A 57,671-nucleotide genomic window follows, 5' to 3' on the forward strand; every position below is an offset into this window, starting at 1 on the left:
TGACCTCCGCGGCCTCTTCCCGGGCCGCGGTGCATTCAGGCCCCGACGGCGTCACACCGGCGCGCACCCGCTCCGCACACGCCCGGGCCCGTCGAGACAGACGCTGGAGGTCCTTGGTGTGAAGCGACGAATCTCCCACCCGCGACCGGCCGTGACGGCCGCCGCCGCTCTCGTGTTCCTCACGGCGGCCTGTACCTCCCCGGGCGGGCCCGAACCCGAGGGCACCGCGGTCCCGGGGGAGGACTCCGCGGGGCCGGAGGTGGAGATCACCCCCGAGCCCGGAGCCACCGCGGTCCCGCCCAACAGCCCGGTCCGGGTGAGGGCCGCGGACGGAACCGTCACCGACGTCCGGATCGAACAGGCCACCCCGGACGAGATCGCCTCGGGCGGTTCCGAGGACCCGGAGGAGGGCGGGAGCGCCTTCGAGGTGACCGGCACCCTCAACGAGGGCGGCGACACCTGGGTGAGCGACTGGAACCTGCGGCCCGGGGCCGCGGTCACCGTCACCGCCACCGCCGCGGACGCCTCGGGTGAGGAGACCGAGGTCGTCTCGGAGTTCACCACCCTGGAGGCCACGCCCGGGCAGCGCCTCGAACTGGCCGCCAACTTTCCCAACAGCGGTGACGTCGTCGGGGTGGGCATGCCGGTCGTCGTCACCTTCGACCTGCCCGTCACGAACAGGGAGCAGGTGGAGAACTCCATCGAGGTCACGGCCGAACAGGAGACGGAGGGCGCCTGGAACTGGATCACCGACGAGACGGCGGTCTTCCGGCCCAAGGAGTACTGGGATCCCTACCAGGAGGTCGCCGTCGACCTGCGCCTGTCCGGAGTGGAGGCCGCGGACGGCGTCTACGGCGTCGAGGACCACCGGATCGAGTTCGAGGTCGGCCGCGAACTGGTCTCCACCATGCACGTGCCCGACCACGAGATGAACGTGGCGATCGACGGCGAGAACGTCCGCACCATCCCGGTCAGCAACGGTGCGGCCCAGGAGCGGTTCAACACCACCACCTCCGGGATCCACCTCACCATGGAGAAGTACCGGACGCTGGTCATGGACTCCGCGACCGTGGGCATCCCCGAGGGCTCGCCCGGCTACTACCGGTTGGACGTGGACTGGGCGGTCCGCACCTCCAACAGCGGCGAGTTCACCCACGCCGCCCCCTGGAACGGCAGGATCGGCAGCGCCAACACCTCCAACGGCTGCACCAACATGTCCGTGGAGGACGCACGCTGGTTCCACGACCAGTCGCTGATGGGGGACGTCCTGGAGACCACCGGAACCGACCGGCAGCTGGAGTGGGACAACGGCTGGGGCTACTACCAGCGCTCCTGGGAGGAGTGGCTCTCCCACAGCGCGACCGGCCGCCCCCAGAGCACCGACGGCTCCGGCACTCCGGGCTCCGTGCACGGGGAAGGCCTCTAGGGAGCCGTCCCCGCGCCCCCCAGAAGGCCGTCGAGGCGTTCGAGGGTGCGGTCCCAGGTCCATTCCCCGGACACCCACTCCCGGCCGTGTGCGCCCATCTGGGCGGCGCGGCCGGGGTCCTTCAGGAGCCGGATGAGCGCGCGGGCGGTCGGCCCGGGAACCGAACCGTCGACCACGTGCCCCGTCCGGTCCTCCAGCACGGCGTCCGGGGCGCCCCCCGAGGCCCCGGCGACCACCGGGAGCCCGGTGGCGGAGGCCTCCAGGTAGACCATGCCCAGGCCCTCGACGTCCAGGCCGCTCCGCCTGGTCCGGCAGGGCATCGCGAAGACGTCGCCCGCGTCGTAGTGCGCGGGCAGCTCGTCGGCGGGGACCGGGCCGGTGAACCGTACGGAGTCCGTGCCCCGTGCCGCCGAGCGGAGCCGGGGGGCGTAGGGACCGTCGCCGACGAACAGCAGGACGGCGTCCGGGACCTCGGCCAGTACCCGGGGCCAGGCCCGGATCAGGGTGTCCTGGCCCTTGCGGGGCACCATGCGGGACACGCACACGACCACGGGCCGCCTGCCCAGTCCGAGGCGCTGGCGGACCTCGTCCCCGCCGACCCCGGGACGGAAGCGTTCGGTGTCCACACCGGGGGCCAGGCGCCGCATCCGGGACGCGGCCGCGGGGGAGAGCGAGCGGGTCAGCCGTCGCCGGGTGTACTCGCCCAGGTAGGTGACGGTGTCGACGCTCTGCCCGATGCGCCTGAGTACCGAACTCCCCCCGGGAACCACGGTCCAGCCGGTCTCGTGCCCGTGGGTGAGCGCCACCTGGCGCCGTACCAGCGGACGCAGGCCGGCGGCGAGCAGGCCCAGGGGAGCGGCGGCCCCGTAGAGCACCGAGTCGCACCCCTCCAGTTCGGCGATGGCCCGGGCCCGGCGGGCCACGCTGGGCGTGGGCAGCAGCACCCTGGCCGCGTCCCGTACGACGGGGAACGGCTGGCGCAGGTCGAAGTGCGGGTCGGCGGTCCGGTCCGCGTCCTCGGGGGAGGAGCAGTAGACCAGCACCGACCCCTCGGGGCGGCGCCGGGCCAGCTCGTGCACGAAGGACTCGATGCCGCCCGCGCGCGGAGGGAAGTCGTTGGTGATGATGAGGGTTCGTGACACCCCAGGATTCTAGGGCCCTGGGGCGCGGACGTCCGGGAGCGGCGCGGGCCTAGGGGCGCACGGCGGCGACGAAGTTGGAGCGGTAGTAGTCGCTCAGCTGGACCGTGCCGATCGGTCGGGAGGACGTGGAGGCGTGGACCATCACGCCGTCGCCGGCGTACAGGCCCACGTGGCTCGGGCTGGAACCGTAGAAGAAGAGCAGGTCACCGGGCTGCTTGTTCTCCCAGGACACCCGCTGGCCCGCGTTGACCTGGTCGTAGGTGGTGCGCGGCAGGTTCACGCCGACCTGGGCCCAGGCGGCCTGGGTGAGGCCCGAGCAGTCGTAGCCGTTCGGGCCGGTGCCGCCCCAGACGTAGGGCTTGCCGACCTGGGCGTAGGCGAAGTTCAGCACGGTCTGGGCGTTGCCCGAGGCCGGTCCGGTGTAGGTGGCTCCCCCGCCCCCGCCGCCACCGCCGCTGTCGGTGCTGACGTTCTCGGTGGCCGCCGCCTGCTCCTCGGCGGTCAGGTCGGCGAGGATCTCCTCCTGCTCGGCGATGGCCTCCTCGGAGTCCTCGGTGGCGGTCTCCGCCTCCTCCAGCGCCTCCGCGGCCGACGACTCGGTCTCCTCCGCCTCGGCGCGCAGGCTCTCCAGGTGTTCCAGCTCCTCCACGTACTGGGAGAGGCTCTCCTGGTGCTGTTCCGAGAGGTAGGCCAGGTCGGCCTGGTGCTCCAGGGCCTCCTCGGGGCCGGTGGCGCCGATCAGCTGGGTGGGGGAGGTCAGGTCCACGCCGGTGTAGGCGGTGTTGGCCAGGGTGCGCACACCACCGCTGAGTTCCTCGACCCGTTCCTCGGCGGTCTCGATGTCCCCGAGGACGCTCTCCAGCTTCTCCTCGGCCGCCTCGTAGGTCTCCTTGGCCTCGTTGTAGGTCGCGTTGAGTTCGATGAACTCCTCTTCGAGGCCCTCGATCTCCTCGCGGACCTCGTCGGCCGTCGGCTCGGCGTGGGCCACGGCGGCGGGGAGGAGGAGGGCGCCGAGGGCGAAGGAGGCGATGACCGCGGTCTGGCGCCGGCGGTCGCCACGGGATGCAGACACAGGGAAACACCTTTCTCCCCCTGTTCCAGACCTGGGGGAACAAGGGACTGCACCGGGTGGGGCCCTGGGGCCGGAGTGGGTGGCCGAAACGGTGTGGGGGTGTGCCCGACCCGGTCGCGGCTGTCACCACCGGGGGGGTGGTGAAGAGGAGCAACCACGCTCGGCGATGAACACTAGTGCATCTCTTGGGGCGCTCTCAACTGTTTCGTGACGTTCCAGCGCAAGACGTGGACTGTCCGAAATACGCTTCCTCGGCCCGGCGCGCCCTCCGGACCCCTGCCCCGCACGTGAGGCCGCCACCCCGGATCGGGACGGCGGCCTCACGGACAGGTGGCCCTACGGCCTAAACGCGCACCGCGAACTCGAACTGGCCGGCCCAGTAGGCGGCCAGGTCGACGACCTCGATGTTGCGGCCGCTGCTCGGGGCGTGCACCATCTGGCCGTTGCCGGCGTAGAGGCCGTTGTGGCCCTGGCCGGAGAAGAACATGATGTCGCCCGGCTGGAGCGAGCCGTAGTCGTTGATCCGCGTGCCCATGCCGGCCTGCGAGTAGGTGGTGCGCGGCAGGTTGACGCCGGCGTGGCGCCAGGAGGCCTGGACCAGGCCGGAGCAGTCGTAGCCGTTCGGGCCGGTGCCGCCCCACACGTAGGGCAGCCCCACCTTGGAGATGGCGAAGTCCAGCGCGGCCCCGGCGTTGCCGCTGCCCGCGTGGGTCTGGCCGGCGCTGTCGTCGGCGCCCTCCGCCGAGGGGTCGGAGTCGGGGAACTGGGCCAGGAGGTCCTGCTGCTCCTCGATGGCCGCCTCGACCTCCTCCTTGGCCTCCTCGGCCTCGTCCTTGGACTCCTCCGCGTCCTCCAGGGCCTTCTCCGCCTCGTCCTTGAGCGCGAACAGGCGCTCGGAGGACTCGCCGAAGTCGTCGAGCTGGCTCTGCTGGCTCTCCGACAGGTAGTTCAGGTCGGCGTTCTGCTCGAGCAGCGTCTCGGGGCCGTCGGAGGTCAGCACGTTGGCGGTGGAGTTGAGGTCACCGCCCTGGTAGGTGGCGTTGGCGAACTGCTGGACCTGTTCCCGCAGCTCGTCGTAGCGCTCCTGCTCGCCGCCGACCTGCTCGTCGAGTTCGTCGTAGGCGGCCTTGGCGGCGTCGTAGTCCTCCTCGGCCTGGTTGTACTCCTCGACCGCGGTGGAGGCCTCCTGGTTCAGCTCCTCGATGCGGTCCTCGACCTCGTCCTGGGTCGGCTCCGCGTGTGCGACACCAGGGGCGATGAAGGTACCGGCGGCGACCACGCCGAGACCGGTCGTAGCGATTCGGCGAGCCGTACGCCGACCACCGGGGTTCTTCATGGCGGTCCACGCTCCTTGGAATTGGGAAGTCCGCATGGGGTATTCGGGAGACGGAGAGTCGGGGGTCCCGTACGCGGGCACGGGCCTCGTGTGAGTGTGCGGGCCTGTCGCCGGTGAGGAGAGGGCACAGGGGCGGCCTTCTATCCGACGAAGCACTCACGCTCCGGGAAGAACCTAGCGGACCGGCCCGTGCCTCTCAACCACGGCGCGGAACGGACTTCGCCCGTAACGGCGGCTCCGGTCGCCCCGGTCCGGGCGTTCGGGCAGTGGAACGGGGGTGCGCCGGGCCAGGCCGGCACCCGCGCGCGGGTTCGCTCCCAGCCGGGGCGTCCGCACCCGGGGCCGGTCCGGGTACGGGCGCCCCGGCTGCGGGAACCCGGTTCAACCGTGCGAGTCCAGGCGGCGCAGGAAGATCGGGGAGGGCACCGCGCGCGCACCCGCCCGCCGTACCGCCGTCACGATCTCCTTGTCGGAGGTCACCACGGCGATCGGCCGACCGGGAGGCTCGGCCCGCACGAGGCGGACGATCAGCTCGTCCGCGGTCTCACCGGGGGCGCTGAACAGCAGACGGACCCGGCGGCTGGGCACCACCGGAGGGGCCTCCACGTCCGCCCCGTCGAACACGCAGGTGATCTCCGCCTTGGTGCGGCTGGCGAGCCCCTCCAACGAGGTGAGCAACCGGTTGCGCTGGTCGGCCAGGGGCAGGGTCCCGTACCCGGTCTTGGTGACGTTGTAGCCGTCGACCAGCAGGTGTACCCGGGGGACCGTCAGCAGGTGCTCCAGCAGCCCCGGGTCGTCGTCTGGCAGACCGCCCAGCGACACCCGGCGCTGCTCCTCCTGCGCCTCGGCGAGCAGGTCGGCCGGGCTGTCCAGCGCGGTGGGCAGCGCCAGTTCACGCCGCAGACCGTGCGAGGCGTCCACCAGGACGTCCAACAGCACGCGCAGGCGCGCCTCGTCGGCGTTGCGGCCGGTGCGCACCGCCCGGCGGGCGTTCTCCACCTGGGCCTCGGCGTCCGCGAGCCGGGACCGCAGCCGGCGGTTCTCCACCTCCAGCGCGCTGACCTGGCTCTCGCTCTCGTGGCGCCGGTCGGCGGTCTCGGCCAGGGCCCGGTCCGCCTCGGCGGTGGCCCTCCTCGCGCGCTGCCGCTCGGTGTGCACCTTGCGGCGCAACTCGGCGATCTCCGCGCGCTGGTCGCCGATCTGCCCGCGGAGCCGCTCCAGCTCCGCCTGGTGCCCGCGCTGGGCCTCCTCCAGGCGTCTGCGAACGTCCTCGAGGGCCTCCGCGGCCTCGTCCACCTCCTTGGCGCTGGTCTGCCGGTCCAGCTCGGCGTGGACGTCCTCGATGATCCCGGGCCAGCCCCGGGGCCGCAGCAGGTAGGCGCTGGCGGCCACCGCCACCGGGTCGGCCGCGGGCGGGACCACCCCGGCGCGCATGCCCTCGGCGAGTTCGGGCCACACCTGCTCCACCCGGGCGGCGACCATCCCCCGGAAACCGGCGTCGTTCTCCAACTGGGCGGCGATCTGCGGACCGGCCAGCCTGGCCCGGCGGCGCGGTTCGAACCTGGCGACCCTGCGCAGCAGCGGGGGGAGGTCGGACGGACGCATTCCGCCGAGCACGTCGGAGCCGTACTCGACCACCCGGGCACGCACCGCCTCTGGCAGGGGGCGCCGGAGCAGCTCCCCGCCGTCCTCACCGTCCGTGGTCCCGGCCGCGCCGTTCCCGTCGTCCGGGTCGGCGCCGTCGGCCTCGCCGCCCGCCTCCGGGCGGGCGCTCATGACCGACCCGTCGGGCTCTCCGACGAGGAGCCGGAGACCGGGCTGTCGGCGTCGGGACGGGGGACGATCTCCACGCTGTCGGTGGCGCCGCACCACCGGCACCTGACCCGCTCGACCGTTTCGGAGAGCACGGTGCGCTCCTCGACCTCGCCGGCACCGGACAACTCCTGGTGTACGAAGTCCTGGGAGCGCACGGTCCGGGTCACGTCGAACCGCGTGAGATTGCCGCACCCGGTGCATCGCCAACGCTCACTGTCACCCGGCATCGCGATCCCCACGGTTCCTCCTTGCGTCGTGCTCCTCGCGGGGCGGCGGTCGGTGCCGCCCCGTCATCCACATCTTTCCATGTCGGGCGGGGCGGACCGTAGCCCGGCGGTGTTTGGTCGTGGGCCCCGACTACCCTGACCGGGTGCTTCGACAGTCAGCGGCGCCCGCGGGCGTCCAAACCAGCCTCGAAGACCTGGGCACGCCGCTGCCTGAGGTCTCCTTCGTCGTCGTCGACCTGGAGACCACCGGCACCAGCGCCTCGAAGTCCCGGATCACCGAGATCGGCGCGGTCCGCGTGCGCGGCGGGCGGGTCGTGGACGAGTTCGCCACCCTGGTCGATCCGGGCACCCCCATCCCCGCCGACGTCACCCTGCTGACCGGGATCACCCAGTCGATGGTGGCCACCGCCCCGCCGGTCGGGGAGGTCCTGCCGGACCTGCTCGCCTTCCTGGCCGCGGACCCGAACACGGTGCTGGTCGCGCACAACGCCCCCTTCGACACCGGTTTCCTCCGGGCGGCCTGTGAACGCGAGGCCGTCGAGTGGCCCGCGCCCCCGGTCGTGGACACCCTGCGCCTGGCCCGGGCCGTGCTGCCCCGGCCCGAGGTCCGCAACCACCGCCTGGGCACCCTGGCCGCCTACTTCGGCGCGCCCACCACCCCCAACCACCGGGCCCTGGACGACGCCCGCGCCACCGTCGACGTGCTCAACGGGCTGCTCGCCCGGCTCGCGCCCCTGGGGGTGACCAGCCTGGAGGAGCTGCGGGCCGTCAGCAAGCCCCCCACCCGCGCCCAGCGCGAGAAGCGGCACCTGGCCGAGGGCCTGCCCGAACGCCCCGGCGTGTACGTGTTCACCGACGCCCGGGGCCGGAGCCTGTACGTCGGCAAGAGCAACAACCTGCGCCGCCGGGTCGCCTCGTACTTCACCGCGGCCGAGTCCCGCAGACGGATCAGGGAGATGGCCGGGCTGGTCGAGGGGGTCACCCCCATCGTGTGCACCACCGACCTGGAGGCCTCGGTCCGCGAGCTCCGCATCATCGCCGAACGCAAACCGCCGTTCAACCGCCGCTCGCGCAACCCCGAACGCGCCGCCTGGGTCAAGCTCACCACGGACGCCTACCCGCGCCTGTCCGTGGTGCGCGTGATCAAGGACGACGGAGCGCCCTACCTGGGCCCCTACAACTCACCGAGGGAGGCGGAGGCCGCCAGGGAGGCGATCCTGCACGCCCTTCCGCTGCGCCAGTGCACGCACACCTTCGGCCCGGACCGGCCGGTGGCCCGGTGCGTACTCGCCCAACTGGGACGTTGCGGCGCCCCCTGCGACGGCTCGGAGACACCGGCCGCCTACACCGTGCACGCCGACGCCGCGCGCACCGCCATGACCGGGGACCCCGCCGTCGTCGTGGACTCCCTCACCGGCCGCATCCGCGAACTCGCGGCCGAACTGCGCTACGAGGAGGCGGCGAGTCTGCGCGACCGGCTCACCGCCTTCCTGCGCGGCGCCCGGCGGGCCCAGCGGCTCACCGCGATCGCCGCGGTGCCGCACCTGGTCGCCTCCCGGCCCGGGGCCACCGGGTGGGAGACCGTCGTGGTCCGCCACGGCCGCCTGGCGGCCAGCGCCGTCCTCGCGCCCGGCACCGACCCCGCCGCGTTCCTGGGCTCCCTCACCGCCACCGCCGAGCGGGTACCCGCCGGGTACGGTCCGGTCCCCAACGCCACGGCGGGGGAGACCGAACTGGTCCTGGACTGGCTCACCGGCCCGGGCACCCGCCTGGTCGAGATCGAGGGAGAGTGGACATGCCCGCTGCGGAGCGCCCAAGCGCACGCCGAGATGACACACTGGGCCCATGGCCGCGCTTCCGCTCAATGACGACTACCCCGTCCGTCGCGCACCCGTCGTCGCCTTCGGGCTGATCGCGGTCAACGTCCTCGTCTACCTGCTGTCACCGCAGGCGACCACCGCCGTCTGGTACCCGGTGGACATGGTGGGGCGCTTCTGCGCGATCGACGACTACTTCATGCGCTGGGGCGCGATCCCCGACGAGATGCTGGGCCGGACCGACCTGGCCGCCCCGCTGACCCCCGAGTGCGGCGGCATCGGGGGCAAGTCCGTCTGGTTCTCGGTGCTCAGCTCGATGTTCCTGCACGCGGGGCCCGCGCACCTGCTGGGGAACATGGTCTACCTGTTCGTGTTCGGGCCGGTCGTCGAGGACCGGATCGGCAAGTTCCGCTTCCTGGTCCTGTACCTGGTCACCGGGATCGTCGCCGCCTACGGCTTCGCGCTGGCCGACGCGGACGGAACCGTGCCCATGATCGGCGCCTCGGGGGCGATCTCCGGGGTGCTCGGCGCGTACCTGGTGGTGCAGTTCCGCAGCCGGGTCACCACGCTGGTGTTCGGACTCATCCCGATGCGTCTGCCCGGGTGGGCCGTGGTGGGCAGCTACTTCGCGCTTCAGTATCTTCTCTACGTCACATCCTCGACCGCTCCGGGCGCCGGATCCAACGTGGCCTACGCGGCGCACGTCTACGGGTTCGTCGCAGGGGTGATCGCGGGACTCGTGGTGTACCGGCTGCGATGGCGCTCCGGGACGCGGCTCTCCGACGTCTACTAGTGCCCCGCCGGGCCGGCGCCCGTCCCGCACCGAACCGCCCAGGAGGCACAGTGATCACCGCGATCGTCATGATCAAGGCCGACGTTCACCGCATCCCCGAGGTCGCCGAGGCGATCGCCGAGATCGACGGGGTCAGCGAGGTCTACTCCGTTACCGGCGGGGTCGACCTCATCGCCATGGTGCGGGTGCGCCGCCACGAGGACCTCGCCGAGGTGATTCCGGGCCGGGTCAACAAGGTGCCCGGTGTGACCTCCTCGGACACCCACATCTCCTTCCAGACCTACTCCAAGCACGACCTGGAGTCGGCCTTCGCCCTGGGCTGGTAGCCGTACCCGGACGCCGAGGCCCGCGAACCGCAGAGCCCGCGGACCCGGTCGGGGGCGCGGTGAACGGCCTGCGTCCACCACGCCCCCGGCGTGCGTCCCGGCGGTCCCGGCCGCGTCCGTGCGGCTAGAGGCCCTTGGCCAGGCCCTGGCTGGTCTCCACCCAGGAGGCGAGGAGGCGCTGCGCGGCGCCGCTGTCCACCGCCGCGGCGGCCCGCTCGTAACCCGAGCGCACCGCCTCGGTCAGCGAGCCCTCGACCCCGTCCACGGCGGCCAGGGCGGCGCCGGCGTTGAGCAGCACGGCGTCGCGCACCGGGCCCCGGCGCCCCCCGACCAGGTCGCGCACGGCCTGGGCGTTGAACTCCACGTCGCCGCCGCGCAGGGCGTCCGGGGCGGACCGTTCGATGCCCAGGTCGGCCGGGTCCAGCCGTTCGCGCCGGGCCCGGCCGTCGGAGACCACCCAGACCGTGGACGAGGTGGCCGTGGTCAGTTCGTCCAGGCCGTCGTCGCCCCGGAAGACCAGGGCGCGGGAACCGCGCCGGGCGAACACCCCGGCGATCACCTCGCACATGCGCTCGTCGAACACGCCGATCGCCGAGGCGGTGGGCTGGGCGGGGTTGGTCAGCGGACCGAGGAAGTTGAACACGGTCGGCACCGCCAGCTCGCGGCGCGGCTTGGCGGCGAACCGCAGCGAGGGGTGGAACAGCGGGGCGAAGCAGAAGGTGATGCCCGCCTCCCGGGCCACCCGTACGGTCAGCTCCGGCGGCAGGTCCAGGACCACGCCGAGGCGCTCCAGTACGTCGGCGGTACCGCAGGAGGAGGACGCCGCGCGGTTGCCGTGCTTGACCACACGGGCACCCGCGGCCGAGGCGACGACGGCGGCCATCGTGGACACGTTCACGGTGTGGGCCCGGTCGCCGCCGGTTCCGACGATGTCCAGGGTCGGGCCGTCCACGCTGATCCGGACCGCGTTGTCGAGCATGCCCTGGGCCAGACCGCTCACCTCGGACACGCTCTCGCCCTTGGCGCGCAGGGCGATCGCGAAACCGGCGATCTGGGCGTCGGTCGCCGACTCCGACATGATCTCGTTCATCGCCCACTCGGTGTCGGCGGTGCTGAGGGAGACCCCGCCCAGCAGGGCGGTGATCAGGTTGGCCCAGGTCCGCTCCTCGACGGCGGAGTCGGGCCGCTCCTGTTCGGGCCGGTGCTGTTCGGGGGCTGAGGCTTCGGGGACGTTCATGGCGTTGACTCCACGGGTGACGGAGGGGCGGACTGGCGAGACGGCCGTCGCGGGGCGGGCGGAAGCGGACCGCCCGCCCTCAACGGCTCCGGGGAAGGGAGAGAGACAGGGCGCGGCCGCGCCATCGCCCTCGGCCCCATGATTCGGGGCACCGTCTGCTGCGTGGCTGAGAATCCATGTCCCTGTCGCCGTTCTCTCGCTCGGTCATCGCCTGACCGGGTTCGTCACGCCCCACCGGTTCACCCGCTGAGCGCCGCGGTGCGCTGGCGCATGAGTTCGGCCAGCGACTCCGCGAGCGCGACGGGGTCGATCGGGTGGCTCACCACCTGGTCGGCCTGCGACCAGGTCGCCAGCCAGCCGTCGTCGCGCCGTCCCACCAGCAGGAGCACCGGCGGGCAGCGGAAGATCTCGTCCTTGATCTGGCGGCACAGGCCCATCCCGCCGGTGGGCGCGGCCTCGCCGTCGAAGACGGCCACGTCGATGCGCTCGGCCGGGTCCTTGGACTCCAGCTTGCGCAGGACACCGGGTGCGGTCGCGCACTCGACGAACTCGACCCTGGGAACATCGGCGGCGGGGCGGCGACCGATCGCCAACCGCACCTGCTCACGGGTGTCCGCCTTGTCGCTGTAGACCAGCACGCGCATCCTGGCACCCGTGTCCGTACCGCTGACCACCATCGCGCAACCGTCCCATCGCGTCTGTCCGCGGCCGCCGCCGTGGGGGGTGCGGCCGTGGCGTTCGTTGGCTGTATGCCTATGACTGTATTGCCTCGAGGTCACCCGGCCCAGAAGGGCCGGGGAACCGGCGAAGGGGTTGAGACCTTCGACACCACAGGATGCCAGGCCCCCGGGGAGCTTCGCTAACCAACCCCGGGAGCGGCGTTGCCCAACGGTGACCGTTTCGATACCTCAGCGTTGGACGGGCGGGGTTCAGGCGTCTCCCCGGCGGGTACGGATCGCCTCAGCCGCCCAGGATCGAGCTTTTCCGCCCATGTGAGCGCGTCAGGTGCCGACGGACGGCGCACGAGCGGTTACAGTAACGCCTGAGTCACAGCGACGGAGCTGCTCCGGGCCCTGACGGCGGTCGATACCGGGACCGATCCGCCTCCTTACGGGGGGTCGAGTACGGACCTTCGCGAGAAGCCGTAATAATGCTCCCGTGGCGACAGCAACCGCGAACCCAAAAACAGCAACCGCATCAGCGCATGGTGCGGCAAAGCGTCCTGACCTGGTGAGCGTTGGCACCATCGTGTGGCTTGCCAACGAGCTCATGTTCTTCGCTGCGCTGTTCGCGATGTACTTCACCATCCGATCGGTGACCAACGGGAACCCCGAGCTCGGCGAGTGGGCGGACGTCCACCTCAACGTGCCGTGGGCGTCCACGATCACCGTTGTCCTGGTGGCTTCCAGCTTCACCGCGCAGTTCGGCGTCTGGGCCGCGGAGCGCGGCGACGTCAAGAAGCTGCGCATGTGGTTCTTCATCACGTTCTTCATGGGCCTGTTCTTCATCCTTGGACAGGCGTATGAGTACTACGAGCTCATCCTCCACGAGGGCCTGACTCTGCAGTCGAGCGCCTACGGGTCGATGTTCTTCTTGACCACGGGCTTCCACGGACTCCACGTCATCGGTGGTTTGATCGCGTTCCTCATCATGCTGGGACGCACGTACGCCGCGAAGCGCTTCACCCACCAACAGGCGACTAGTGCGATCGTCGTGTCCTACTACTGGCACTTCGTCGACGTCGTCTGGGTCGCTTTGTTCGTAACCATCTACTTCATCCAGTAACCCGAAACGGGGAAACCGTGAAATGGATTACCGCGCGGCGACGGCATCCCCTGGCGGGGTACGTCGTCGTCATCCTCGCGCTAGCCCTGTTCGGGGTGGGGTACGCCGCACTGGCCCCCACCTCCGACCAGGCGCAGGCGCAGACCCTTGCCGCTGAGGCCCCGTCCGCCGACGAGGTGGACATCGCCGAGGGCAAGGCCATCTTCGACCAGACCTGTGCGAGCTGCCACAACTACGACGGAAGCGGCACCTACGACGAGGACGGGAACGTCACGAACGGTCCCGACCTGCGCGAGGTCGGATCGGCCGCGGTCGACTTCCAGGTCAGCACCGGTCGTATGCCGTCGATGGACCCGGACACCCAGATGCCGCGCAAGCCGATGGCCATGTCCGAGGAGGAACTCGACAACCTGATCGCCTACTACAACGATCAGATCAGGACCGACGGTGCCGGCGCCGACATTCCCTACGAGGTGCCCGGCGAGGCTCCGGAACGTGCGGACTTCGAGGACGAGGAGTCCTACGAGGAGGCCCTCGCCGAATACGAGGCCGAGTACGACGCCTACATCGAGGGCGCGGACAACACCGACATGGGCATGAAGCTCTACCTGACCAACTGTGCGCACTGCCACAGCTGGTCCGGTGGCGGCGGTGCCCTGACCGACGGCCGTTGGGCCCCCGAGATCCACGACGCGACCCCGCGCCAGATCTACGAGGCCATGGTCAGCGGCCCCGGCGCCATGCCGATGTTCAGCGACGGCGTCATCACCCCGGAGGAGAAGCAGGAGCTCATCTCCTACGTGAAGACCCTCCAGGCCGAACCGAACGCCGGCGGGATCTTCGACCTGGACCGAGTCGGCCAGGTGGCGGAGGGTTTCATCGGGTGGACCGTCGGTCTCTCCCTGATCATCGCCTGCGCGATCTGGATCACCGCGAAGCAGCGTGCCCATGACTGAGAACAACAACGACAACAACGCCGGGGACGACGCCAACGAGCGCGTGGTCGGCACCCCGACGGACACCCCGGACGTGGTGTCCGAGACCTCCCCCGAGCCGCAGGACGAGCACGACGGGCCGTACCTGGCCTCCGAGACGCACAAGCACCCGGAGGAGCAGCAGCGGCGGGGCGAGAAGATCGCCTCGCTGTGGTTCGTCATCGCTTTCCTGAGCGGTATGGGGTTCCTGGTCTCGTACTTCCTCTTCCCGCCGAACGCGGCGGGGGAGCCCGCGATCGGGGACCCGCAGATCGCCCAGTACTCGAACATGCTGCTCGGTGGCACGCTCACTCTCGCCATGTTCGGTATCGGTGCCGGTATGACGGTCTGGGCGCGCAACATCATGCCGCACTACGAGGTGGCCTCGCCCTACGACGAACTGCCCTCCAAGGACGAGGAGAAGGGCTCCTTCAGCGAGTTCTTCATGAAGAGCGCGGACGAGAGCGGCTTCACCAAGCGGCCTCTGATGCGTCGCACCCTCATCGCGGCCATGCTGCCGCTGGGTATCGCCCCGATCGTCCTGCTGCGCGACACCGGCCCCGTTCCCGGGGACAGGATGAAGGAGACCCGGTGGACCGACGGCATGCGCATGTATGTCGAGGGCACCCACCGCTACCTCCGGGCCGAGGACGTGGAGAACGACCCGTACGGGATGATCTCCGCCCTTCCCGCGCTGGACGACGAGGGCTACCCGCACGGGATGAGCCTCACCGACCAGGCCAAGTCCGTCATCCTGCTGATCAAGATCCCGGAGGAGGACTGGGAGTCCGGGATGAAGGAGAAGGTCAGCGAGGACAGCGAGGACACCCACCTGAACTGGACCCACCAGGGCATCGTGGCGTACTCGAAGATCTGCACGCACGTCGGCTGCCCGGCCGCGCTCTACGAGCGCACCACGCACCGCATCCTGTGCCCGTGCCACCAGTCCACGTTCGACGCGGCCAACGCCGCTGAGGTCGTCTTCGGCCCGGCCCACCGGCCGCTGCCGCAGCTTCCGATCGGCGTCGACGACGAGGGCTACCTCGTCGCCCGGGGTGACTTCAACCAGCCGACCGGGCCGACGTTCTGGGAATACGCGGAGGACTAGTCGATGAGTAAGACCACGCAAGCACCCAAGGCGCTGCGCGGCGTCGGAAACTTCATCGACGACCGCTTCCACCTGGCCAAGACCGGTGAGAAGAACCTTCGCAAGGTCTTCCCGAACCACTGGTCCTTCATGCTGGGCGAAATCGCGCTCTACTCGTTCATCATCCTGCTCGTCACCGGCGTGTTCCTCACGCTGTGGTTCAAGCCGAGCATGGCGGAGATCGTCTACGACGGCTCCTACGAGCGCCTCCAGGGCGTTCCCATGAGTGAGGCGTTCGCCTCGACCCTGCACATCGACTTCGATGTCCGGGGCGGGTTCCTCATGCGTCAGATCCACCACTGGGCGGCGCTGATCTTCGTCGCCTCGCTGGTGGTGCACATGCTCCGGGTGTTCTTCACCGGTGCGTTCCGCAAGCCGCGTGAGATCAACTGGCTCATCGGTGTCGCCATCTTCACCCTGGCCATGGTCGAGGGCCTCTTCGGCTACTCGCTGCCGGACGACCTGCCCTCGGGCATGGGCGTGCGGATCCTCCAGGGCGTGATGCTGGCGATCCCGCTGGTGGGTTCCTACATCTCGATGTTCCTGTTCGGCGGGGAGTTCCCCGGCGAGGACATCATCACCCGCCTGTACATGCTGCACGTGCTGTTGATCCCGGCACTCCTGCTGGGGCTCATCGTCGCGCACTTCATGATCCTGTGGCACCAGAAGCACACGCAGTATCCGGGGCAGGGGCGGACGGACAAGACCGTCGTCGGAACACCCATGTTCCCGGCGTTCGCGGTCAAGGCGGGCGGCTTCTTCTTCTTCACCTTCGCCGTCATCGCCGGTCTGAGCGCGTTCGTCCAGGTCAACCCGATCCACCTGTTCGGCCCCTTCACTCCGACGTCCATCACCTCCGGTCTCCAGCCGGACTGGTACATGGGCTTCATGGAGGGTTCGCTGCGCATCTTCCCGAACTACCTGGACTTCACGATCCCGATCGGTGACGGGTACCCGATCATGACCGCGGTCCTCGTGCCGGGTCTGGTCGTCCCGGGCCTGATCTTCGGCGCGCTGGGCGCGTGGCCGTTCATCGAGCAGTGGATCACCGGTGACAAGCGCGCCCACAACGTCGCCGACCGTCCGCGCAACGCCCCGGTCCGCACCGGTCTGGGCGTCGCCGGGATCGTCTTCTACGGCGTGCTCTGGCTCGCCGGCTCGAACGACATCCTGTCGGAGACGTTCTCGATCGACCTGTACCTGACCACGTACATCTTCCGTGTACTGGCCATCGCCGGTCCGATCGTGGGCTTCATCGTCGCCAAGCGGATCTGCCTGGGTCTGCAGCGCCGTGACCGGGAGACCCTGGAGCACGGTTACGAGAGCGGCGTCATCCAGCAGCTGCCCAGCGGTGAGTTCATCGAGGTCCACAAGGAGAGCTCGGACGAGACCACCCACGTGCTGGAGAGCAAGCCGGTCATCACCTCGACCGCTCTGGAAGAGGACGAGACCGACGACAGGGGCGTGGAGAATCCCGAGGCGCGCAAGCCGAAGGGCAAGCTCCGCAGGGCTCTGGCGCACTGGTACACGAAGGACAACGTGTCCTTCGAGGGCGTGGCGGCCCACAGCGGCCACCACCTGCACCACTCCGCAGACGGAGACGACGGGGCCCACTAGGGTTCGACCCACCAGGGCTCCGAAGTGACGACGGACCCGGCCGCACCGCGCGGCCGGGTCCGTCGTGTTTCTCCGGGGCGGCGCGGCTGTCGCCGCTGCGACCCGCGGGTGCGCCCGGGCCCCGTCTGCGGGGCGGCCCCGTCGCCGGAGCCGACCCCGGACCCCTCGGGCCCGACCCCGTGGGCGGCCGGGGCCGGTACGGGCCCGCAGCGTACGGCTCAGGGGCGGGGAGCCCCGGTGCTCCTCGCGCTGCTCCCCGTCCGGGCGTACCCCCGCCCGGACACGGAGAGGCCGGAACCCGCCCAGGACACCCCCGGGGACGCGCAGAAGCCCCCCGGGTACGCGGAAGGGGCCGGCCGCCCGTCGGCGACCGGCCCCCTCGGTTCAGCGGGAGCTTCGGGCTCAGCCCGTGTAGATGTCGTCGATCTCCTTGCTCCACTGCTTGCTGACGACGTGGCGCTTGACCTTCAGGGAGGCGGTCATCTGGCCGCCCTCCTCGGTGAAGTCGTGCGGCAGGATCTTGAACTTCTTGATGCCCTCGGCCTTGGAGACGGCCTTGTTGGCGTCGTCAACGGCGTCCTGGATGGCCGCGTTCAGGTCGGCGTCCCCGGTCAGGTCGGCGATCTCACCGGTCTTGTTGTTCGACTCCTTCCAGAGCTCGAACGAATCGGGGTCGATCGTGACCAGCGCCGCGATGAACTTGCGGTTGTCACCGACGACCATGCACTGGCTGACCAGGGCGTGGGCGCGGATCCGGTCCTCCAGGACGGCCGGGGCGACGTTCTTGCCGCCCGCGGTCACGATGATCTCCTTCTTGCGGCCGGTGATGCTGAGGAAGCCGTCCTCGTCCAGCGAGCCGAGGTCGCCGGTGCGGTAGAAGCCGTCCTCGAAGGCCTCCTCGGTGGCCTTCTCGTTCTGCCAGTAGCCGCTCATGATGTGGTCGCCCCTGAGCAGGATCTCGCCGTCGTCCGCGATGCGTACGGTGGTGCCCGGCATGGGCTGGCCGACGGTGCCGATCTTGTTGAACCCGGGGCTGTTGACCGAGGTCGGAGCGGTGGTCTCGGTGAGGCCGTAGCCCTCGACGATGGTCAGGCCGGCGCCGCGGAAGAAGTGGCCGAGGCGGCTGCCCAGGGCGGAGCCGCCGGAGACCGCGTGCCTGGCTTCGCCGCCGAGGCGGGCCATGATCTTCCCGTAGACCAGCTTCTTGAACAGGCCGTGCTTGAGCTTGAGGGTGAACGGGACGTTCCCCCTGCTCAGGGCCTTGCTGTACTCGATGGCGGTCTCGGCGGCGGCGTTGAAGACCTTGCCCTTGCCCTCGCCCTCGGCCTTCTGCTGGGCCTTGGTGAAGACCTTCTCGAACACGCGGGGGACCGCGAGGAGGAAGGTGGGCTTGAAGACCGAGAACTGGTCGATCAGGTCCGGGCCAGTGCTGGGGAAGTGGCCCAGGACGGCTTTGCCCTCGACGACCATGACCTGGACGAAACGCGCGAAAACGTGTGCCAGGGGCAGGAAGAGCAGGGTGGAGGGGGTGCCCTCGTGCTCCAGGATGATCGGCTTGGCCGGACCCTCCAGCGCCGAGTGGGCGATGAAGAGGAAGTTGCGGTGGGTGAGCTGGCACCCCTTCGGGCGGCCGGTGGTGCCGGAGGTGTAGATGAGGGTGGCCAGGTCGTCGGCCCGGACCGCGGTGCGGCGGCTTTCGAGGTCCTCGTCGGAGACGTCGGCACCGGTGGCGCGCAGGGCTTCCAGGTCGCCGCCGTCGAACTTCCAGAGGTTGGCCAGTTCGGGGGTGTTGTCCCGGATGGTACCGACGCGCTCGGCGTGGGCTTCGGTCTCGACGAAGGCGGCCTTGGCCCCGGAGTTGGAGAGGATCCACTCGATCTGCTCGGCGGAGGAGGTCTCGTAGATCGGTACGGTGACGGCGCCGATCGCCCAGATCGCGTAGTCGGCGACGGTCCACTCGTAGCGGGTGCGCGACATGATGGCGACCCGGTCGCCCTGCTCGATGCCCGCGTTGATCAGGGCCTTGGCGTATCCGACGATGTCGCCGTGCAGCTGCTCGACGGTCACGTCGCGCCACTGGCCGGACCCGGTTTCCTCCTGGCGGCGGGCTGCGACGGCGTTCGGCTCGCTGGCCGCGCGCGCAAAGAGCGTGTCGGTCAGTCGCGCGTCATCGGAGATCTCGGCCTTCGCGGGAGAGCTGTATTCGCGCACGTGGTGCTCCTGGACATGTACGGATTCTTGGTGGTGGGGACGTGACGACCGTAACAACACAACCCTACTCGTGAGTAGGACAGGTTGCCGTTCGGTATTCAACGGTGATCGGAGCTTGACGCGTGAGTGAGGGTGAACGCGCTGTTCGGTCGCGTTTGCACCGGCTGCTGCGCGCGGCTGGTCCGGGTCCTCCCCGTGTGGTGTTGTGCGCGTGACCGGGTCCGCCGACGGGCTGGTCGGCCTCCGTCGACCTGCCCGGGAAGATGCAGGTCAGGCGGGTGATTCCGGTTACTTCTCGCGCGGAGCCGAGACTATCGCCTGCCGGGGCCGTGTGCACATCCGGTCGGATCCGTGTCGTTTCCGCCCAAGCGGAGCGTTCCCTCCCCTCGGCGGGTCCCGTCCCCGCCCCTCCCAACGCGGACGGGTCCCCGGGTCATCCCCGCCCTCGTCCCCCCTTCTTCCCTGGTTCCCCCCTGAACCTGCCCTGAGACACCTGCCGGTGCCCGGTTCGGGCGGTTAACGTGATGCCACAGGACGCACCACAGGAGGCTCGAACATGACCGACAACAACGGTGTGGGACCGGGGCGGCCGAACAGCGGCCGCCCGGACGGCCCCGACCTCGTCGACGACGCCCTGCGCCTGGTCGGCAGCCTGCAGCGCAAGCTTCTGGTGGCCGGGGTCAAGCGCGGTGTCAGCGCGGTCACCAGCCCTCCGCCCAAGGACGACGTGTGGGAGGAGGCGATCCGCATGGAGACCAGGCAGGAGCGCCCCCCGCTGGAGGAGTTCGTCGAGATCGTGCGCAAAAGCGCCCCCGAGGTCGCCGGGCACCTGGGGCGGGCCGGGCTGTCCCTCGCCGACGCGGTGGGGCGGACCTGGGGGGTGGTGGAGCGCTCCTTAGAGCAGGGGCGGGAGGAGGCCGCCCGGGCGCGTGCGGACCGGGAGGAGCGTGAGCGCGCTGACCGGGAGCGCGACGCGCGGGTCGGTCGCGAATCCCCCTCCGGTGCCGGAGCGGACGGCGGGAGCGGCGCTCAGGAGGATGTGGACGAGCAGGTCAAGGCGGGTGAGTAGGGATAAGTGAGAGGTATCGGCCCTCGGGGTGTTCTCGGCTGTCCATGCCTGGTTTAATCGAGTGGTTTACACCATTTGAAAAATCTCTGACATGAACCTTGAGACTTATGTCAGAGTTCGGGCGTAAGTAGAAGGAGCTGCCCCCATGCTGACCATCGGCGTAGACATCGGCGGAACCAAGGTGGCCGCCGGCGTCGTCGACCACGAAGGGCAGATCCTGGACAAGGTCAAGTACCCCACCCCCGCCAACGACCCCCGGCAACTGGCCGAAGTCGTGGCCAAGGCGGTGGAGGAACTCCGCTCACGCAGGCCGCAGGAGGTCGGCGCGGTGGGCGTGGGCGTGGCCGGGTTCGTCGACGAGGACCGGGCCACCGTCCAGGTCGCGGTCAACCTGGGTCTGCGCGAGGAGCCCCTCAAGGAGCGCGTGCAGCAGCGCGTGGAGCTGCCCGTGGTGATCGAGAACGACGCCAACGCCGCGGCCTGGGCCGAGGCCCGCTTCGGCGCCGGGCGCGGCAGCGACCACATCGTCTGCGTCACCCTGGGCACCGGGATCGGCGGCGGCCTGGTGCTCGGCGGTGAGCTGCACCGGGGGCGCTTCGGGGTGGCCGCCGAGGTCGGCCACTACCGCATGGTGCCCCACGGCCGCCGCTGCGCCTGCGGCAACCACGGCTGCTGGGAGCAGTACGCCAGCGGGCGCGCCCTGGTGGCCGAGGGGCAGGACCTGGCCCGCACCGATCCCGAGCGGGCCGAGAGGATGCTCAAGATCGCCGGCGGCGTGGTCGAGCAGATCGGCGGGGAGTGCATCACGCAGGCGGCCCTGGAGGGCGACGCCGCGGCTCTGGAGTGCTTCCGGATCGTGGGGGAGTGGGCCGGGCTCGGCCTGGCCGACCTGGCGGCGATCCTGGACCCCGAGTGCTTCGTCCTGGGCGGCGGGGTCTCCGACGCGGGCGAGGTCATCCTCGACCCGGTCCGGGCCTCCTTCGCGCGGCACGTCTCCGGGCGCCCGGGCCGCCGACTGGCGCAGGTCCGCGTGGCCGAACTCGGCGGCGAGGCGGGCATCGTCGGCGCGGGCGACCTCGCCCGGCGCTGACCGGCCCCGCACCGACCGGCACAGCACGAGGGGCGGCCACCGGAAGAACCGGTGGCCGCCCCTCGCCGTCGGCAGCGGACGCCCCGCGCCGACCTAGCCCTGGGCGTCGTCGCTCTCGGCGGACTCCTTCGCGGCCTTCTTCCCGGCGCGCCTGGCCTCCTTGCGGGCCCTGCGCTCGGCCCTGCGCTCGGTTCTGCGCTCGGCGCGCCGGGTCCGGCGCTCGTCCTTCGCGCTGGCCTGCTGCTCGCGCCGGGCCTCCTTCTCCTCGGCCTCGATCTCGGCCTTGACCGCCTGCGCGTAGCGGTCCACGTACTCCTGGCCGGAGAGCTCCATCAGGGCGTACATGATCTCGTCGGTGATGGCGCGCAGGACCCGCTGGTCCTTCTCCATGCCGTAGTAGCGGGAGAAGTCGAGCGGCTTGCCGAAGACCACCTTGGGGCGCACCCCCAGCTTGGGGACGGTACGGCCGGGGGGCATGATCTTCTCCAGGTTGATCATCGCCATCGGCACCACCGGGGCCTTGGCCTCCAGCGCCAGCCGGGCCACACCGGTACGCCCCCGGTACAGCTTGCCGTCGGGGGAGCGGGTGCCCTCCGGGTAGATGCCCAGCAGGTCGCCGCGCTTGAGAACGCGCAGACCGGTGCGCAGCGCCGCCTCACTGGCCCTGCCCCCGGACCGGTCGATCGGGATCTGCCCCACCCCGGTGAAGAAGGCCCGGCTGACGAACCCCTTCACACCGGTGCCGGTGAAGTACTCGGCCTTGGCGAGGAACGTGATCTTGCGCGGCAGCGGCAGCGGACCGAAGAAGTGGTCCGAGAACGACAGGTGGTTGCTGACCATGATGGCCGGACCGCGCCTGGGCACGTTCTCCACGCCCTCCGCGCGCGGTTGCCACAAAACGGCCAGAACCGGCCCCAGGATTGCCTTGACCACCCAGTAGAACATCGCTTCAGATCACCCCTGCACACGCGGGGAGCACTGGGCAGGGTCTGCCACGTCTCACTGTCCCGCTCGGCCGATATCGTTCGGAACACTCCCACCGCGGGTGCGGGGGAGGCTGACAAGCGTCATCTTCCCACCACGTGCGGGTAACCGCCAAAGCGCCCGAAACGGACCGTCTGGTCCGTCACGTGTGAAGAGGGGCCCACAGGAGCCGCACCGCGGGGGCTCAGTCGAGGATACTCACCGGCGGCGGGGCGCATCGCGGCTGACCCGCCTCCGGGACCGGGGAACACGCCGGGCCCGCCCGCGGTTCGGGCATGGGGAGCGCTGACACGCCCCCGATGGCAAACGCCCGTCCGAACGGCTAGCCTCACGCCTGGGGGCAGCCCGCCACCGGAGCCCTCCGCCGCACGATCCCGGGAGCAGACCTGTGAGACCGACCAACGCCATCCCCCTCGCCCCGGGGGCGGAGCCGTTCAGCCACATCGGGTCCGGCGTCGGGGTCCTGCTCTGCCACGGCTTCACCGGTTCGCCCCACTCGATGCGTCCCTGGGCCGAGCACCTGGCCAGGTCGGGGCTGAGCGTCGAGGTGCCCCGACTGCCCGGGCACGGCACCACCTGGCAGGACATGGCCCTCACCACCAGCGACGACTGGTACGCCGAGGTGGAGGGGGCGCTGCTCGCCCTCGCACGCCGGTGTGACGAGGTGTTCGTCATGGGCCTGTCCATGGGAGGCGCCCTCACCCTGCGCCTGGCCCAGGAGCACCCCGAGACCGTCAGGGGCGTCGTCCTGGTCAACCCCTCCCTGGCCGTGGAGGACCCCAGGCTCCCGATCATCGCTCCCTTCCGCCGCCTCGCCGCGCGCATCCTGCCCTCCACACCCGGGCTGGCCAGCGACATCTCCCTGGACACCGCCACCGAAGGCGGCTACGACCGGGTCCCCACCGCGGCGGCCGCGACACTCCCGAAGCTGTGGCGCGCAGTTCAGGACGGCATGTCCGGTTTGTGGGCGCCGGTTCTGGCCTACCGGAGCACCCAGGACCACGTCGTGGGGCCGGACAGTCTGCGTATCCTCGCCAGGAGGGCGGTCAACGCCCGGTTGACGATCCACCTGCTTCACGACAGCTACCACGTGGCGACCCTCGACCGCGACGCCGCCACCATCTTCGAAGGAAGCCTCGCGTTCGTGCACGAGCGCAGTAGAAGCGGGAAAGGAGCCGCCCGATGACACAACGTCGGGGCAACGGCCTGCTCGCCGACGCCTACGTTCCCCTGATCCTGCTCGCGCCCTCACACGCCGACCGCATGCTGGAGGCGCTCCGGGCCAGCGGGATCGCGGCCTACGCCGTCCCCCTGGAGGAGGACGTCCTGGAACCCACCGGCAGCCAGGCGGATGACGACCCGCCCACCGACCACCTCTACGTCGACGCAGAGGAGCGTACGGCGGCCGAACGGGTGCTCGGCTCCGAACTGCCGGACCTGGGCGACCCGGAGGACGGCCCCGACCTGCTCGCTCCGCGCGGTGAGGCCCGATCGGAGACCGAGGGCGGGGAGCACGGCCCGCAGACCCCGGCGGCGCACGAGGGCGGCGAACCCCCGGTAGGCGGCGACCTGCTGGACGGCCCTCCGGCCGACGCGGCCCCCGAGGCCGCCCCGGCTCGCGACGACGACGAGGACGACGTCTGGAACGACCTGGTCGCCCGCTTCTACGACGACACCGAGACCTCCGGCGAACGGCGCGACCGCGTCGCCTGGCCGGACGCGGAGAACCTCGACGCTCCCGACGAGGGCCGGACGCGGATCGGCGACATCCTCGCCAACCTGCCCCGGGACCGGGGCGAGGACCAGGACGAGGACCGCACCCGCGGGGAGGAGCGGCGCAGGGCCGAGGCGGAGCTCGAAGGCCACTACGAACCCCCGCCCCCGCCGCCCCTGCTCCAGGGGGACCGGGTCGGCATCGCGGCCTGGTTCGGTCTCCTCGGCGGCCCGGTGCTGCTGTTCGGAGCCGCCTTCCTGGGTGTCTCGCTGCCGAACTGGATCATGTTCCTGGCCGTCGCGGCCTTCCTGACCAGTTTCGTCGTGCTCATCCTGCGGATGACCGACTCCCGGCCGCCCGGTGACGGCGGACCGGACAACGGGGCGGTGGTCTGAGCCCTGGGCTTCGACGTCCCCCTCTGGCGCGCCTTCTCCCTCTTCCGCGCCGTCGCCCTGATCTACGCCTTCGTGTCGGTCGTCCAGCACCACGAGCACCTGGTCCGGCCCTGGGCGGCCTGGGCCGTGCTCGTCGTCATGTCCGTGTGGACCCTGGTGACGGCCTACGCCTACGCGCGCCCGGCCCGGCGCACCTGGCGGCTGCTCACCGCCGACCTCGCCGTGGCCTTCGGCTGCCTGTTCGCCACCGGGCTGGCCGCCAGCCCCTACTTCCTCACCCAGGCGCCACCGCTGAGCTCCTACTGGTTCGCCGGGGCCGCTCTGTCGGCCAGCGTCATCTGGGGCCGGCGCGGGGCCGCCACGGTCGCCCTCGCCTACGGGTTCGCCGACATCACCCTGCGCGTGCTCATGGCGGCCGACATCACCGCCGCCACCGTTCGGGGGGTGGTGCTGCTCCTGCTGGCCTGCCTGGCCGTGGGCTACATGGCCCGGGTGGCCGAGCAGGCCGAGGAGCGCTTCGCCCGTGCGGTGGCCCTCGAAGCGCGTATCCGCGAACGGGAACAGCTCGCCCGGTCCATCCACGACTCCGTGCTCCAGGTGCTCGCCCTGGTACGCCGACGCGGGGACGAGATCGGGGGAGAGGCCGCGGAGCTGGGCCGGATGGCCGGCGAACAGGAGGTGCGGCTGCGCTCCCTGGTCTCCGAAGGCCTGGGGGCGGCGGTGTCCGGCCCCCCGGCCGCCGAGGAGGCCCCGACGGACCTGAGGGACCCGCTGCGCCGCCTGGAGAACGTCCGGGTCTCGGTGTCCGCCCCCGCCACCCCGGTGCTCCTGCCCGGGCACGCGGTCGCCGAACTCACCGCGGCGGTGGCCGCGGCGCTGGACAACGTGGAGCGGCACTGCCCGCCGGGAACCCGGGTGTGGGTTCTGGTCGAGGACGAGGAGCACGCCGTCACCGTGACCGTGCGGGACGACGGGCCGGGTGTGCCGCACGGCCGCCTGGCCCGGGCCCGGGCCGACGGTCGCCTCGGAGTGGCCCAGTCCGTCCTGGGCCGGGTACGCGACCTGGGGGGTAGCACCGAGATCCACTCCGAGCCGGGTGAGGGCACCGAGATCGAGATGAGCGTCCCCCGGGGCTGAGGGTCACGGCGGCGGCCCCGCGCCGGTGTCCTCCTGGTGGGAGAAGCGCTCCTCGTTCCAGGGGTCGGCCCGGTTGTGGTAGCCGCGCTCCTCCCAGAACCCGCGCCGGTCGCCGACCATGTACTCCACCGACCGGAGCCACTTCACGCTCTTCCACCCGTACAGGTGCGGCACCACCAGGCGCACGGGGAAACCGTGCTCGGGGGCGAGCGGAGCGCCGTCCCGGTGGGTGGCGAGCAGGACGCCCTCGTCGAGGAAGTCGTCGAGGCGCATGTTCGCGCTGTAGCCGTACTCGCCCCAGGCCATCACATGGGTGGTCTCGGGGGAGGGCGGGGCCAACCGGACGAGGTCGGCGGCACGGACGCCGCCCCAGGGGACGTCGGGGACGCTGAACCGCATCACGCAGTGGAAGTCGCGCACCACGCCCGCGCGGGGGAGGCCGCCGAACTCCTCCCAGGTCCACCGGTAGGTGCCCAGGGACTCGGTGGCGCCGAACACGCGAAAGTCCCACCGCTCGGGGCGGAAGGAGGGGACCCGTCCGTAGTGCAGGGGCTTGTGCTCGTACCGGACCGCCTGGCCGGGAGGCAGTCGGCCCCGCTCTCCGCCGCCTTCGCCACCGGCCTCCGTACCCTCGGACACCCCGTCCCCCTGATCCTGTCGTTGCGGCCCCGCGGCCCCTGCACGTCCCCCCGCACGGGGGAGACGACGGATTCCTGTCATCCTGCCAGGCGGCGGAGAGAGCCAGATCACTCCCCCCTGCTGTGCGATGCAACGCTGACTGTGCGCTATAGTCACAGCCATGCAGCGAAACTTTTGGCGCTTTTATGGCTACCGGCCCCACTCCCCGGTCGCCTGTAAAGCGCTGCGCTGACACAGACGACCTCCAAGGAGCCCCGGGCCGGTACAGGCCCGGGGCTCCTTTGCTTTTCACCACCGGGTCTGTCTCGACTCCCGGTCAGGCGCGCTACCGCGCGGCTCAGCCAACAACCGACGAACAGGGACAACCCACATGGTCATCGTTATGGCGCCGGACGCCACCGCCGACAACATCGACGCGCTCGTCGAACTGGTCACCTCCGCCGGGGGCGAGGCCTACGTGACCCGCGGTGTGAGCCGCACGATCATCGGTCTGGTCGGCAACGTCGAACGGTTCCAGGACCTGGGCCTGGCCGCCAAGCCCGGGGTCAGCGACGTACTGCGCATCTCGGCCCCGTACAAGCTCGTCAGCCGGGAGAACCACGACAGCCGCACCGTGGTCAGCGTGCGCGGCGTCCCGATCGGCGGCGACAACATGACCGTCATCGCAGGCCCCTGCGCGGTCGAGACCCCCGAGCAGACCCTCGAAGCCGCCCGCATGGCCAGGGCCGCCGGTGCCGCCCTGCTCCGAGGCGGCGCCTACAAGCCCCGCACCTCCCCGTACGCCTTCCAGGGACTGGGCGAGGAGGGCCTGAAGATCCTCGCCGACGTGCGTGAGAAGACCGGCATGCCCATCGTCACCGAGGTCGTGGACGCCGCCGACGTGGAACTGGTCGCCTCCTACGCGGACATGCTCCAGGTCGGCACCCGCAACATGCAGAACTTCGCCCTGCTCCAGGCGGTCGGCGACGCCGGGAAGCCGGTCCTGCTCAAGCGCGGCATGAGCGCCACCATCGAGGAGTGGTTGATGGCCGCCGAGTACATCGCCCAGCGCGGCAACCTCGACATCGTCCTGTGCGAGCGGGGCATCCGCACCTTCGAGAAGGCCACCCGCAACACCCTGGACATCAGTGCGGTCCCGGTGGCGCAGAACCTCACCCACCTGCCGGTGATCGTGGACCCCTCGCACTCCGGCGGCAAGCGCGAACTGGTCCTGCCGCTCTCGCGGGCGGCCATCGCGATCGGCGCCGACGGCGTGATCGTGGACGTGCACCCGAGCCCGGAGACCGCGCTGTGCGACGGCCCCCAGGCACTGCTCGAGGAGGACCTGGACGAGCTCCGCGACCTGGCGGGCACCCTGGCCACCCTGAGCGGCCGTACCCTCACCCCGGCGCCCGGGCGCGAGCTCGCCGCACTGTGAGGCAGAGGTGCCCCGGACGCTCGCGGCAGGAGCGTCCGGGGCACCTTCGTGTCCGTGCCGGCCCCGCTACCCGGCGGTGGCGGCGCTGGGCGTGACCCGCTGGGGCGCCGCCTCGCCCAGGAAGCTGGGCTTGTGCATCTGGGCGGTGGTGACCAGCTGCTCGGCCAGCTCCTCGGCGTCCAGGCGCTTCTCGATCTGGCGCAGGTCGCCGATCTTGGCGGCCGTCTCCACCTGGCGCGGGGTCAGCATCGTGCAGCAGTCCTCGTCGGGCAGCTCCGAGATGGCCAGGGTGCCGATCCGGCGGGCCTGGTCCATGATCTCGGTCTTGTCCATACCGATGAGCGGCCGCAGGATCGGCAGGTCGACCGCGTCGTCCAGGGCGGTGATGTTGGTCATCGTCTGGCTGGAGACCTGGCCCAGGGCGTCGCCGGTGATCAGGCACTCCGCGTTCAGGTCGTCGGCCAGGGCCTCTGCGGTCTTGAGCATCAGGCGCCGCTGGGCGACGATCTGTAGCCGCTCGATACCGGAGCTCTTGAGCTGCTGCTGCGCCTTGCCGAAGGGCACCACGAACAGGCGCGAGCCCACCTGGTAGCGGTCCAGCTGGCGGACCAGGCTGTAGGCCTTGTAGATGGACTCGGGGCCGGTGAAGGGCATTCCGGAGAAGTGCAGGAAGTCGACCTTCAGACCGCGCCGGATCATCCGGTGGGCGGCGACGGGGGAGTCGATGCCGCCTGACATCAGGACCAGGCCGCGCCCGCTCATCCCGGCGGGCAGGCCGCCCTGGCCGGGGATGCCGTCGGTGAAGACGAAGGCCTCGTCCTTGTCGATCTCGACGTACAGGGTGTTGTCGGGGCGCTTGAGGTTCACCCCGTAGCCGTGGGCCTCGATGATCCTGGATCCGAGGAACCCGGCGAGCTCACCGGAGTTCATCTCGAAGCGCTTGTCGCGGCGGCGGGCGCGCACCGCGAAGGTGCCCTCCCGGTCGGCCATCGAGCGCACGGCGACGTCGGTGATGGTCTCCAGGTCCTTGGCCACGCGGCGCACCAGGTGTACCCAGACCACGCCCATGACGTTGGCCATCCGGTCGGCGATCTCGGCGATCTCCAGGTCGGAGGCGCCCGGCTTGCGCACGATGATCACACCGGCGCCCCGCTGGGAGAGCCGGATCTCGCCCAGGTCGCGGACGGAGGAGCGGATGTTGTTGTGCAGGCGGCGCTCGAACAGCTTGCGGTTGGAGCCCTTGAGAACGATCTCGCCGAGCTTCATGAGCACGCAGAGCTCGCCGAGCCCGGCGTCGGCTCCGACCTCGGTTGCGGGGAGCGGCGCGGACTCCAGCGACGCGGACATGGTGCTACCTCCGGAAGATGGTGCTTCGCGCCCCGGCGGGGCGGAGTCGTGGTGACGGAGCCGGGTGGGGACCCGGCTCCTCCCAGTATCGAACAATCCCCGGACCGCTCGGTCCATTCCCGCCTTCGTCCGCCGCCCGGTGAGATCCCGGACACGGAGCGGCCCCTCCCCGGGCGGGGAGGGGCCGCGTGCCGGTGCGCGGGGGCCGCCCTAGCCGAAGAAGACCTCGGCCTCCTCGTACCGCTCCGCGGGGACGGTCTTGAGGGTGTCGGTGGCCTCGGCCAGGTCCACGCGCACGATGTCGGTGCCCTGGAGCCCGACCATCTTGCCGAAGGACTTGTCGTGCACGGCCTCGATGGCGTTCACGCCCAGGCGGGTGGCGAGCACCCGGTCGAAGGCGGAGGGGGTACCGCCGCGCTGGACGTGGCCCAGCACGACCGAACGGGCCTCCTTGCCGGTGCGCTTCTCGATCTCCTCGGCCAGCGTCTGACCGATGCCGCCCAGGCGCACGTGGCCGAAGGCGTCCTTCTCGCCGGTGGCCAGCTCCAGCTGCCCCTCCTTGGCGTGGGCGCCCTCGGCGACCACGAGGATGGGGGCGTACTGCGTCTCGAAGCGGCTCTCGACGTGCTTGATGACCTCGTCCATGTCGAACGGGCGCTCGGGGATGAGGATGACGTTGGCCCCGGCGGCCATGCCCGAGTGCAGGGCGATCCAGCCGGCGTGGCGTCCCATGACCTCCACCACGAGGGCGCGGTGGTGCGACTCCGCGGTGGTGTGCAGGCGGTCGATCGCCTCCATGGAGATGTTGACGGCCGTGTCGAACCCGAACGTGTAGTCCGTCGCGTTGAGGTCGTTGTCGATGGTCTTGGGCACGCCCACGACATTGACCCCGCGGTCGTGCAGTTGGCGGGCCACGCCCAGGGTGTCCTCACCGCCGATGGCGACCAGGGCGTCCACGCCCAGCCCGGCCATGTTGTCCTTGACCCGCTCGACACCGCCCTCGATCTTCATCAGGTTGGTGCGGGAGGAACCCAGGATCGTTCCGCCGCGCGGAAGGATGCCGCGCACGGCGCTGATGTCCAGCGGCATGGTGTCGCCCTCCAGGGGCCCGCGCCAGCCGTCCCGGAAGCCGATGAACTCGTAGCCGTAGTCCTTGATGCCCTTGCGGACCACGGCCCGGATGACCGCGTTCAGACCCGGGCAGTCTCCGCCACCGGTCAGCACACCGACTCGCATGCGACTTCTCCTCGACGTTGTGGTTGTCCACGGCGCATGGCGCCATATGGTCTAGACCATAGTGCGCGGGGGGAGCCCGGGCCAACCCCGGTCGGCAATCGCCCTCCGAAACTCCGGGGGCGGACTGGGAGCGTGACCGAAAAAGTACCGCAGGGGCGGCGCGGGGAGGTTATTCGTCCAGACCCTGGTCGATGGCGTAGCGCACCAGCTCCACCCGGTTGTGCAGGTGCAGCTTGGTCAGGGTGTTCTGTACGTGGTTCTGTACCGTGCGGTGGGAGATGCCCAGGCGGCGGGCGATCTGTTTGTAGGCCAGCCCCTTGGCGACGAACCTCAGCACCTCGGTCTCGCGGGGGGTCAGGGCGGGCACCCGCCCCGGCCCGTCCGGCGAGCGGTCGCCGCCGGCCGAGAGCCGCCGGTACTCACCGAGCACCAGACCGGCCAGCCCCGGGGTGTAGACGGCCTCGCCGGCGTGGACCCGCCGGACGGCGTCGAGGAGCTCCTCGCGCCCGGCCGACTTCACCAGGTAGCCGGTGGCCCCGGCCTTGACCGCGGACAGGACGTCCTCGCTCTCCCCGCTGGCCGACAGGACCAGCACCCGGGGAGGTTCGGGCAGCCCCACCAGGGCCGCGGTCAGCTCCACCCCGCCGGTGTCCGGCAGGTGCAGGTCCACCACGGCCAGGGTGGGCCGGGCCGCGGGCGCGATACGCAGTGCCTTGGCCCCGTCGCCCGCGGTCCCCACCACCCGCAGGCCCGCCTCGGTCAGGTCGCGGGCCACCGCCTCGCGCCACATGGGGTGGTCGTCCACCACCAGTACCCGGATGTCGTCGCAGTTCATGCCGCCGACCATAGCGCCGCCGCCCGAACCCGCACCAGGGCGGGCCGGATCAGTCCTCGTCGTCCTCGTCGAAGTCGCCCAGGTCGATCCCGCCGGGGGTGGCGGTGATCGTGATCGTGGTGTCCTTGGGCGCGGTGCCGGTGTGCGACTGGTGCACGACCTCCCGGCCGCCCAGGATGCGCTCGACCTCCACCTTGAACCCGGCGTCCTTCAGTGCCTTGCGGGCGTCCTTGACGGACTCGCCGGTCACGTCCGGGATCTCGATCTCGGGCGGTCCGCTGGAGACGGTCAGGGTGACGGTGGCCCCGGGCCCGACGCTGGTGCCGGTGTCGGGATCCTGCGTGATCACCTTGCCCTCGTCGATGCTCTCGCTCGCCTCCTCGACGACCTCGACCGTCAGGCCCAGCTCGGTCAGGATCCTCTCGGCCTCCTCCAGCTCCTCGCCGGCCAGGCCCGGAACGGGGATGCCGCTGGAGAAGGTGACCGTCACCGTCTCCTCCCGGTCGGCCTCGGACCCCGCCTCGGGCACGGTCGCCATCACCTCGCCCTGCTCGTGGTCCGGGGAGTCCTGCTCCTCCTGGACGATGTTGTCCGGCTCGAAGCCGAGGTCCTCCAGCTCCTTGAGCGCGTTGGCGACGTCCTCGCCCACCAGTTCGGGCATGGTCACCGTCTGCGGCCCCTTGGACAGGAACACGGCCACCTCGTCGCCGGGGGACAGCCGCTCGCCGACCTCCGGCTCGGTGCCGCTGACCTCTCCCGCCGCCACCTCGTCGCTGTAGACGTCCTCCTCGGACAGGTCGAAGACCAGGCCCGCCCCGCGGATCTGTTCGCTGGCGGCCTCGGGGCTCATCCCCACCACGTCGGGGACGGGTTCGAACCGGCCGACGAGGAACCACCACCCCGCCACGCCCACGACCAGGGCCAGGGCGGCCGCGCCGACCACCATGAGGAGCCTGCGCGAGGACCGCGGGCGGTCCCGGCCGGGGTAGTCGTCATCGTCGTCGTAGTCATCGCCGCCCAGGTCGACGCCGTTCATGTCGACGACCATGGTCGCGTTCTCGGTACCCGGACCGGCGCCCCCGGCGATCAGCTGGGGCGCGGTCACGGTGGCCGCCGCGGGCGCCGGGGCGGCCACCGGGGGCATGCGCCCCGGGGACTCCGCAGGGGTCTCGGGGAGGGTCCCCAGGACCTCCAGGACCTTCGCCAGGTACTGGCCCGCGTTGCTCGGCCGGTACCTGGGGTCGCGCTCGGTCGCCTTGGTGACCAGGGCGTCCACCTCGGGCGGCAGCCCGGGCAGGAAGTGCGAGGGGCGGGGGACGTCCTCGTTCACGTGCTGGTAGGCGATCGCGATCGGGGTCTCGCCGGTGTGCGGCTGGCCGCCGGTGAGCAGTTCGTAGAGCATGATGCCCGCGGCGTAGACGTCGCTGCGGGCGTCGGCCACGCCCCGCTCGATCTGCTCGGGCGCCAGGTAGGCGGCCGTGCCCATCAGAGTTCCGGTGCGGGTCAGCCCCTGGTTGGACTGCTCCACGGCGCGGGCCAGACCGAAGTCGGCCACCTTCACCCGGCCGTCCTTGCTGATCAGGACGTTCTCGGGTTTGACGTCGCGGTGCACCATGCCCGCCTGGTGGGCGGCCCCCAGCGCGGCCAGCGCCGAGGCCGTCACGTTCAGGGCGTCCCTGGGGGCCAGCCGGCCGCGTGCCTTGAGCAGGTCGCGCAGGGTCTGGCCGGGGACGTACTCCATGGCCAGGAACACGTGTCCCTGGTCCTCACCCTGGTCGAAGACCTGCACGACGTTGGGGTGGGAGAGCTTGGCGACCGAGTGTGCCTCGTTGATGAAGCGCTGGACGAAGGAGGGGTCCTGGGCCAGGGAGGGGTGCATCACCTTCAGGGCCAGCCGTCGGTCCAGGCGAAGGTCGTGGGCGACGTAGACCGTCGCCATACCGCCACCGGCGATCCTTGACTCGACGAAGTAGCGACGGTCCAGCGTCGCGCCTACAAGCGGGTCGGAAGTCCTCATGTCCACGGCGGATGTGTGTCCTTGCTGCGGGGAGCGCGGGCGGTCGCGGCCGGTGGCGCGTACCCGACACCTGGTGTCGAACCGACACGATAGCGGAAGCCGGCGCCAGGTCTTGCCCCGCGGTTCACGGTCGCGGTGCCCCCGTACCCACCGGTGTGGCAGCCGACGCGGGGTCGGTGCGGGGCGTTCGCGCCTGGGTGGTCTGTCGGTGTGGGTACCGCCGAGCGGCCCGCACACCCCTCCCACGGTAAGGGACGTCGGCAAACCCGCCGCGGTGCCGCGCTGGCCCGCGACCCGCCCGGGAGAGCCGGGCCCGCCCGGCTCCCGCCGCGGCGGGAACCCCGCTCCGGCTCAGACCACGTCGGGGCTGGACGCCCGGGCATGCCGTCGGACCGGGATGCGCCCGGCCAGCCGGGCACCGCGGCCCGCCCGGACGGCGTCGCGCATCGCCGTGGCCATGCGCACCGGGTCCTGGGCGCGGGTCACGGCCGTGGCCAACAGCACCGCGTCGCACCCCAGCTCCATCGCCAGGGCGGCGTCGCTGGCGGTTCCGATCCCCGCGTCCACGATCACCGGGACGTCGGCCTGCTCGACGATCAGTTCCAGGTTGTGCGGGTTGCGGATGCCCAGTCCCGAACCGATCGGCGCGGCCAGCGGCATGACCGCCGCGCAGCCCAGCTGTTCCAGGCGGCGTGCCAGCACGGGGTCGTCGTTGGTGTAGGGCAGGACCGTGAAACCGTCGTCGACGAGCGCCTCGGCGGCGTCCAGCAGCTCCACGGGGTCGGGGAGCAGGGTGTGTTCGTCGGCGATCACCTCCAGCTTCACCCAGTCGGTGTCCAGGGCCTCGCGGCCGAGCCGGGCGGTGCGCACGGCGTCGGCGGCGGTGAAGCACCCGGCGGTGTTGGGCAGGGGCCGGATCCCGTTGCGCTTCAGCACGTCCCACACCGACCCCTGGGTGCCGGGGGCGATCCGGCGCATGGCCACGGTGGTCAACTCGGTTCCCGAGGCCAGGAGGGCCTCCTCCAGGACCTCCAGTGAGGGGGCTCCGCCGGTGCCGGTGATCAGGCGGGACCCGAAGGGGGTGCCCGCGATGACGAGGGGGTCGCCGGGGGCGCGGTCCGGGGTCCGCCCGGACGGGGCGGCCCCGGAGGGGACCGTTCGGGGCGCGGTCGTCTCGGACATGGTTCAGCCTCCCTGTACTGCGGTGAGTACGTCCACGCGGTCTCCCGCGGACAGCGCGGTGCCGGCCCACGCGGAGCGCCGCACCACCTCGTCGTTGACCGCCACCGCGATCCCGCCGGGGATCTCGCCGTTCCCGGACGACGTGAGGTCGCGTACGACCGCCGCCACCGTCTCGGCCGCGCTCTCGCGGCTCCGGCCGTTGATGATCAGTTCCACTGCTCTTCTCCCTGCTGTTCCCGCGCGGTCCCTTCCGCGCGCTCCCGGAGCGTGTCGTCGGCACCGCCGGGTCCGGGCGGCCCCTGTCCGGCGGTGAACCGGTCGGCGGCGAACCGGCGCGCGTACGCGGGCAGTGCGCCCCGGGTGAGGGCCTCGGCCACGGCGTCGCCGGTCGCGGGGGCCAGCAGCACCCCGTGCCGGAAGTGTCCGGCGGCCAGGTGCAGGCCGGGGACCCGCGTGGGTCCGAGGAGGGGTTCGTTGTCGGGGGAGCCGGGGCGCAGCCCGACACAGGTCTCGGTGACCTCCAGTTCGCTCACCCCGGGGACGAGTTCGCGCGCGTCCCGCAGGACCTGCCAGAGTCCGCCGGCGGTGAGGGCGGTGTCGTGGCCCAGTTCCTCCTGGGTCGCGCCCACGACGACCTCGCCCCCCTCCCTGGGTACGAGGTAGACCGGGAAGCCCCTGACCAGGCCGCGCACGGTGCGGTTGACCAGAGGGGGTTCGCCGGCGGGGACCCGGGCGCGCAGCAGCTGTCCCTTGACGGGGCGCAGCGGGGGCACCACGGGTTCGGGTACCCGGACGCGGTCGCCCCAGCACCCCGCCGCCAGGACGGCCTGGTCGGCCGGCAGGACGGAGCCGTCGGTCAGGCGCACGCCCAGACGGGCGCCGCCGGGGCCGGGGGAGGTGATCTCCTCGGCGTGTCCGCGGACCTCGCGCACGCCTTCCCGCTCACCGGCCAGGGCCAGGGCCAGGAGCAGTCTGCGGGGGTCCACGGAGTGGTCCTCGGGGGCCAGCACCCCGCCGCGCACACCCGGGGCGAGCGCGGGTTCGAGGCGGCGGCACTCGCGGCTGGTCAGCCGTTCGGTCGGCACGCCCAGGCGCCCGTGCAGCTCGTGCAGGCGGGTGAGGACGGCGAGGTCGTCGCGGTCGAAGGCGACCAGGAGCGTCCCCGTGCGCCGGTGGCCGACGTCCACACCGCTCACGGCCTGGAGCTCGGTGACGAAGTCGGCGTACAGGCCCGCCGAGCGCACGCCGAACTCCATCAGCTCCTCCTCGCCGAAGACCGCCTCGGTGGCGGGGGTGAGCATCCCCGCGGCGACGGTCGAGGCGGCGCGGGCGGAGGAGGGTTCGGTGACGGGGTCGGGTTCGACGAGGGTGACGGACAGGCCGCGCTGGGCGGCCCGCCAGGCGGTGACCCGGCCGATGACCCCGCCGCCGACCACGACCGCGGTATTGGTAGGACGAATCTTCTCGTGAGGGGGAGCGTCGAAGGTACGCACGGCGCCGTGTTCCACTCCCTTCGCCGGCATGATCCGGATCAGGTTCGTGCGGTCGGAGGCGGTGAGCCTCCCTCTCAGCCGGGTCCACCCGGCTCCCGCGGGACGTGTCTGTTCGACCCCATCCTAGGGCAGGGCGTCCGGCTCCGGCAGTGGCGGGGATCTCCGGGCGGGGGTGCGCCCCGCCCGGACGGATGGTCCCCGGGGGCCGGTCGGGTGTGGCAGATTGGTGGGGTGACACAAAGCGACCGTGAAATCGACGAACTCGTCGGCGACTGGCTGACCCTGCGTGAGGCGGCCGTGCCGCTGGGTGTGAGCCCCAATCGGATCAAGACGCTCATCCGCGAGAACCGCCTGATGGGCGTGGTCCGCGGTGGCGAGCTCTCCATCCCCGCCGCCTTCCTGGACGGCGAGGACCTCGTCAAGGGGCTGCCGGGCACCATCGTGCTGCTCACCGACGCGGGTTTCTCCACCGAGGAGGCCCTGCGCTGGCTGTTCACCCCGGACGAGAGCCTTCCGGGCACCCCGATCCAGGCCATGCGGGAGAACCGGGGCACCGAGGTCCGCCGCCGGGCCCAGGGGATGGCCTTCTAGTCCCGGGCGCGGCCCGCCGGGCACGCCGTCCCGGCCGCGCCCCTTGGGCCGCCGGGGCGTCAGGGCCTAGTGTGGTCGGTGTGAGGACCAGCCACGGAACCAGCCTGCGCAAGCGCCTGGACGCATCCCTTCTGTACCTGTGCACCGACGCCCGGACCGGGCGCGGCGATCTCGCGGAGTTCGCGGACGCCGCCCTGGCAGGGGGCGTGGACATCATCCAGCTCCGGGACAAGGACCTGGAGGCGCGCCAGGAGATGGCGGCGCTCGAGGTCCTGCGGGAGGCGTGCGAGCGCCACGGGGCGCTGCTCGCCGTCAACGACCGGGCCGACATCGCCCGGGCGGTGCGCGCCGACGTCCTGCACCTGGGCCAGCGCGACCTGCCGGTGCCCATGGCCCGCGACATCATCGGCGCCGATCCGATCATCGGCCGCTCCAACAACGACGCCGAGGCCGCCGAGCTCTCCGCGGAGGAGCCCGGGAGCGACTACTTCTGCGTGGGCCCGACCTGGGCGACGCCCACCAAACCGGGGCGTGCGGCCGCCGGTCTGGAACTGGTGGAGCGCGCCGCGGCACTGGGCACCGACCGGCCGTGGTTCGCGATCGGCGGTATCGACCTCGGCAACATCGACCAGGTGCTCGGCGCCGGTGCCACCCGGGTGGTCGTGGTGCGCGCCGTCACCGAGGCGGAGGACCCCCGCGCGGCAGCCAGCGCGCTGAAGGCACGGCTGGCCGCTCGCGCCGACAACACCTGACTGCCGCCCGGCCGCCTGGCCGGGAGCGCTGGGGCGGTGCCCGTCAGGGCACCAGGATCGCCTTGCCCAGGACCCTGCGGCCCTCCAGTGCGCTGTGCGCCTCGGCTGCGCGCTCCAAGGGCAGGGTCAGCCCCACGTGCGGTCGGATCCGACCGGCCCGGGCCTCCTCCAGGATCAGCCTGGTCAGGTCCCGCTTGCCTGTTCCGTCCGCCGGTTCGAGGTCGAACAGGCCCAGGGCGGTGATCCCGCGGCGCCCGGCCTCCGCGTCGTCGACCTCGGCGAACTCACCGCTGGGCGTTCCGTAGCTCACGAAGCGGCCGCCGTCGGCGGTGGCGGCGAACGCGGCGGTGCCCAGGGCGCCGCCCGCACCGTCGACCACCACGTCCGCCCCGCCTCCGGTGATCTTCCCGACCCGTTCCAACCAGTCGGGTCCGGAGTAGTCCACGACCTCCTCGGCGCCCAGCTCGCGGGCCAGGGCCAGTTTCTCCGGGCCCCTGGCAGCACCGATCACCCGTGCCCCCGCGAGGCGCGCCAGCTGGACGGTCAGGCTGCCCGCTCCGCCGGTGGCGGCCAGCACCAGCACCCAGGAGTCCGGGGTGAACCGGGCCGCCCGCTCCAGGAGCAGGGCGGTGGCACCGTCGGTCATCAGCGCGAGCGCCTCGTGGGCGTCCATGCCCCCGGGCACCCCGATGAGCGAGTCCTGACGCAGCACCGCCCGCTCGGCGTAGCCGTTGACCGGTACTGACGCCTCCCCGTCCCCGTTCGTCGGGCCCGTCTCACCGACGACCTCCGTGCCCAGCCACGCCGGGTCCGTCTCCGGACCGGTCTCGACGACCCTGCCCGACACGCCCCCTCCGGGCACGTAGGGCGGTGCCACCGGGAAGTGGTCCGTGCCCCGGCCCGACCGGATGAGGGTGTCCAGGTACATCACGTTGGCGCCGGTCACCTCCACCAGGACCTGGCCGGGCCCCGGCCTCGGGTCGGGGACCTCCCGGGCCACCAGGACCTCGGGTCCGCCGAACTCGTCCACCCGTACTGCGCGCATCTGCACCGCACTCCTTCTCGCCTTCTCGGCGGGGTTGTTCCCGCTGCCCACAGTCTTCTTCCTCAACTAATGTTGAGGTCAACTGGCGGCTCCGGAAAGAACGAAACCGCCGAGCACGGGGCACGGCGGTGGCGGAGAAGGGCGCGGTCAGACCGCGACGTGGGAGAGGGCGCTCGGGTGGCGGCGCAGGAAGCCCTCCATGGACTGCGCCGGATGCCCGGTCAGGTCCGGGACGGTGGTCGAGACCGCGTCCATCTCCCCGGCGGCGATCGCCGCGTACGAGGAGGCCCAGCCCTCGATCTCCCACTCGGCGGCCCCGCTCCGGCGGCGCGACTCCAGCGCCTCCTCCCAGGTCTGGGGCACGTACCGGATGTTGCGGCCGGTCAGCCGGCTCAGCTTGGCCACGGTGGCGCCCACCGACAGGGCCTCCGGGCCGGTCACGTCGTAGGTCGCCCCCTCGGAGGCGGCCACCGCCACGGGGTCGGTCAGTACGGCCGTGGCCACGTCCGCCACGTCGTCACGGGAGACCCACGCGGCCCTGCCGTCCCCGGCCGGCCCGCGCACCACCCCCTCGTCGTCCACCCAGCCGGGCAGCAGGTCCAGGTACAGGCTGGGTCTGAGGAACGTGTGCGACACACCGGTCGACCGGATATGGGCCTCGGTGTAGAAGTGCGTACGGGCGAACGTGAACGTGGAGGCGGGGCCCGCGCCGAGGAACGACAGGTACACGATCCGGGACACCCCGGCCCGGACCGCTCCGTCCACCGCGCTCAGGTGCGTGCGCACCCGGTCCTCGGACTCGGTCGCCGAGACCAGGAAGAGCGTGTCCACGCCGCGGCAGGCCCGCTCGAAGTCCGCGGTGTCCTCGTAGGCCGCCATCGCCGCGCTGCTCTCCGGGTACTCGGGTGCCCGGTTGATGTCGCGCACGATGAGACGCTGCGCCAGGCCGAGCCTCGCGATCCGGGCGGCCACACGCCCGCCCAGCGCACCCGTGGCCCCGGTCACCCCTATGGTGTGGTTTGTCATGTGATCGTCGCCCATGGAAACCCATCCTGGGGTACGAGCGGCTGCCCAGCGCTCATCGGCACGCCCCTTTTTGCGCCCGCCGGTCAGGGGGTGGTGCGCTCTTGGTGATCACCCGCCGGGCCGCCCCCGGAGGACGTACCGGCCGCTCCGGCCGGGCGCCGGTAGGACAGCCTGCGCAACAGGGCCTCGGCCGGTCCGCGCCGCCCCGCGCGCTCCATCGCGTGGGCGGCCGCCACCGTCACCAGCCACACCCCGGTCGCGTACAGGAACATCGTCCACGAGGACATGTGCGCGGCCAGTCCCAGACCCCAGGCGGCCAGGATCGGGGCGCACAGCACCGACTGGGCCAGATAGGAGCTGAGGGAGCGCTTGCCGGTGGCGCCCAGCGCGGTCACGACGACCCCCGGGGTCCGGCCGCGCCCCTGGATCCGGTGCGCGACCAGGGCGATCAGCGCGACGTAGCCGACCCCGCAGAACAGGCCGGTCAGCATGTGCGGCATGGTCAGCATCTGCCCCTGGGCCGGGGACAGCTCCCAGGCACCGGTCTGGGCCAGCGCCAGGGGGAGGCCGCCGAGCCAGCCGACGGTGACGCCCACGGCCGCGGCCCAGCGCAGGAGGACGAGGTGGCGCCCCGGCTCCTCCAGGACCCGGCGGCGCGCCGCCCAGTAGCCGAACAGGATCGCGGCGGGCACGGCCAGGCCCAGCAACCCCTGGCCGACACTGACCAGGGGCCAGAACGCCACGCGCTCCAGTGCGGCGGCGAGGGGGGACGCGTTGCCGATGTTGGCGGCCGAGGCGCTCAGGTCGAAACCGCCCCCGCCGCCCGTGGCGGCCTCGTCGACGAACGGCAGGGCCAGCAGACTGAACGCGGCCAGCAGCGTGATCAGGGCGGTCAGCACCGCACCCCACACGAGCAGCGTCACGTCCCTGCGTCGGAAGAACAGCCATCCCAGGAGCAGCCCGGCCAGGCCGTAGGCGCCGAGCACGTCGCCCATCCAGAGCAGGAGGGCGTGGAGGAAGCCGAAGACGATCAGCCACAGGTTGCGGCGGCGCAGCAGTGCGTTGACCTCCCGGACGGCGGTGCCCGCCGCCTCCTGGCGCGCGGCCAGCTGCACCATGCCGTAGCCGAACAGGAAGGCGAACATCGGGTAGCTGCGCATGTCCACGGCCACGACCGTGAAGAACTGCGCCGCCGTGTCCAGGACGCCCTCGGGCTCGGGGTGCATGGTGGCGCCGCCGCGCGGCGCGGCCCACAGGTACCAGACAGTGTTGGCCAGGGCGATGAACAGCAGCATGAAACCGCGTGCGAGGTCCGGCGCGAGCGCCCGTTCGGACGCGCTGGTCGGTCCGAGCGCGGCGGTGTTTCTGGACATGGGAGGGCTCCGGTTCCGGGATCTGTCTCGGGCTCCGATTCAAGCCGGAACCGGACAGCGGGCACAACCGGAAAAAGCCTGAGAAATCCCTCGAATCCTCAGGGTTTTCCCCTGGGCCTCCGGGCTCCGGGGCCCAGGGGCGACGGATCAGTGCGAGCGCCGGGTCGCGGCCACGACCAGCTCGCCCAGCGGACCGCGGGCGGACTCGTCCAGCTCGGGGCTCTCCAGGGCGTCGAGGGCCTTCCCGGTGTACTCCGAGATCATCGACTCGCAGGCGGCCAGCGCCCCGGAGGACTCGATCAGGCCGCACATCCACTCCACCGACTCCACCGCCAGGTCGGGGGCGCCCAACAGGCTCCGGAAGCGTTCGGCGTCGGCGGAACCGGACCGGGACAGGGTCTCGGCCACGACCAGGGTGCGCTTGCCCTCGCGCAGGTCGTCCCCGGCGGGCTTGCCCGTGGTGGACGGGTCGCCGAACACCCCGAGCACGTCGTCGCGCAGTTGGAAGGCGATACCCAGGGGGATGCCGTAGGCGGTGTAGACCCCGGCCAACTCCTCGCGGCGCCCGGCCAGGGCGGCGCCCAGGTGCAGGGGCCGCTCCACCGTGTACTTGGCCGTCTTGTAGCGCATCACCCGCAGGGCGGCCTCACGGCTGGCCGTGCCCCGGACCTGCTCCAGGGTGTCCAGGTACTGACCGGCCATCACCTCGGTGCGCATCGCGTCGAAGGGGACCCTGCCCTCGCGGAGGGTCTCCGGTGCGAAGCCGCTCGCCTGGTACATCTCGTCCGACCACGCCAGGCACAGGTCGCCGATGAGGATCGCGGCTCCCCGGCCGAACTCCTCGCTGTCACCGTTCCAGCCGCGGTCGGCGTGCAGTCCGGCCATGCGCTTGTGTGTGGCGGGCCGTCCCCGCCGGGTGTCGCTGTTGTCGATCACGTCGTCGTGGACCAGCGCACAGGCCTGGAGGAACTCCAGGGATGCGGCGGCGCGGACCATCCGCTCGTCACCGGCGGCGCCGCCGGCTCCGCGCCACCCCCAGTGGGCGAAGGTGGGGCGCAGGCGCTTGCCTCCGGAGACCATGGCCTCCAGGGAGTCCATCGCCGGGGCCAGCTCCTCTCCCACCTCCAACAGCTGCCCGCGGTGCGAGGCGCAGAAGGAGGAGAGTTCACGGTCCACGTCGGAACGGATGACGGAGGCGGCTGAGAAAGCGGAGGAGACGGCCATACCCTGCACATTATCGGCTGTCCGCGACGGGACGGGCGCTCCCGCGGCGTTCAGCGCGTCCCGCCTCGGACAGGACGCCCGAAGCCGCCCCCGAGACGGTGGCGTCTCTTTATCTGGAAGGTTTTTCGGCGAAGGTGCTGAAACCTGCTCACATTCTGGGAAAGAGACGGTTTCGGCCTCTCCGGTCTCAGCAAGTGGGACTCGGTGTCCGGCCACCGGAGGGGGCTCGCCTAGGATTGGTGGCATGTTGGCTGCACCGACCCACCCCGTGGCGCCCCGAACCCCGGCCTCGAAGCCGCGTCATATCCGTGAGCTCCTCGACTCGGGTGAGCCGATGTTCTCCTTCGAGTTCTTCCCGCCCCGGACCCCCGGGGCCAACGAGCGCCTGTGGCGGGCGATCCGCGAGATCGAGGCCCTGGGCCCCTCCTTCGTCTCGGTCACCTACGGCGCGGGCGGCAGCACCAGGGGTATGACGGTGGAGACCACCGAGCGCATCGCTACCGACACCACCCTGCTGCCGGTCGCGCACATGACGCTGGTGGACCACTCCGTGGCCGAACTGCGCCACCTCATCGGACGGTTGGCCGACGCCGGGGTGTCCAACATGCTGGCCGTGCGGGGCGACCCGCCCGGGGACCCGGACGGCGAGTGGGTCAGTCACCCGGAGGGGCTCACCTACGCCGAGGAGCTCGTGCGGCTGCTCAAGGAGAGCGGCGACTTCTGCGTGGGCGTGGCCGCCTTCCCCTACAAGCACCCCCGCTCCGCCGACGTGGAGACCGACACCGACTACTTCGTGCGCAAGTGCGAGGCCGGTGCCGACTACGCCATCACCCAGATGTTCTTCGACCCCGAGGACTACCTGCGCCTGCGCGACCGGGTGGCGGCCCGCGGCTGCGAGGTCCCCCTCATCCCCGAGGTCTTCCCCGTGGTGCGCACGTCGTTCATCCCGCGTTCGGAGAAACTGTCGGGGGCCCCGTTCCCGCGCGCCCTGGCGGCGAAGTTCGAGAGCTTCGGGGACGACACCGAGGCGGTGAGGGCCTTCGGTATCGAGTACGCCCAGCGCATGTGCGAGCGGTTGCTCGCCGAGGGCGCGCCGGGCATCCACTTCATCACCTCGAACCAGTCCACGGCCACCAGGCAGATCTACCGGGAGGTCGCCGGTCCCCGGGTCCGTCGAGCGGAAGCCGGGCGGCCATGATCACGAAGGGCTGGTCGGGCGAGCCGGGGAACGAGAAGGACCCCAGGAGCTCGACGAACCCGCACGAACGGTAGAGGTGGCGCGCCGCGGAGGGGCCCGTACGGGTGGACAGCACCGCGGTGCGCTCCGTGCGCCCCGAACACAGGGCGTGCAGGAGCGAACGGCCGATGCCGCGGTTCTGTGCCTCGGGGTGGACGTGCACCTCGGCGATCTCCAGGGGGTCGGCGAGGTAGCGGCGGACGTACCGTGAACGCCCGTGGGCGTGCAGCCCCTCGGTGACGACGTCGTGCCACCACTGCCCCGCGCGGCCGTGGAAGGCGTAGGCGAAGCCCACCGGGTGCTCGTCGTGCAGCGCCACCACCGACCTGAACCCGGGGTGGCGGGCGTGCTCGGCCATGACGGCGGCCCGCCCCGGGAGCTGTGCGGACGGCGGGCGCATGGCGGCCCCGTAGATCTCCAGGAGCGCCGGGACGGCGTGCGTGAACGCTGGGGGCGCGAGTTCGCGCAACTCGGTGTCGGCTGCCACGCCCCCAGACTAGACCTCGGGCTCCGCCGCCGCTGGTGGTTCCGGCGGCCGGGCCGCGGTCCCCGCGGACCCCGCGGGTCTCCTTGACGCCCCGAGCCGGAGGAGTGTTAACTGGTGTGTGTCGAACATGAGTTCGACAATCCCGCCGGTTCGCCGGCGGGGTTCGGCGCGGCCGGGCAGGGGAGGGGAAGCCCCCGCCCGGCCGCGCTGCGCTCCGGTGTCCGGCGCCGACACGGGTGCCCCGGGGTCCGGACGCGCGAAAGCCGGGTGCCCCGGCTGAGGGGCCACCCGGCTTTCGTGGTCCGCGTGTGTGCGGTCGGCGCTCCTAGAAGGCGTCGACGGCGCGACGTGCCTCCGGGTCGAGGACGCCCCAGTTGATGAGCTCCTCGGTCAGGTCCCCGGGGGACTTGTCGTAGATGACCGCGAGTGAACGCAGGTCCTCCTGGCGGATGGAGAGCACTCGCCCGTTGTAGTCGCCCCGCTGGCTCTGGATGGTGGCGACGTAGCGGGAGAGCGGTCCCGCCTTCTCCTGCGGGAGCTGCTGCATGCGCTCCAGGTCGATGACCAGCTTGGGTGTCGGACCCAGAGGTGTGGGTGCGGCGCCGCCGGGCAGCAGCTCCGACATCGGCACCCCGTAGAAGTCGGCCAGCTCGGCCAGCTTCTGCACGGTGACGGCGCGGTCGCCGCGCTCGTAGGAGCCCACCACGACGGCCTTCCAGCGTCCGTGGGACTTCTCCTCCACCCCGTGCAGGGACAGGCCCTGCTGGGTGCGGATGGCACGCAGTCGCGCACCGAGGGACTTGGCGTATTCGGATGGCATTTTCTTGTCGCTCCCGGCCGTGACGGTGGCTGGCGTGAGTGGGGAGACGTCCGCTCGTACTCGGCGGGCCGCCTGGGCGGTCCAGCGGATGGTCACGGGGTGCAACCCCACCCGGTAGTGGTTACAGACAGTGACGGTAGAGGGGGGCTGGTGTCCAGGTCAAGCCGTTGGTGTGAAACGCGACTAATCAGTGGCCAAACCGTGCGTAGGTGAGACGCCTCTCATTTGTGGACCAGTTGGGGCGAGTAGGGCACGTCTGGCGGGCGGAAAGCCCGCTCCTGCAGGGAATTTCGTGTTTCCTCCCCGTGGGTTGCGAATCCGTAGTGTCATGAAACGAATACCCTTGGCTGGACAAACGATGGCATGGGATGTGACTAGCATCACATCTGTGGTCTCGGCTTGTGGAACGCGCCTGAGGGTCCCTCCGTCCGCGCTGGTAGCGTGGGCCCGATCGACATCCTTTAACGACCTGTTCTGTGAGGCAGGGAAGGGGTCATTACTTTGCGTGCGCAAAAACCAACAAAAGGTGATGCGGGTTCCGCTGGTTCCGCACCGGATCCCGACGCACCCGAGGTGCCCGAAGGCACCAGAGCCGTCCTCGACGGCAACGAGCTCAACCGGGCACTGACCCGTATCGCCCACGAGGTGCTCGAACGCACCAAGGGCGGCCAGGACGTCACCCTCCTGGGCATCCCCTCACGCGGTGTACCGCTCGCCCGGCGCCTGGCCAGCCGCATCGAACGGGTCGAGGACCTCAGCGTCCCCACCGGCTCCCTCGACATCACGATGTACCGCGACGACCTGCGGTTGGCCCCCGCCCGCGCTCTCGGCAGAACCGAGATCCCGGCCGGCGGACTCGACGACCGCGTCGTCGTCCTCGTCGACGACGTCCTCTTCTCCGGCCGCACCGTCCGCGCCGCCCTCGACGCGCTGGGCGACCTCGGCCGCCCGCGCTCGGTCCAACTCGCCGTCCTCGTCGACCGGGGCCACCGCGAACTGCCCATCCGCGCCGACTACGTGGGCAAGAACCTGCCGACCTCCCTGCGGGAGAGCGTCACCGTCCGCCTGGACGAGACCGACGGCCACGACGCGGTCCTCCTCGGACCCTCCCGCCCCTCGCCCGCCACCACCCTCGGCGGCCTCAAGGGCGGTCCGCGGCCCGGTTCCCCCGACACGTCGCCCGCCACCACCGAAGGGGACGACTGATGCGCCACCTGCTGTCCGCCGGAGACCTCGGCCGCGACGAGGCCACCCTCGTCCTGGACACCGCCGCCGAGCTCGCCCAGGTCGGGGACCGCTCCGTCAAGAAGCTCCCCACCCTGCGCGGCCGCACCGTGGTCAACCTCTTCTACGAGGACTCCACCCGCACCCGGACCTCCTTCGAGCTGGCGGCCAAGCGCCTGTCCGCCGACGTCATCAACTTCTCCGCCAAGGGGTCCAGCGTCTCCAAGGGCGAGAGCCTCAAGGACACGGCGCTCACCCTGCAGGCGATGGGGGCGGACGCCGTCGTCATCCGGCACAGCGCCTCCGGGGCCGCCCACCGCCTGGCCAACTGGGTGGACGGGTCCGTCCTCAACGCGGGCGACGGCACCCACGAACACCCCACCCAGGCCCTGCTGGACGCCTACACCATGCGCGACCGCCTGGGGCGCCTCGAGGGCCTGCGCGTGGCCGTCGTCGGCGACATCCTGCACAGCCGGGTCGCCCGCTCCAACGTGCTGCTGCTCACCACCCTGGGCGCACACGTCACCCTGGTCGCGCCGCCGACCCTGCTCCCGGTCTCGGTGCACACCTGGCCGTGCGAGGTCTCCTACGACCTCGACGAGGTGCTGCCCAAGTCCGACGTGGTCATGATGCTGCGCGTCCAGGCCGAGCGCATGCGCGACTCCTTCTTCCCCTCGGTCCGCGAGTACAGCCGCAACTACGGGCTCGACGGAGAGCGCCTGAACCGGATGCCCGCCGAGGCCATCGTCATGCACCCCGGCCCGATGGTCCGCGGCATGGAGATCTCCGCGGAGGTCGCCGACTCGCCCCGCTGTACCGTCACCGAGCAGGTCGCCAACGGTGTCAGCCTGCGCATGGCCGTGCTCTACCTGCTGCTCGGCGGCTCCTAGCCGTGTTTGCCTTGGACCTCCGCTCCGCTTCGATCCGTCTTCGGCCGCCTGAAAGGGCAGGAACTTTCGGCACCTGCGGTGTGATGGCTCGTTCCTCGCCACCACACCTCCGGCACCTCCAAAACCCTGCCGGCGTCCGAACGGGGAACCCGACGTCCGAACGCCCCGGCGCCCGCGCCCGGTGAGCTTGCCGCAGCCCGGACGCCCACGAACCTCATCTCCACCGAACACGAGAAAGCCGACACCCCGATGCCCCACACCAAGGGACCGCACCTGGTCCGCGGAGCCCGCCCGCTCGGCGGCGACCCCGTCGACCTGCTGTTCGTCGACGGCCTGATCGCCGAGACCGGCTCCGGCCTGCAGGCCCCCGAGGGCGCCCAGATCGTGGACGCCACCGGCCTGATCGCCCTGCCCGGCCTCGTGGACCTGCACACCCACCTGCGCGAACCCGGCCGCGAGGACGCCGAGACCGTCGCCTCCGGATCCCGTTCCGCCGCGATGGGCGGCTACACCTCCGTACACGCCATGGCCAACACGGACCCCGTCGCCGACACCGCCGGCGTGGTCGAACAGGTCTGGCGCCTGGGCCGCGAGGCCGGATACTGCGACGTGCGCCCCGTCGGCGCCGTCACCGTCGGCCTGGCGGGCGAGCAGCTCTCCGAGATCGGCGCGATGGCCGACTCCGCCGCCCAGGTCAGGGTCTTCTCCGACGACGGCATCTGTGTCTGGGACGCCCTGCTGATGCGCCGGGCCCTGGAGTACGTCAAGGCCTTCGACGGCGTCATCGCCCAGCACGCCCAGGAGCCCCGCCTCACCGAGGGCGCCCAGATGAACGAGGGCTGCGTCTCCGACCGGCTCGGCCTGCCCGGCTGGCCCGCGGTCGCCGAGGAGGCGATCATCGCCCGCGACTGCCTGCTCGCCCAGCACGTCGGCTCGCGCCTGCACGTGTGCCACGTCTCCACCAAGGGCTCGGTGGACATCATCCGCTGGGCCAAGGAGCGCGGCTGCGACGTCACCGCTGAGGTCACCCCGCACCACCTGCTCCTCACCGACGACCTGGTGGAGAGCTACGATCCCGTCTACAAGGTCAACCCGCCCCTGCGCACCGCCGAGGACGTCCAGGCGCTGCGCGAGGGCCTGGCCGACGGAACGATCGACATCGTCGCCACGGACCACGCCCCCCACCCCGTGGAGGCCAAGGAGACCGAGTGGTCCACGGCCGCCATGGGAATGGTCGGCCTGGAGACCGCGTTGCCGGTCGTGCAGCGGACGATGGTCGACACCGGCCTGCTCACCTGGGCCCAGGTCGCCGACCGCATGTCCGCCGCTCCGGCCCGCATCGGCCGGGTGAGCGGCCACGGCCGCGGCCTGGCGGTCGGTGAACCCGCCAACGTCGTCCTGTACGACCCCGAGGCGCCCGTCGACGTCGACGGGGCGGCCATGGCCACCAAGAGCAGCAACACCCCGTTCCGGGGGATGACCCTGCCCGGCCGGGTCCGCGCCACGTTCCTGCGCGGCGCGCCCACCGTCCTGGAGGGGAAGATCAATTGAGCACAGTGAACACAGGCACCCAGGCCAGCCCTGGTGGCACAGAGGGGGGAAACGTGTCCGAGGAGACCGGCGGGCCGGCGATTCTGGTACTCGAGGACGGGCGCGTGTTCCGCGGCCGATCCTTCGGTGCCACAGGCGAGACCTTCGGCGAGGCCGTCTTCAACACCGGGATGACCGGCTACCAGGAGACCCTCACGGACCCCTCCTACCACCGCCAGATCGTGGCGATGACCGCGCCGCACATCGGCAACACCGGGGTCAACGACGACGACCCCGAGTCCGGCCGGATCTGGGTGGCGGGATACGTCGTCCGCGAGCCCGCGCGCATCCCCTCCAACTGGCGCGCCCAGCGCACGCTCGACGAGGAACTGCGCCGCCAGAACGTGGTCGGCATCGCCCTCACCGGGACCCGGGCCCTCACCCGGCACCTGCGGGACCGCGGCGCCATGCGCGCGGCGGTCAGCACCGTCGAGACCGACCCCGAGGCGCTGCTCGCCCGCATCCTGGAGCAGCCCCGCATGGCCGGTTCCGACCTGGCCGCCGAGGTCAGCACCGACGGCGCCTACGAGATCCTGCCGCCCGAGGGGGTGGCGACCCGCTTCCACGTCGCCGCCGTCGACCTCGGCATCAAGGCGATGACGCCCCAGCGGCTGGCCGAGCGCGGCTGCCGGGTCACCGTGCTGCCCGCCTCCGCCACCGCCGAGGAGATCCTCGCGCTCGACCCGGACGGCGTCTTCTTCAGCAACGGCCCCGGGGACCCCGCCACCGCGGACCACCCGGTCGAGGCCATGCGCGGCGTCCTGGACTCCGGGAAGCCGCTCTTCGGTATCTGCTTCGGCAACCAGATCCTGGGCCGCTCCCTGGGCCTGGGCACCTACAAGCTGCCCTTCGGCCACCGGGGCGTCAACCAGCCGGTCATCGACACCCGCACCAAGAGGGTCGCGATCACCAGCCAGAACCACGGCTTCGCCGTCGACGCCCCGCTCGACGCCCCCTTCGACACCCCCTACGGCCGGGCCGAGGTCAGCCACATCGGCCTCAACGACCAGGTCGTCGAGGGTCTGCGGCTGCTGGACCGCCCCGTCTTCAGCGTCCAGTTCCACCCGGAGGCCGCCGCGGGCCCCCACGACGCCGCCGAGCTCTTCGACGAGTTCGTCGACCTGATGTCCGACCAGCCCGCACCGGCTGCCAAGCAGTAAGAGGAACAGAGCATGCCGCGCCGTAGTGACCTTTCATCCGTCCTCGTGGTCGGCTCCGGTCCGATCGTGATCGGGCAGGCGGCCGAGTTCGACTACTCGGGTACCCAGGCCTGCCGTGTCCTGCGGGCCGAGGGCCTGCGGGTCATCCTGGTCAACTCCAACCCGGCCACGATCATGACCGACCCGGAGATCGCCGACGCCACCTACGTCGAGCCGATCACCCCCGAGATGATCGAGAAGATCATCGCCAAGGAGCGCCCCGACGCGCTCCTGCCCACCCTGGGCGGGCAGACCGCGCTCAACGCCGCCGTCGACCTGGACGAGGCCGGGATCCTGGCCAAGTACGACGTCGAGCTCATCGGCGCCAACATCGAGGCCATCCAGTCCGGCGAGGACCGCGAGAGCTTCAAACGGATCGTCGAGCGCATCGGCGGCGAGTCCGCCCGCTCGCGTATCTGCCACACCCTCCAGGAGTGCCTGGACGCCGCCGAGGAGCTGGACTACCCGGTCGTGGTCCGCCCGTCCTTCACCATGGGCGGCGCCGGTTCGGGCTTCGCCCACAACGAGGGCGAGCTGCGCCGTATGGCCAGCCAGGGCCTCGCGCTCTCCCCGACCACCGAGGTGCTCCTGGAGGAGTCCATCCTCGGTTGGAAGGAGTACGAGCTGGAGCTGATGCGCGACACCAACGACAACGTCGTGGTCGTGTGCTCCATCGAGAACCTCGACCCCATGGGCGTGCACACCGGCGACTCCATCACCGTGGCCCCGGCCATGACCCTCACCGACCGCGAGTACCAGAAGCTGCGCGACATCGGTATCGCGGTCATCCGCGAGGTCGGGGTGGACACCGGCGGCTGCAACATCCAGTTCGCCGTCCACCCCACAACCGGCCGGATCATCGTCATCGAGATGAACCCCCGGGTGTCCCGCTCCTCGGCGCTGGCCTCCAAGGCCACCGGCTTCCCGATCGCCAAGATCGCCGCCAAGCTGGCCGTCGGCTACACGCTGGACGAGATCCCCAACGACATCACCAGGGAGACCCCGGCCAGCTTCGAGCCCACGCTCGACTACGTGGTCGTGAAGGTCCCCCGTTTCGCCTTCGAGAAGTTCCCCGGCGCCGACCCCACCCTCACCACCACCATGAAGTCGGTGGGCGAGGCCATGGCCATCGGCCGGTCCTTCCCCGAGGCCCTGCAGAAGGCCATGCGCTCCCTGGAGAAGGCGGGTGTCGGCCTGACCTGGGCGGGCGACCCCGGTGACAAGGACGAGCTGCTGCGCCGCGCCGCACAGCCCACCGAGCACCGGCTCCGCCAGGTCCAGCAGGCCCTGCGCGCCGGAGCCACGGTGGAGGAACTGCACGAGTCCACGAAGATCGACCCCTGGTTCCTGGACCAGATGCTGCGCCTGGAGGAGACGGCCCGCGTCCTGGCCGGAGCGGGCAAGCTCGACGCGGACCTGCTCCGCGAGGCCAAGGGCCTCGGTTTCTCCGACGTCCAGATCGGTGAGATCACCGGCAAGTCGGAGGACGTGGTCCGCGAGCTCCGGCACGCCCTGGGCATCCACCCCGTCTACCTGACCGTGGACACCTGCGCCGCCGAGTTCGAGGCCCAGACGCCGTACCTGTACTCCAGCTACGACGAGGAGACCGAGGTCCCCGCCGGGGACAAGCCCAAGATCATCATCCTGGGCTCGGGGCCCAACCGCATCGGCCAGGGCGTGGAGTTCGACTACTCCTGCGTCCACGCCTGCTTCGCGCTCTCCGACGCCGGGTTCGAGACCGTCATGGTCAACTGCAACCCCGAGACCGTCTCCACCGACTACGACACCAGCGACCGGCTCTACTTCGAGCCGCTCACCCTGGAGGACGTGCTGGAGGTCGTGCGCGCCGAGCAGGCCGCCGGACCGGTCGTCGGGGTCATCGTTCAGCTCGGCGGACAGACCCCGCTGGGCCTGGCCCGCCGCCTCAAGGCCGCCGGGGTGCCCATCATCGGCACCAGCCCCGAGGCCATCGACCTGGCCGAGGACCGAGGCGCCTTCGGCAGGGTCCTGGCCGACGCCGGGCTGCCCGCGCCCAAGTACGGCATGGCCTACTCCTTCGCCGAGGCCAAGGCCGCCGCGGACGAGATCGGCTACCCGGTCATGGTCCGCCCGTCCTACGTGCTGGGCGGCCGGGGCATGGAGATCGTCTACAGCGAGAAGATGCTCGCCGACTACATCGAGCGCAACGCCGAGGTCAGCCCCGAGCACCCGGTCCTGATCGACCGCTTCCTCGACGACGCCATCGAGATCGACGTCGACGCCATCTACGACGGCAAGGACCTGTACCTGGGCGGCGTCATGGAGCACATCGAGGAGGCCGGGATCCACTCCGGCGACTCGGCGTGCACCCTGCCCTCGATCACCCTGGGCAGCGAGGACATCGAGCGCATCCGCTACTCCACCGAGGCCATCGCGCGCGGTACCGGGGTACGGGGCCTGCTCAACGTCCAGTACGCGCTGGCCTCCGGCGTCCTCAACGTCCTGGAGGCCAACCCGCGCGCCTCCCGCACCGTGCCGTTCGTCTCCAAGGCCACCGCGGTGCCGCTGGCCAAGGCCGCCGCCCGCGTCATGGCCGGGAGCAGCATCGCCGAGCTCCGCGCCGAGGGCATGCTGCCCGCCCGGGGCGACGGCGGCGACCTGCCCGCCGACGCCCCGGTCTCGGTCAAGGAGGCGGTGCTTCCCTTCAACCGGTTCATCAACAAGGAGGGCGAGGGCGTCGACACCGTCCTGGGCCCGGAGATGCGCTCCACCGGTGAGGTCATGGGCCTGGACACCGAGTTCGGATCCGCCTACGCCAAGTCCCAGCTGGCGGTCAACGGCACGGTACCCACCCGGGGCAAGGTGTTCGTCTCGGTCGCCAACCGCGACAAGCGCTCGATGATCTTCCCGGTCAAGCGGCTGGCCGACCTCGGCTTCGAGATCCTGGCCACCGAGGGCACCGCCGTGGTGCTGCGCCGCAACGGCGTCCGCGCCACCGTGGTGCGCAAGCACAGCACGGGTGTCGGTCCCCAGGGCGAGCCCACCATCGTGCAGCTCATCCACGACGGTGACGTCGACCTGATCGTCAACACCCCGTTCGGCAGCGCGGGCCAGGCCGGTCCCCGCCTGGACGGGTACGAGATCCGGACCGCCGCCATCGTGCGGGGGGTGCCCAGCGTCACCACCGTGCAGGGTCTGGCCGCCGCGGTGCAGGCGATCGAGGCCCGTGTGCGCGGCGACGTCGGGGTGCGCTCCCTCCAGGAGCACGCCCGGACGCTCACGGCGAGTCGCCGGAGCTCCTAGGCTGTAGCCAGCCCGGGCCGAAGTGGAACACGGGCCCACAGCAGGTACGGCCCGGGCGCCGCGGGGACCCCGCGGCGCCCGGACCGCACAGCCGAGTTCTAGAGAGGCCGCCAGGACACATGAGCGACAACGGACCGGTGCAGACCAGGTGCCCTGTGCTGAACGTGCGCAGGGTGGACGCCTACTACGCCATCACCGTCGTCGCTCCGGGTATCGCCGAACGGTTCCGCTCGGGACAGTTCGTGTCGGTTGCGGTCGGCGGCGACCACTCCAGCACCCTGTTGCGCCGCCCCTTCGCCGTGCACGACGTCAAGCCCGACTACGGCGGCACCGTCGAGTTCCTGTTCGCGGTGCGCGGCAGCGGGACCGCCTGGCTGGCCGAACGAAGATCGCGCGATCTGCTCGACGTGGTCGGCCCTCTCGGCCGCCCCTTCCCGCTGCCCCGGGACCCGGTCAACTGCGTGCTGGTGGGCGGGGGCTCCGGGAGCGCGCCCCTGTTCCCGCTCGCGCAGTCGCTGCGCCGTCGGGGCTGCCGGGTGGACTTCGTGCTGGGCGCGGCCTCCGCCGACCGTGTGTTCAGCGCCATCACCGCCCGCCGTATCGCCGAAACCGCCGCCTTCACGACCGACGACGGTTCCTTCGGCACGCGGGGCCGGGTCTGTGACGTGCTGGGCCGGGTGATCGAGGAGGCCAGGTCCGACGCGGTCTACGCCTGCGGGCCGATGCCGATGCTGCGCGCGGTCACGGCCGTGGCGGGCAGCCACGGGCTCCCCGTGCAGGTCGCGGTGGAGGAGACCATGGCGTGCGGTGTCGGTATCTGTATGAGCTGCGTGATCCCGGTGGTGGGAGAGGACGGCATCACCCGGATGGTGCGCTCCTGCGTGGACGGCCCGGTCTTCCGGGGCGAACACGTGCGCTTCGACGACGTCGGCACGATCCCCTTCGACGCCCTGGGCGCGCCCGGCTGGAAGGGGTCCAGCGCGGCCCGCGCCGCCGAGTCGGCCCGCGACATCGCCTGATCCCAGCGCCGTGGAGACCACATCAGGACCGTGCCGACCGGCCACGAGTGAGCGAAGGCAATTGAACGCAGACCTCAGGACCAGACTGGGCTCCCTGCGACTCCCGAACCCGGTGGTGACCGCCGCCGGGTGCGCGGGGTCGGGGCGCGAGCTGGCGCAGTTCTTCGACATCGCGGAGATCGGCGCCGTCACCACCAAGTCGTTGATGCTGGAGCCGCGTGCGGGCCGACCCGCGCCGCGTATGGCGGAGACCCCCAGCGGGATGCTCAGTGCCACGGGCATGCAGGGGCCGGGGATCGACGTGTTCCTCCAACGCGATCTGCCGTGGCTGCTCTCCCGAGGGGGGAGGGCGATCGTCTCCCTCGCGGGTTCGGGCGCGGGCGAGTTCGGGGAGCTGGCCAGACGGGTCTCCGAGGCTGAGGGGGTGGGCGCCATCGAGGTCAACCTCTCCTGCCCGAACCCGGCCGACCCGTCGGGGCGCCACTTCGCCGACGACGCGGCCCAGGCCGCGGCGGTGGTGCAGACGGTGCGCTCGCACGCCCGCTCCGACGTGCCGGTCCTGGCCAAGCTCGCCGCGGACGTCCCCGACGTCGTCGAGCTCGCCGGGGCCTGCGTCGCGGCCCGTGCCGACGGGCTGACCATGATCAACACCCTGCGGGGGATGAGTGTGGACACCCGGACCCTGCGCCCGGCGGTGGCCGGGGGGATGGGCGGGCTCTCCGGCCCGGCGATCCGCCCCCTGGCGGTGGGGTGCGTCTACCGGGTCCACGAGGCCTTCCCCGAGGTGCCGATCATCGGGACGGGCGGGGTGCGTACCGGGACCGACGTCCTGGAGTTCATGGCTGCGGGGGCGAGCGCCGTGGCGGTGGGGACGGTCAACTTCGCCGACCCCTCGGCCTGTGCGCGGGTGCTGAGGGAGTTCACCGAGGCACTGGACGCCAGAGGGGTTTCCAGGGCCTCGGACGTGGTGGGGGCCGCGCACCGGCCGGGAACCGGTGTGTGACGACGGCTTCACGGGCCGACAGCGCCCTGACCGGCCTGAACGGCGCTGAGATGGCTCTGTGTGGCCGAACGGGTGCATTCGGGACACAGGGGGTGGGTTCGTTGGGAAAGTGTCCCCAGGGTCGTTTCAGCGGACGTTACGGGGAAGTGACACGGGATGGGTGCATGAAGCGCCCCATCCGGGGAATCGCACACCTGATGGTGTGCACATGACAGTGGACGTGCATCGGCCGGTGCGTCTGTAATCGCAGACGTAAATACTGGCGGATGCTTCAGGCGCCGGCTCCGACCGCCGGCGGCACACGATTGGAGATACCGACATGACCGCGCCCTCCGCGCCCATCGCCGTCGCGATCGACGCCAACGAGATCGAGACCGCGGCCACCTGGGCCTCCTCGGTCGCACCGCACGTGAGCACGGTGAAGGTGGGCCTGGAGCTGTACCTGCGGTACGGCCCCGAGGTGATCAGCGCCGTGCGCGGCGCCAACCGTGTCGGCGTCTTCCTGGACCTGAAGCTGCACGACATCCCCGCCACCGTCGCCGGTGCGGCGCGCAGCGTGGCGGGCCTGCGGCCCTCGATCCTGACGGTTCACGCGGGTGGGGGAGCGGACATGGTCCGGGCCGCGGTGGAGGCGGCGCCGGACACCAAGATCGCGGCGGTGACGGTGCTCACCTCCATGAACGAGACGGACCTGGAGCAGGTGGGGCTGCTCGGTCCGGCACGGGACGCGGTGCGACGCCTGGCGGTGCTCGCGGTGGGCGCGGGTGCGCGCGCACTGGTGTGCTCGCCGCAGGAGGTCGCGCTCGTGCGTGCCGAGGTGGGCCCGGACGTCACCCTGATCACCCCGGGCGTACGTCCGGCCGGGGCGGACGCGGGCGACCAGTCCCGGGTGGCCACCCCGGAGGAGGCGATCGAGGCAGGGGCGGACCTTCTGGTCATCGGTCGTCCGATCACCCGTGCCGCGGACCCCGGCGCGGCGGCGGCCTCCATCGCGGCGGCCGTACGGCGTGCCGGGGTCCGTGTCTGATCCTCCGGCCGGTTCCGCGGGCCCGTGGGCTGCGCCGTTCCGGCGGGGGAGAGGAGGGGGCGGGCGTTCTTGGCGCACCCGCCCCATCACTCACAGTTGTGGGTCACGGACGGTTACTAATTGGGTCTGTCCGAAACTAGAAAACCATGGCAAAGGGTGACCCGCGTCACCGCTGGGTGACCTGCGCTGGTGACACGCTTTCCCTGGTCATCAACCGGGACCAAAGTCCTGTTTTTCGTCTCTTAAAGCAATGGGCCTGTAACTCTGTGTAGTTCCTTCGATGAAATAGCCCTTGAAAGGGCACTTTACGTTGCCTAACAGGGGTCAGACCTACTAACTTGCGCAGGCGTCCGCCCTCTACAAACGAGTAGAAATCCGAGGTGACCCGGCGTGGCCCTTCCTCCCCTCACACCCGAGCAGCGCAGCGCGGCTCTCGAGAAGGCCGCCAAGGCCAGAAAAGAGCGTGCGGAGGTCAAGAACAAGCTGAAGAACGGCGGCATCTCGCTGTCCGAGGTGCTCTCCAACGGCCTCAAGGACGACGTCATCGGCAAGATGAAGGTTTCGGCTCTGCTGGAATCCCTCCCCGGTGTCGGCAAGGTGCGCGCCAAACAGATCATGGAGCGGCTCAACATCGCTGAGTCGCGCCGTGTCCGGGGCCTGGGTACCAACCAGCGCGCCGCCCTGGAGAGCGAGTTCGGCGACCTCACCAAGTAACACCGGTCCGTTGGTACCGGCCGACACCGCACCCGTCGCGTCCCCCACAGTCGCGCGGAGCCGTCGCAGCCAAGGCGGCGGCAGGCGGTGAGCAGTACCCGGCGCCGCGGTCGGCGGACGGATGGGCCCCAGGTCACACTCCGTCCGCCGCACCGTGGCCCGGTGGTATAAAGGGAGCTTCCCGCGACCGTACGCTGCGCACCACAACGCCAGCACGAGCCGCCCGCGCGGTGACGCGTCGGACCGCGAGCCCGGCCCCAGGCAGCGCACACCAGGCCCGCCCGCGGCCCACCGCGCGGCGGAGAGCCGAATGGAAGCCTGATCTCACATGCCTGCGCAGACCGCAGACCAGTCCCGACCGGCCGAGAAGCGGCTGACCGTCCTCTCCGGCCCCTCCGGCGTGGGGAAGAGCACGGTCGTCGCACACCTGCGCCAGGTCACCCCCGACGTGTGGCTGTCGGTGTCGGTGACCACCCGCAAGCCCAGGCCGGGTGAGCAGGACGGGGTCCAGTACTACTTCGTCACCGACGAGGAGTTCGACCGTCTCGTCGCCGAGAACCAGCTCCTGGAGTGGGCCCAGTTCGCCGGCAACCGCTACGGGACCCCGCGCGGCCCCGTCGAGGAACGGCTCGCCCGAGGGGTGCCCGTACTGTTGGAGATCGAGCTCCAGGGTGCGCGCCAGGTGCGCGATTCCATGGACGACGCCCTGCACGTCTTCCTCGCACCGCCCTCCTGGGAGGAGCTGGTACGCAGGCTGACCGGCCGCGGCACCGAGTCCGACGAGGTCGTCCAGCGCAGGCTGGAGGTCGCCAAGGTCGAGCTGGCCGCGGAGAAGGAATTCGACACGACCCTGGTCAACACGTCCGTACAGGAAGTGTGCGACGAGCTGCTAGCGTTGATGACCGCGCCCAAGGTGTGATAGCGGCCGCGCCGGCCCCGGCTGCGGCGCCCCGCCTCGGGCCCCGAGAACCGTTCCATCCAACCAACGTCACGGCTTTCGACGAGCCGGAGACCGTCCCTGGGGGTAACAAAGTGGCTGGTACCGAGCCCGTCGCCGAAGGCATCACCAACCCGCCGATCGACGACCTGCTGGAGTGCGTCGACAGCAAGTACAGCCTGGTCACCATGGCCTCCAAGCGGGCCCGCCAGATCAACGCCTACTACGCCCAGCTCGGCGAGGGCCTGCTGGAGTACGTCGGCCCGCTGGTGGAGACCCAGGTCCAGGAGAAGTCCCTGTCCATCGCCCTGCGCGAGGTCAAGTCCGGTCTGCTCACCGCGGAGCCGTACGAGGGCGCCTGATCCCTCTCCGGTACACCGCGTGCCCTCCGCGGCGCCCGTCAGGGGCGTGCGGGGGGCACCGTCGTCCCCGGGGGCGGTCCCCGGGAGGCGCCGGGCCGGGGGCCTGGTAGAACTCCTTGTGTGAGTGACACAGAATCCGTTCCCCAGGTGGTCCTCGGAGTCGGCGGGGGCATCGCCGCCTACAAGGTGTGCGAGCTGCTCCGCCGGCTGACCGAGTCGGGCCACCGTGTCCGGGTCGTGCCCACCGCCGACGCCCTGCGCTTCGTCGGTGAGCCCACCTGGGCCGCCCTGTCCGGCCAACCCGTCGACACCGGCGTGTGGGACCAGGTCCACGAGGTTCCGCACGTGCGCATCGGCCAGTCGGCCGACCTCGTGTTCGTCGCGCCCGC

Annotated in this window: 52 protein-coding genes and 1 riboswitch (1 of these 53 only partly in view); of the genes, 29 read left to right on the forward strand and 23 right to left on the reverse strand. The window is 71.3% G+C overall.

The annotated features are described in order from the left end of the window. Positions 1-118 precede the first annotated feature (118 nt). Positions 119-1,426, forward strand: a complete 1,308-nt coding sequence (locus AC0VYD_RS08645; protein ID WP_475479386.1) for a L,D-transpeptidase — start codon at positions 119-121, stop codon at positions 1,424-1,426. Here AC0VYD_RS08645 and AC0VYD_RS08650 read toward each other — a convergent pair. From AC0VYD_RS08650 to AC0VYD_RS08670, 5 genes are all read right to left on the reverse strand, one after another. Beyond that, positions 1,423-2,568, reverse strand: a complete 1,146-nt coding sequence (locus AC0VYD_RS08650) for a glycosyltransferase family 4 protein (protein ID WP_475479387.1) — start codon at positions 2,566-2,568, stop codon at positions 1,423-1,425. The genes AC0VYD_RS08645 and AC0VYD_RS08650 overlap by 4 nt on opposite strands. Before the next feature lie 49 nt (positions 2,569-2,617). Continuing rightward, positions 2,618-3,640: a C40 family peptidase gene (locus AC0VYD_RS08655; protein WP_475479388.1), complete on the reverse strand. Its 1,023-nt coding sequence runs from the start codon at positions 3,638-3,640 to the stop codon at positions 2,618-2,620. Positions 3,641-3,983: 343 nt separating this feature from the next. Then, positions 3,984-4,976 (reverse strand): C40 family peptidase, encoded by a 993-nt coding sequence (locus AC0VYD_RS08660; protein ID WP_475479389.1) that lies wholly within the window; start codon positions 4,974-4,976, stop codon positions 3,984-3,986. A 381-nt stretch (positions 4,977-5,357) separates the two neighbouring features. Further along, on the reverse strand, positions 5,358-6,752 hold the full coding sequence (locus AC0VYD_RS08665) for an NYN domain-containing protein (RefSeq protein WP_475479390.1): 1,395 nt from the start codon (positions 6,750-6,752) through the stop codon (positions 5,358-5,360). Then, positions 6,749-7,030: a hypothetical protein gene (locus AC0VYD_RS08670; RefSeq protein ID WP_473040609.1), complete on the reverse strand. Its 282-nt coding sequence runs from the start codon at positions 7,028-7,030 to the stop codon at positions 6,749-6,751. The genes AC0VYD_RS08665 and AC0VYD_RS08670 overlap by 4 nt, the downstream gene beginning before the upstream one ends. 107 nt (positions 7,031-7,137) lie before the next feature. Between AC0VYD_RS08670 and AC0VYD_RS08675 the strand changes: the two genes are divergently transcribed. Genes AC0VYD_RS08675 through AC0VYD_RS08685 form a run of 3 tightly spaced genes read left to right on the forward strand, consistent with a single transcriptional unit; the run spans position 7,138 to position 9,954 of the window. Continuing rightward, a complete protein-coding gene (locus AC0VYD_RS08675) occupies positions 7,138-8,886 on the forward strand; it encodes a DEDD exonuclease domain-containing protein (RefSeq protein ID WP_475479391.1) in 1,749 nt (582 codons plus the stop codon). Beyond that, positions 8,864-9,628: a rhomboid family intramembrane serine protease gene (locus AC0VYD_RS08680; RefSeq protein WP_191273482.1), complete on the forward strand. Its 765-nt coding sequence runs from the start codon at positions 8,864-8,866 to the stop codon at positions 9,626-9,628. Before AC0VYD_RS08675 ends, AC0VYD_RS08680 begins: the two co-directional genes overlap by 23 nt. A gap of 50 nt (positions 9,629-9,678) precedes the next feature. Then, positions 9,679-9,954 (forward strand): Lrp/AsnC ligand binding domain-containing protein, encoded by a 276-nt coding sequence (locus AC0VYD_RS08685; protein WP_473040606.1) that lies wholly within the window; start codon positions 9,679-9,681, stop codon positions 9,952-9,954. Between the two features lie 124 nt (positions 9,955-10,078). Here the strand turns inward: AC0VYD_RS08685 and trpD are convergent, their stop codons facing one another. Continuing rightward, positions 10,079-11,191, reverse strand: a complete 1,113-nt coding sequence (gene trpD / locus AC0VYD_RS08690; RefSeq protein ID WP_475479392.1) for an anthranilate phosphoribosyltransferase — start codon at positions 11,189-11,191, stop codon at positions 10,079-10,081. A 239-nt stretch (positions 11,192-11,430) separates the two neighbouring features. Further along, positions 11,431-11,868: a hypothetical protein gene (locus AC0VYD_RS08695; RefSeq protein WP_475479393.1), complete on the reverse strand. Its 438-nt coding sequence runs from the start codon at positions 11,866-11,868 to the stop codon at positions 11,431-11,433. A gap of 481 nt (positions 11,869-12,349) precedes the next feature. On the opposite strand from AC0VYD_RS08695, the gene ctaE reads away from it, so the two are divergent. Genes ctaE through qcrB form a run of 4 tightly spaced genes read left to right on the forward strand, consistent with a single transcriptional unit; the run spans position 12,350 to position 16,714 of the window. Next, entirely contained in the window at positions 12,350-12,976 is a 627-nt protein-coding gene (gene ctaE, locus AC0VYD_RS08700) for an aa3-type cytochrome oxidase subunit III (RefSeq protein ID WP_475479394.1), read from the forward strand. Positions 12,977-12,993: 17 nt separating this feature from the next. Continuing rightward, positions 12,994-13,932, forward strand: a complete 939-nt coding sequence (gene qcrC / locus AC0VYD_RS08705; protein ID WP_475479395.1) for a cytochrome bc1 complex diheme cytochrome c subunit — start codon at positions 12,994-12,996, stop codon at positions 13,930-13,932. Continuing rightward, the gene (gene qcrA, locus AC0VYD_RS08710; protein WP_475479396.1) at positions 13,925-15,058 is read left to right on the forward strand and encodes a cytochrome bc1 complex Rieske iron-sulfur subunit; all 1,134 of its coding nucleotides are present in this window, start codon (positions 13,925-13,927) and stop codon (positions 15,056-15,058) included. The genes qcrC and qcrA overlap by 8 nt, the downstream gene beginning before the upstream one ends. A 3-nt stretch (positions 15,059-15,061) precedes the next feature. After that, a complete protein-coding gene (qcrB, locus tag AC0VYD_RS08715; protein WP_475479397.1) occupies positions 15,062-16,714 on the forward strand; it encodes a cytochrome bc1 complex cytochrome b subunit in 1,653 nt (550 codons plus the stop codon). A 402-nt stretch (positions 16,715-17,116) separates the two neighbouring features. Here the strand turns inward: qcrB and AC0VYD_RS08720 are convergent, their stop codons facing one another. Continuing rightward, positions 17,117-18,925 (reverse strand): AMP-dependent synthetase/ligase, encoded by a 1,809-nt coding sequence (locus AC0VYD_RS08720; RefSeq protein WP_475479398.1) that lies wholly within the window; start codon positions 18,923-18,925, stop codon positions 17,117-17,119. Between the two features lie 556 nt (positions 18,926-19,481). On the opposite strand from AC0VYD_RS08720, the gene AC0VYD_RS08725 reads away from it, so the two are divergent. Further along, entirely contained in the window at positions 19,482-19,994 is a 513-nt protein-coding gene (locus tag AC0VYD_RS08725; RefSeq protein WP_475479399.1) for a hypothetical protein, read from the forward strand. Positions 19,995-20,139: 145 nt separating this feature from the next. Further along, positions 20,140-21,084 carry an ROK family glucokinase gene (locus AC0VYD_RS08730; protein ID WP_475479400.1) on the forward strand — a complete coding sequence of 315 codons (945 nt, stop codon included), beginning with the start codon at positions 20,140-20,142 and terminating at the stop codon, positions 21,082-21,084. A 93-nt stretch (positions 21,085-21,177) separates the two neighbouring features. On the opposite strand, the gene AC0VYD_RS08735 is transcribed toward AC0VYD_RS08730, so the two are convergent. Then, a complete protein-coding gene (locus AC0VYD_RS08735; protein WP_475479401.1) occupies positions 21,178-22,029 on the reverse strand; it encodes a lysophospholipid acyltransferase family protein in 852 nt (283 codons plus the stop codon). 427 nt (positions 22,030-22,456) lie between these two features. On the opposite strand from AC0VYD_RS08735, the gene AC0VYD_RS08740 reads away from it, so the two are divergent. The 3 genes from AC0VYD_RS08740 to macS are packed head-to-tail and all read left to right on the forward strand — an operon-like array spanning position 22,457 to position 25,314. After that, positions 22,457-23,254, forward strand: a complete 798-nt coding sequence (locus tag AC0VYD_RS08740) for an alpha/beta hydrolase (protein WP_475479402.1) — start codon at positions 22,457-22,459, stop codon at positions 23,252-23,254. Then, positions 23,251-24,177, forward strand: a complete 927-nt coding sequence (locus tag AC0VYD_RS08745; protein ID WP_475479403.1) for a hypothetical protein — start codon at positions 23,251-23,253, stop codon at positions 24,175-24,177. The genes AC0VYD_RS08740 and AC0VYD_RS08745 overlap by 4 nt, the downstream gene beginning before the upstream one ends. Before the next feature lie 3 nt (positions 24,178-24,180). Beyond that, the gene (gene macS / locus AC0VYD_RS08750; protein ID WP_475480221.1) at positions 24,181-25,314 is read left to right on the forward strand and encodes a MacS family sensor histidine kinase; all 1,134 of its coding nucleotides are present in this window, start codon (positions 24,181-24,183) and stop codon (positions 25,312-25,314) included. Positions 25,315-25,317: 3 nt separating this feature from the next. Here the strand turns inward: macS and AC0VYD_RS08755 are convergent, their stop codons facing one another. Next, positions 25,318-25,953: a molybdopterin-dependent oxidoreductase gene (locus AC0VYD_RS08755; protein WP_475479404.1), complete on the reverse strand. Its 636-nt coding sequence runs from the start codon at positions 25,951-25,953 to the stop codon at positions 25,318-25,320. 370 nt (positions 25,954-26,323) lie between these two features. On the opposite strand from AC0VYD_RS08755, the gene aroF reads away from it, so the two are divergent. Further along, the gene (gene aroF, locus AC0VYD_RS08760; protein WP_452546033.1) at positions 26,324-27,370 is read left to right on the forward strand and encodes a 3-deoxy-7-phosphoheptulonate synthase; all 1,047 of its coding nucleotides are present in this window, start codon (positions 26,324-26,326) and stop codon (positions 27,368-27,370) included. Positions 27,371-27,436: 66 nt separating this feature from the next. Here aroF and thiI read toward each other — a convergent pair whose 3' ends face one another. The 7 genes from thiI to thiO all read right to left on the reverse strand — a co-directional run bounded on the left by thiI (position 27,437) and on the right by thiO (position 35,510). Further along, positions 27,437-28,717 (reverse strand): tRNA uracil 4-sulfurtransferase ThiI, encoded by a 1,281-nt coding sequence (gene thiI / locus AC0VYD_RS08765; RefSeq protein WP_475479405.1) that lies wholly within the window; start codon positions 28,715-28,717, stop codon positions 27,437-27,439. 210 nt (positions 28,718-28,927) lie between these two features. Then, positions 28,928-29,953 (reverse strand): 6-phosphofructokinase, encoded by a 1,026-nt coding sequence (locus AC0VYD_RS08770; protein WP_191273519.1) that lies wholly within the window; start codon positions 29,951-29,953, stop codon positions 28,928-28,930. A 169-nt stretch (positions 29,954-30,122) separates the two neighbouring features. Continuing rightward, a complete protein-coding gene (locus AC0VYD_RS08775; protein ID WP_475479406.1) occupies positions 30,123-30,788 on the reverse strand; it encodes a response regulator in 666 nt (221 codons plus the stop codon). 49 nt (positions 30,789-30,837) lie between these two features. After that, positions 30,838-32,811, reverse strand: a complete 1,974-nt coding sequence (pknB, locus tag AC0VYD_RS08780; RefSeq protein WP_475479407.1) for a Stk1 family PASTA domain-containing Ser/Thr kinase — start codon at positions 32,809-32,811, stop codon at positions 30,838-30,840. Positions 32,812-33,156: 345 nt separating this feature from the next. After that, positions 33,157-33,987 (reverse strand): thiazole synthase, encoded by an 831-nt coding sequence (locus AC0VYD_RS08785; protein ID WP_475479408.1) that lies wholly within the window; start codon positions 33,985-33,987, stop codon positions 33,157-33,159. 3 nt (positions 33,988-33,990) lie between these two features. Next, positions 33,991-34,203: a sulfur carrier protein ThiS gene (gene thiS / locus AC0VYD_RS08790; protein ID WP_475479409.1), complete on the reverse strand. Its 213-nt coding sequence runs from the start codon at positions 34,201-34,203 to the stop codon at positions 33,991-33,993. Beyond that, the gene (thiO, locus tag AC0VYD_RS08795) at positions 34,194-35,510 is read right to left on the reverse strand and encodes a glycine oxidase ThiO (RefSeq protein ID WP_475479410.1); all 1,317 of its coding nucleotides are present in this window, start codon (positions 35,508-35,510) and stop codon (positions 34,194-34,196) included. Before thiO ends, thiS begins: the two co-directional genes overlap by 10 nt. Further along, positions 35,479-35,589, reverse strand: a riboswitch (TPP riboswitch). It overlaps the preceding gene by 32 nt. A gap of 122 nt (positions 35,590-35,711) precedes the next feature. Here thiO and AC0VYD_RS08800 point away from each other — a divergent pair. Continuing rightward, entirely contained in the window at positions 35,712-36,071 is a 360-nt protein-coding gene (locus AC0VYD_RS08800; RefSeq protein WP_191273527.1) for an Rv2175c family DNA-binding protein, read from the forward strand. An 80-nt stretch (positions 36,072-36,151) separates the two neighbouring features. Continuing rightward, positions 36,152-36,823, forward strand: coding sequence for a thiamine phosphate synthase (thiE, locus tag AC0VYD_RS08805; protein ID WP_475479411.1), 672 nt, complete (start codon positions 36,152-36,154; stop codon positions 36,821-36,823). A 43-nt stretch (positions 36,824-36,866) separates the two neighbouring features. On the opposite strand, the gene AC0VYD_RS08810 is transcribed toward thiE, so the two are convergent. The 4 genes from AC0VYD_RS08810 to AC0VYD_RS08825 form a co-directional block, all read right to left on the reverse strand. Next, positions 36,867-37,868 carry a zinc-binding dehydrogenase gene (locus AC0VYD_RS08810; protein WP_475479412.1) on the reverse strand — a complete coding sequence of 334 codons (1,002 nt, stop codon included), beginning with the start codon at positions 37,866-37,868 and terminating at the stop codon, positions 36,867-36,869. Between the two features lie 147 nt (positions 37,869-38,015). After that, on the reverse strand, positions 38,016-38,909 hold the full coding sequence (locus AC0VYD_RS08815) for an SDR family oxidoreductase (RefSeq protein WP_475479413.1): 894 nt from the start codon (positions 38,907-38,909) through the stop codon (positions 38,016-38,018). Between the two features lie 68 nt (positions 38,910-38,977). Next, a complete protein-coding gene (locus AC0VYD_RS08820) occupies positions 38,978-40,267 on the reverse strand; it encodes a DUF418 domain-containing protein (protein WP_475479414.1) in 1,290 nt (429 codons plus the stop codon). 147 nt (positions 40,268-40,414) lie between these two features. Beyond that, positions 40,415-41,491 carry a polyprenyl synthetase family protein gene (locus tag AC0VYD_RS08825; RefSeq protein WP_475479415.1) on the reverse strand — a complete coding sequence of 359 codons (1,077 nt, stop codon included), beginning with the start codon at positions 41,489-41,491 and terminating at the stop codon, positions 40,415-40,417. A gap of 268 nt (positions 41,492-41,759) precedes the next feature. Between AC0VYD_RS08825 and metF the strand changes: the two genes are divergently transcribed. Continuing rightward, the gene (gene metF / locus AC0VYD_RS08830; RefSeq protein WP_452546164.1) at positions 41,760-42,689 is read left to right on the forward strand and encodes a methylenetetrahydrofolate reductase [NAD(P)H]; all 930 of its coding nucleotides are present in this window, start codon (positions 41,760-41,762) and stop codon (positions 42,687-42,689) included. On the opposite strand, the gene AC0VYD_RS08835 is transcribed toward metF, so the two are convergent. After that, on the reverse strand, positions 42,601-43,215 hold the full coding sequence (locus AC0VYD_RS08835; RefSeq protein ID WP_475479416.1) for a GNAT family N-acetyltransferase: 615 nt from the start codon (positions 43,213-43,215) through the stop codon (positions 42,601-42,603). The genes metF and AC0VYD_RS08835 overlap by 89 nt on opposite strands. A gap of 325 nt (positions 43,216-43,540) precedes the next feature. Then, a complete protein-coding gene (gene bldD / locus AC0VYD_RS08840; protein ID WP_013154123.1) occupies positions 43,541-44,035 on the reverse strand; it encodes a transcriptional regulator BldD in 495 nt (164 codons plus the stop codon). Positions 44,036-44,536: 501 nt separating this feature from the next. Here bldD and pyrR point away from each other — a divergent pair. The 12 genes from pyrR to coaBC form a co-directional block, all read left to right on the forward strand. Beyond that, on the forward strand, positions 44,537-45,241 hold the full coding sequence (gene pyrR / locus AC0VYD_RS08845; RefSeq protein ID WP_475479417.1) for a bifunctional pyr operon transcriptional regulator/uracil phosphoribosyltransferase PyrR: 705 nt from the start codon (positions 44,537-44,539) through the stop codon (positions 45,239-45,241). After that, positions 45,241-46,149: an aspartate carbamoyltransferase catalytic subunit gene (locus tag AC0VYD_RS08850; RefSeq protein WP_473040579.1), complete on the forward strand. Its 909-nt coding sequence runs from the start codon at positions 45,241-45,243 to the stop codon at positions 46,147-46,149. Before pyrR ends, AC0VYD_RS08850 begins: the two co-directional genes overlap by 1 nt. 249 nt (positions 46,150-46,398) lie before the next feature. After that, positions 46,399-47,700 (forward strand): dihydroorotase, encoded by a 1,302-nt coding sequence (locus AC0VYD_RS08855; protein WP_475479418.1) that lies wholly within the window; start codon positions 46,399-46,401, stop codon positions 47,698-47,700. 53 nt (positions 47,701-47,753) lie between these two features. Further along, complete coding sequence (carA, locus tag AC0VYD_RS08860) at positions 47,754-48,899, forward strand: glutamine-hydrolyzing carbamoyl-phosphate synthase small subunit (RefSeq protein WP_475479419.1); 1,146 nt, start codon at positions 47,754-47,756, stop codon at positions 48,897-48,899. Between the two features lie 12 nt (positions 48,900-48,911). Beyond that, positions 48,912-52,220 (forward strand): carbamoyl-phosphate synthase large subunit, encoded by a 3,309-nt coding sequence (carB, locus tag AC0VYD_RS08865; protein ID WP_475479420.1) that lies wholly within the window; start codon positions 48,912-48,914, stop codon positions 52,218-52,220. A 119-nt stretch (positions 52,221-52,339) separates the two neighbouring features. After that, on the forward strand, positions 52,340-53,239 hold the full coding sequence (locus AC0VYD_RS08870; RefSeq protein WP_475479421.1) for a dihydroorotate dehydrogenase electron transfer subunit: 900 nt from the start codon (positions 52,340-52,342) through the stop codon (positions 53,237-53,239). Positions 53,240-53,300: 61 nt separating this feature from the next. Then, complete coding sequence (locus AC0VYD_RS08875) at positions 53,301-54,242, forward strand: dihydroorotate dehydrogenase (RefSeq protein WP_475479422.1); 942 nt, start codon at positions 53,301-53,303, stop codon at positions 54,240-54,242. A gap of 319 nt (positions 54,243-54,561) precedes the next feature. Further along, positions 54,562-55,269 (forward strand): orotidine-5'-phosphate decarboxylase, encoded by a 708-nt coding sequence (pyrF, locus tag AC0VYD_RS08880; protein ID WP_191273554.1) that lies wholly within the window; start codon positions 54,562-54,564, stop codon positions 55,267-55,269. A gap of 390 nt (positions 55,270-55,659) precedes the next feature. After that, a complete protein-coding gene (gene mihF / locus AC0VYD_RS08885; protein WP_017546565.1) occupies positions 55,660-55,983 on the forward strand; it encodes an integration host factor, actinobacterial type in 324 nt (107 codons plus the stop codon). Between the two features lie 328 nt (positions 55,984-56,311). Further along, a complete protein-coding gene (gmk, locus tag AC0VYD_RS08890; RefSeq protein WP_475479423.1) occupies positions 56,312-56,902 on the forward strand; it encodes a guanylate kinase in 591 nt (196 codons plus the stop codon). A 113-nt stretch (positions 56,903-57,015) separates the two neighbouring features. Then, positions 57,016-57,282 carry a DNA-directed RNA polymerase subunit omega gene (gene rpoZ / locus AC0VYD_RS08895; protein ID WP_191273558.1) on the forward strand — a complete coding sequence of 89 codons (267 nt, stop codon included), beginning with the start codon at positions 57,016-57,018 and terminating at the stop codon, positions 57,280-57,282. Positions 57,283-57,429: 147 nt separating this feature from the next. Then, positions 57,430-57,671, forward strand: partial view of a bifunctional phosphopantothenoylcysteine decarboxylase/phosphopantothenate--cysteine ligase CoaBC gene (coaBC, locus tag AC0VYD_RS08900; RefSeq protein WP_475480222.1) — the beginning only. 952 nt of this gene lie beyond the right edge of the window; the window shows 242 of its 1,194 coding nt (coding positions 1-242); the start codon lies at positions 57,430-57,432; its stop codon lies off the right edge, out of view.

It is taken from the genome of Nocardiopsis sp. iso_40, assembly GCF_056173285.1.

Coding starts and splice junctions, on each gene's coding strand:
- AC0VYD_RS08660 (WP_475479389.1), bottom strand. CDS start 4,976: ATGAAGAACCCCGGTGGTCGGCGTACGGCTCGCCGAATCGCTACGACC.
- AC0VYD_RS08665 (WP_475479390.1), bottom strand. CDS start 6,752: ATGAGCGCCCGCCCGGAGGCGGGCGGCGAGGCCGACGGCGCCGACCCG.
- AC0VYD_RS08680 (WP_191273482.1), top strand. CDS start 8,864: ATGGCCGCGCTTCCGCTCAATGACGACTACCCCGTCCGTCGCGCACCC.
- trpD (WP_475479392.1), bottom strand. CDS start 11,191: ATGAACGTCCCCGAAGCCTCAGCCCCCGAACAGCACCGGCCCGAACAG.
- AC0VYD_RS08695 (WP_475479393.1), bottom strand. CDS start 11,868: ATGGTGGTCAGCGGTACGGACACGGGTGCCAGGATGCGCGTGCTGGTC.
- qcrA (WP_475479396.1), top strand. CDS start 13,925: ATGACTGAGAACAACAACGACAACAACGCCGGGGACGACGCCAACGAG.
- qcrB (WP_475479397.1), top strand. CDS start 15,062: ATGAGTAAGACCACGCAAGCACCCAAGGCGCTGCGCGGCGTCGGAAAC.
- AC0VYD_RS08725 (WP_475479399.1), top strand. CDS start 19,482: ATGACCGACAACAACGGTGTGGGACCGGGGCGGCCGAACAGCGGCCGC.
- AC0VYD_RS08730 (WP_475479400.1), top strand. CDS start 20,140: ATGCTGACCATCGGCGTAGACATCGGCGGAACCAAGGTGGCCGCCGGC.
- AC0VYD_RS08735 (WP_475479401.1), bottom strand. CDS start 22,029: ATGTTCTACTGGGTGGTCAAGGCAATCCTGGGGCCGGTTCTGGCCGTT.
- AC0VYD_RS08745 (WP_475479403.1), top strand. CDS start 23,251: ATGACACAACGTCGGGGCAACGGCCTGCTCGCCGACGCCTACGTTCCC.
- aroF (WP_452546033.1), top strand. CDS start 26,324: ATGGTCATCGTTATGGCGCCGGACGCCACCGCCGACAACATCGACGCG.
- thiI (WP_475479405.1), bottom strand. CDS start 28,717: ATGTCCGCGTCGCTGGAGTCCGCGCCGCTCCCCGCAACCGAGGTCGGA.
- AC0VYD_RS08770 (WP_191273519.1), bottom strand. CDS start 29,953: ATGCGAGTCGGTGTGCTGACCGGTGGCGGAGACTGCCCGGGTCTGAAC.
- AC0VYD_RS08775 (WP_475479406.1), bottom strand. CDS start 30,788: ATGAACTGCGACGACATCCGGGTACTGGTGGTGGACGACCACCCCATG.
- AC0VYD_RS08785 (WP_475479408.1), bottom strand. CDS start 33,987: ATGTCCGAGACGACCGCGCCCCGAACGGTCCCCTCCGGGGCCGCCCCG.
- thiO (WP_475479410.1), bottom strand. CDS start 35,510: ATGCCGGCGAAGGGAGTGGAACACGGCGCCGTGCGTACCTTCGACGCT.
- AC0VYD_RS08810 (WP_475479412.1), bottom strand. CDS start 37,868: ATGCGCGCAGTACGGGTGGACGAGTTCGGCGGACCCGAGGTCCTGGTG.
- AC0VYD_RS08815 (WP_475479413.1), bottom strand. CDS start 38,909: ATGGGCGACGATCACATGACAAACCACACCATAGGGGTGACCGGGGCC.
- AC0VYD_RS08820 (WP_475479414.1), bottom strand. CDS start 40,267: ATGTCCAGAAACACCGCCGCGCTCGGACCGACCAGCGCGTCCGAACGG.
- AC0VYD_RS08825 (WP_475479415.1), bottom strand. CDS start 41,491: ATGGCCGTCTCCTCCGCTTTCTCAGCCGCCTCCGTCATCCGTTCCGAC.
- bldD (WP_013154123.1), bottom strand. CDS start 44,035: ATGCCATCCGAATACGCCAAGTCCCTCGGTGCGCGACTGCGTGCCATC.
- AC0VYD_RS08850 (WP_473040579.1), top strand. CDS start 45,241: ATGCGCCACCTGCTGTCCGCCGGAGACCTCGGCCGCGACGAGGCCACC.
- AC0VYD_RS08855 (WP_475479418.1), top strand. CDS start 46,399: ATGCCCCACACCAAGGGACCGCACCTGGTCCGCGGAGCCCGCCCGCTC.
- carB (WP_475479420.1), top strand. CDS start 48,912: ATGCCGCGCCGTAGTGACCTTTCATCCGTCCTCGTGGTCGGCTCCGGT.
- AC0VYD_RS08870 (WP_475479421.1), top strand. CDS start 52,340: ATGAGCGACAACGGACCGGTGCAGACCAGGTGCCCTGTGCTGAACGTG.
- pyrF (WP_191273554.1), top strand. CDS start 54,562: ATGACCGCGCCCTCCGCGCCCATCGCCGTCGCGATCGACGCCAACGAG.
- gmk (WP_475479423.1), top strand. CDS start 56,312: ATGCCTGCGCAGACCGCAGACCAGTCCCGACCGGCCGAGAAGCGGCTG.